Origin of the sequence: Streptomyces pactum (assembly GCF_002005225.1) — a bacterium.
Lineage (GTDB): Bacteria > Actinomycetota > Actinomycetes > Streptomycetales > Streptomycetaceae > Streptomyces > Streptomyces pactum_A.
This window is the reverse complement of record NZ_CP019724.1, coordinates 8300982-8357393: the sequence shown is the minus strand read 5'-3', so window position 1 is coordinate 8357393 and position 56412 is coordinate 8300982. Positions and strand designations below refer to the sequence as shown.

The 56412-nt window shown below is 72.9% G+C and carries 51 protein-coding genes and 1 pseudogene (2 of these 52 running past the window's edge); 22 read left to right on the top strand and 30 right to left on the bottom strand.

The annotated features are described in order from the left end of the window. Together rfbB and B1H29_RS36285 are read left to right on the top strand one after the other, a co-directional pair. Window positions 1-14 carry the end of a dTDP-glucose 4,6-dehydratase gene (rfbB, locus tag B1H29_RS36290; protein WP_055422221.1) on the top strand. 967 nt of this gene lie to the left of the window's left edge, so 14 of the gene's 981 nt are visible here — the last part of the coding sequence; its start codon lies off the left edge, out of view; it ends in the stop codon at window positions 12-14. Beyond that, window positions 11-1393, top strand: coding sequence for an NDP-hexose 2,3-dehydratase family protein (locus B1H29_RS36285; protein WP_055422220.1), 1383 nt, complete (start codon window positions 11-13; stop codon window positions 1391-1393). Before rfbB ends, B1H29_RS36285 begins: the two co-directional genes overlap by 4 nt. A 74-nt stretch (window positions 1394-1467) precedes the next feature. Here B1H29_RS36285 and B1H29_RS36280 read toward each other — a convergent pair whose 3' ends face one another. Then, window positions 1468-1974 carry a carboxymuconolactone decarboxylase family protein gene (locus tag B1H29_RS36280; protein ID WP_055422219.1) on the bottom strand — a complete coding sequence of 169 codons (507 nt, stop codon included), beginning with the start codon at window positions 1972-1974 and terminating at the stop codon, window positions 1468-1470. Window positions 1975-2060: 86 nt separating this feature from the next. Then, complete coding sequence (locus B1H29_RS36275) at window positions 2061-2798, bottom strand: gamma-glutamyl-gamma-aminobutyrate hydrolase family protein (RefSeq protein ID WP_055422218.1); 738 nt, start codon at window positions 2796-2798, stop codon at window positions 2061-2063. Window positions 2799-3025: 227 nt separating this feature from the next. On the opposite strand from B1H29_RS36275, the gene B1H29_RS36270 reads away from it, so the two are divergent. The 3 genes from B1H29_RS36270 (at window position 3026) to B1H29_RS36260 (ending at window position 6111) form a co-directional block, all read left to right on the top strand. Continuing rightward, the gene (locus tag B1H29_RS36270) at window positions 3026-3952 is read left to right on the top strand and encodes an ABC transporter ATP-binding protein (protein ID WP_055422217.1); all 927 of its coding nucleotides are present in this window, start codon (window positions 3026-3028) and stop codon (window positions 3950-3952) included. Further along, on the top strand, window positions 3949-4788 hold the full coding sequence (locus B1H29_RS36265; RefSeq protein ID WP_055422216.1) for an ABC transporter permease: 840 nt from the start codon (window positions 3949-3951) through the stop codon (window positions 4786-4788). The genes B1H29_RS36270 and B1H29_RS36265 overlap by 4 nt, the downstream gene beginning before the upstream one ends. Window positions 4789-4923: 135 nt before the next feature. Next, on the top strand, window positions 4924-6111 hold the full coding sequence (locus tag B1H29_RS36260; protein WP_055422215.1) for a ParB/RepB/Spo0J family partition protein: 1188 nt from the start codon (window positions 4924-4926) through the stop codon (window positions 6109-6111). Here B1H29_RS36260 and B1H29_RS36255 read toward each other — a convergent pair. Next, window positions 6100-6939, bottom strand: coding sequence for a helix-turn-helix domain-containing protein (locus B1H29_RS36255; protein ID WP_055422214.1), 840 nt, complete (start codon window positions 6937-6939; stop codon window positions 6100-6102). The two genes, B1H29_RS36260 and B1H29_RS36255, sit on opposite strands and share 12 nt — an antisense overlap. A gap of 218 nt (window positions 6940-7157) precedes the next feature. Between B1H29_RS36255 and B1H29_RS36250 the strand changes: the two genes are divergently transcribed. The 3 genes from B1H29_RS36250 to B1H29_RS36240 are packed head-to-tail and all read left to right on the top strand — an operon-like array spanning window position 7158 to window position 8695. Continuing rightward, window positions 7158-7580, top strand: coding sequence for a VOC family protein (locus B1H29_RS36250; RefSeq protein ID WP_055422213.1), 423 nt, complete (start codon window positions 7158-7160; stop codon window positions 7578-7580). Window positions 7581-7593: 13 nt separating this feature from the next. After that, the gene (locus B1H29_RS36245; RefSeq protein WP_055422212.1) at window positions 7594-8052 is read left to right on the top strand and encodes a helix-turn-helix transcriptional regulator; all 459 of its coding nucleotides are present in this window, start codon (window positions 7594-7596) and stop codon (window positions 8050-8052) included. A gap of 10 nt (window positions 8053-8062) precedes the next feature. Continuing rightward, a complete protein-coding gene (locus B1H29_RS36240; protein ID WP_055422339.1) occupies window positions 8063-8695 on the top strand; it encodes a hypothetical protein in 633 nt (210 codons plus the stop codon). A 121-nt stretch (window positions 8696-8816) separates the two neighbouring features. Here B1H29_RS36240 and B1H29_RS36235 read toward each other — a convergent pair whose 3' ends face one another. From B1H29_RS36235 to B1H29_RS36200, 8 genes are all read right to left on the bottom strand, one after another. Further along, the gene (locus tag B1H29_RS36235) at window positions 8817-9233 is read right to left on the bottom strand and encodes an enediyne antibiotic chromoprotein (protein ID WP_055422211.1); all 417 of its coding nucleotides are present in this window, start codon (window positions 9231-9233) and stop codon (window positions 8817-8819) included. A gap of 119 nt (window positions 9234-9352) precedes the next feature. Beyond that, complete coding sequence (locus B1H29_RS36230; RefSeq protein ID WP_079159922.1) at window positions 9353-10141, bottom strand: response regulator transcription factor; 789 nt, start codon at window positions 10139-10141, stop codon at window positions 9353-9355. 165 nt (window positions 10142-10306) lie between these two features. Continuing rightward, entirely contained in the window at window positions 10307-10711 is a 405-nt protein-coding gene (locus B1H29_RS36225) for a GNAT family N-acetyltransferase (protein WP_055422210.1), read from the bottom strand. After that, window positions 10695-11981: an adenylosuccinate lyase gene (gene purB / locus B1H29_RS36220; protein WP_079159923.1), complete on the bottom strand. Its 1287-nt coding sequence runs from the start codon at window positions 11979-11981 to the stop codon at window positions 10695-10697. Before purB ends, B1H29_RS36225 begins: the two co-directional genes overlap by 17 nt. 61 nt (window positions 11982-12042) lie before the next feature. Then, complete coding sequence (locus tag B1H29_RS36215; protein ID WP_055422209.1) at window positions 12043-13554, bottom strand: glutamine synthetase family protein; 1512 nt, start codon at window positions 13552-13554, stop codon at window positions 12043-12045. 26 nt (window positions 13555-13580) lie between these two features. Next, the gene (locus tag B1H29_RS36210; RefSeq protein WP_079159924.1) at window positions 13581-14969 is read right to left on the bottom strand and encodes an amidase; all 1389 of its coding nucleotides are present in this window, start codon (window positions 14967-14969) and stop codon (window positions 13581-13583) included. 11 nt (window positions 14970-14980) lie between these two features. Then, entirely contained in the window at window positions 14981-17071 is a 2091-nt protein-coding gene (locus B1H29_RS36205; protein WP_055422208.1) for a hypothetical protein, read from the bottom strand. Beyond that, window positions 17068-17397 (bottom strand): 4Fe-4S dicluster domain-containing protein, encoded by a 330-nt coding sequence (locus B1H29_RS36200; RefSeq protein ID WP_055422207.1) that lies wholly within the window; start codon window positions 17395-17397, stop codon window positions 17068-17070. The genes B1H29_RS36205 and B1H29_RS36200 overlap by 4 nt, the downstream gene beginning before the upstream one ends. 271 nt (window positions 17398-17668) lie before the next feature. Between B1H29_RS36200 and B1H29_RS36195 the strand changes: the two genes are divergently transcribed. Continuing rightward, window positions 17669-18751, top strand: coding sequence for a methyltransferase (locus tag B1H29_RS36195; RefSeq protein WP_079159925.1), 1083 nt, complete (start codon window positions 17669-17671; stop codon window positions 18749-18751). Window positions 18752-18813: 62 nt separating this feature from the next. Here B1H29_RS36195 and B1H29_RS36190 read toward each other — a convergent pair whose 3' ends face one another. The 8 genes from B1H29_RS36190 to B1H29_RS36150 form a co-directional block, all read right to left on the bottom strand. Next, window positions 18814-20406 (bottom strand): FAD-dependent monooxygenase, encoded by a 1593-nt coding sequence (locus B1H29_RS36190; protein WP_234393211.1) that lies wholly within the window; start codon window positions 20404-20406, stop codon window positions 18814-18816. Between the two features lie 99 nt (window positions 20407-20505). Beyond that, entirely contained in the window at window positions 20506-22011 is a 1506-nt protein-coding gene (locus B1H29_RS36185; RefSeq protein ID WP_079159926.1) for an FAD-dependent oxidoreductase, read from the bottom strand. A gap of 1 nt (window position 22012) precedes the next feature. After that, on the bottom strand, window positions 22013-22957 hold the full coding sequence (locus B1H29_RS36180) for an aromatase/cyclase (protein WP_055422206.1): 945 nt from the start codon (window positions 22955-22957) through the stop codon (window positions 22013-22015). Window positions 22958-23031: 74 nt separating this feature from the next. Beyond that, window positions 23032-23817 carry a 3-oxoacyl-ACP reductase FabG gene (gene fabG, locus B1H29_RS36175; protein WP_055422205.1) on the bottom strand — a complete coding sequence of 262 codons (786 nt, stop codon included), beginning with the start codon at window positions 23815-23817 and terminating at the stop codon, window positions 23032-23034. Between the two features lie 13 nt (window positions 23818-23830). Next, window positions 23831-24106: a phosphopantetheine-binding protein gene (locus tag B1H29_RS36170; protein WP_055422204.1), complete on the bottom strand. Its 276-nt coding sequence runs from the start codon at window positions 24104-24106 to the stop codon at window positions 23831-23833. A gap of 95 nt (window positions 24107-24201) precedes the next feature. Beyond that, window positions 24202-24531 carry a TcmI family type II polyketide cyclase gene (locus tag B1H29_RS36165; RefSeq protein WP_055422203.1) on the bottom strand — a complete coding sequence of 110 codons (330 nt, stop codon included), beginning with the start codon at window positions 24529-24531 and terminating at the stop codon, window positions 24202-24204. Between the two features lie 402 nt (window positions 24532-24933). Further along, window positions 24934-25629, bottom strand: coding sequence for an antibiotic biosynthesis monooxygenase family protein (locus B1H29_RS36155; RefSeq protein WP_055422202.1), 696 nt, complete (start codon window positions 25627-25629; stop codon window positions 24934-24936). Between the two features lie 59 nt (window positions 25630-25688). Continuing rightward, window positions 25689-27155, bottom strand: a complete 1467-nt coding sequence (locus B1H29_RS36150) for an FAD-dependent monooxygenase (RefSeq protein ID WP_324611061.1) — start codon at window positions 27153-27155, stop codon at window positions 25689-25691. A gap of 186 nt (window positions 27156-27341) precedes the next feature. On the opposite strand from B1H29_RS36150, the gene B1H29_RS36145 reads away from it, so the two are divergent. Further along, window positions 27342-27809 (top strand): nuclear transport factor 2 family protein, encoded by a 468-nt coding sequence (locus B1H29_RS36145; RefSeq protein ID WP_055422200.1) that lies wholly within the window; start codon window positions 27342-27344, stop codon window positions 27807-27809. Between the two features lie 182 nt (window positions 27810-27991). On the opposite strand, the gene B1H29_RS36140 is transcribed toward B1H29_RS36145, so the two are convergent. Next, entirely contained in the window at window positions 27992-29182 is a 1191-nt protein-coding gene (locus tag B1H29_RS36140; protein WP_244209013.1) for a 4'-phosphopantetheinyl transferase family protein, read from the bottom strand. A 99-nt stretch (window positions 29183-29281) separates the two neighbouring features. Further along, window positions 29282-32143, bottom strand: a complete 2862-nt coding sequence (locus B1H29_RS37825) for an SRPBCC family protein (protein WP_159027880.1) — start codon at window positions 32141-32143, stop codon at window positions 29282-29284. A 1342-nt stretch (window positions 32144-33485) separates the two neighbouring features. Here B1H29_RS37825 and B1H29_RS36125 point away from each other — a divergent pair. Next, complete coding sequence (locus tag B1H29_RS36125; RefSeq protein WP_055422198.1) at window positions 33486-33710, top strand: DUF6059 family protein; 225 nt, start codon at window positions 33486-33488, stop codon at window positions 33708-33710. An 88-nt stretch (window positions 33711-33798) separates the two neighbouring features. On the opposite strand, the gene B1H29_RS36120 is transcribed toward B1H29_RS36125, so the two are convergent. Continuing rightward, entirely contained in the window at window positions 33799-34620 is an 822-nt protein-coding gene (locus tag B1H29_RS36120) for an AfsR/SARP family transcriptional regulator (protein ID WP_055422197.1), read from the bottom strand. Window positions 34621-34925: 305 nt separating this feature from the next. Here B1H29_RS36120 and B1H29_RS36115 point away from each other — a divergent pair, with 305 nt between their 5' ends. Then, entirely contained in the window at window positions 34926-35306 is a 381-nt protein-coding gene (locus B1H29_RS36115; RefSeq protein ID WP_159027750.1) for a hypothetical protein, read from the top strand. Window positions 35307-35920: 614 nt separating this feature from the next. On the opposite strand, the gene B1H29_RS36110 is transcribed toward B1H29_RS36115, so the two are convergent. Then, a complete protein-coding gene (locus B1H29_RS36110; protein WP_055422195.1) occupies window positions 35921-36463 on the bottom strand; it encodes a dihydrofolate reductase family protein in 543 nt (180 codons plus the stop codon). A gap of 469 nt (window positions 36464-36932) precedes the next feature. Here B1H29_RS36110 and B1H29_RS36105 point away from each other — a divergent pair, with 469 nt between their 5' ends. Continuing rightward, window positions 36933-37823, top strand: coding sequence for a GNAT family N-acetyltransferase (locus B1H29_RS36105; protein ID WP_055422194.1), 891 nt, complete (start codon window positions 36933-36935; stop codon window positions 37821-37823). 584 nt (window positions 37824-38407) lie between these two features. On the opposite strand, the gene B1H29_RS36100 is transcribed toward B1H29_RS36105, so the two are convergent. The 4 genes from B1H29_RS36100 to B1H29_RS36080 form a co-directional block, all read right to left on the bottom strand. Further along, window positions 38408-39235 (bottom strand): AfsR/SARP family transcriptional regulator, encoded by an 828-nt coding sequence (locus B1H29_RS36100; protein WP_055422193.1) that lies wholly within the window; start codon window positions 39233-39235, stop codon window positions 38408-38410. A 458-nt stretch (window positions 39236-39693) separates the two neighbouring features. Beyond that, the gene (locus B1H29_RS36095) at window positions 39694-40311 is read right to left on the bottom strand and encodes a ScbR family autoregulator-binding transcription factor (protein WP_055422192.1); all 618 of its coding nucleotides are present in this window, start codon (window positions 40309-40311) and stop codon (window positions 39694-39696) included. Between the two features lie 13 nt (window positions 40312-40324). Further along, complete coding sequence (locus tag B1H29_RS36090) at window positions 40325-41917, bottom strand: acyl-CoA carboxylase subunit beta (RefSeq protein ID WP_055422191.1); 1593 nt, start codon at window positions 41915-41917, stop codon at window positions 40325-40327. Between the two features lie 400 nt (window positions 41918-42317). Next, window positions 42318-42536: an acyl-CoA carboxylase subunit epsilon gene (locus B1H29_RS36080; RefSeq protein WP_055422190.1), complete on the bottom strand. Its 219-nt coding sequence runs from the start codon at window positions 42534-42536 to the stop codon at window positions 42318-42320. A 299-nt stretch (window positions 42537-42835) separates the two neighbouring features. On the opposite strand from B1H29_RS36080, the gene B1H29_RS36075 reads away from it, so the two are divergent. Further along, window positions 42836-43825 carry a ScbA/BarX family gamma-butyrolactone biosynthesis protein gene (locus B1H29_RS36075; protein WP_055422189.1) on the top strand — a complete coding sequence of 330 codons (990 nt, stop codon included), beginning with the start codon at window positions 42836-42838 and terminating at the stop codon, window positions 43823-43825. A 610-nt stretch (window positions 43826-44435) separates the two neighbouring features. Here the strand turns inward: B1H29_RS36075 and B1H29_RS36065 are convergent. Next, complete coding sequence (locus B1H29_RS36065) at window positions 44436-45308, bottom strand: NAD(P)H-binding protein (RefSeq protein ID WP_055422406.1); 873 nt, start codon at window positions 45306-45308, stop codon at window positions 44436-44438. Between the two features lie 161 nt (window positions 45309-45469). Between B1H29_RS36065 and B1H29_RS36060 the strand changes: the two genes are divergently transcribed. Together B1H29_RS36060 and B1H29_RS36055 are read left to right on the top strand one after the other, a co-directional pair. After that, window positions 45470-46138 carry a ScbR family autoregulator-binding transcription factor gene (locus B1H29_RS36060; protein ID WP_055419999.1) on the top strand — a complete coding sequence of 223 codons (669 nt, stop codon included), beginning with the start codon at window positions 45470-45472 and terminating at the stop codon, window positions 46136-46138. 668 nt (window positions 46139-46806) lie between these two features. Beyond that, complete coding sequence (locus B1H29_RS36055) at window positions 46807-47280, top strand: IS110 family transposase (RefSeq protein WP_234393099.1); 474 nt, start codon at window positions 46807-46809, stop codon at window positions 47278-47280. Here B1H29_RS36055 and B1H29_RS40300 read toward each other — a convergent pair. Then, window positions 47272-48350, bottom strand: a protein-coding gene (locus B1H29_RS40300; RefSeq protein ID WP_432280061.1) for an IS630 family transposase whose coding sequence is annotated in 2 segments (ribosomal slippage) — window positions 47272-47849 and window positions 47849-48350 — 1080 coding nt in all. Because the reading frame shifts where the segments join, the coding sequence is not laid out codon by codon here. The two genes, B1H29_RS36055 and B1H29_RS40300, sit on opposite strands and share 9 nt — an antisense overlap. 208 nt (window positions 48351-48558) lie before the next feature. Between B1H29_RS40300 and B1H29_RS36040 the strand changes: the two genes are divergently transcribed. From B1H29_RS36040 to B1H29_RS36015, 6 genes and pseudogenes are all read left to right on the top strand, one after another. Continuing rightward, a complete protein-coding gene (locus B1H29_RS36040) occupies window positions 48559-49059 on the top strand; it encodes a transposase (RefSeq protein WP_234393100.1) in 501 nt (166 codons plus the stop codon). Between the two features lie 232 nt (window positions 49060-49291). After that, a complete protein-coding gene (locus tag B1H29_RS36035) occupies window positions 49292-49621 on the top strand; it encodes a trypco2 family protein (protein ID WP_055420844.1) in 330 nt (109 codons plus the stop codon). 45 nt (window positions 49622-49666) lie between these two features. Further along, complete coding sequence (locus B1H29_RS36030; protein WP_079160660.1) at window positions 49667-54346, top strand: tetratricopeptide repeat-containing serine protease family protein; 4680 nt, start codon at window positions 49667-49669, stop codon at window positions 54344-54346. 27 nt (window positions 54347-54373) lie between these two features. After that, complete coding sequence (locus B1H29_RS40295) at window positions 54374-54622, top strand: transposase (RefSeq protein ID WP_159027879.1); 249 nt, start codon at window positions 54374-54376, stop codon at window positions 54620-54622. A gap of 186 nt (window positions 54623-54808) precedes the next feature. After that, complete coding sequence (locus tag B1H29_RS36020; RefSeq protein ID WP_055420845.1) at window positions 54809-55381, top strand: GNAT family N-acetyltransferase; 573 nt, start codon at window positions 54809-54811, stop codon at window positions 55379-55381. Between the two features lie 118 nt (window positions 55382-55499). Continuing rightward, window positions 55500-55742, top strand: a pseudogene (locus tag B1H29_RS36015) (helix-turn-helix domain-containing protein); the annotation flags it as partial. Between the two features lie 422 nt (window positions 55743-56164). On the opposite strand, the gene B1H29_RS36010 reads toward B1H29_RS36015, so the two are convergent. Further along, window positions 56165-56412, bottom strand: the 3' portion of a protein-coding gene (locus B1H29_RS36010) for an MMPL family transporter (protein WP_055420003.1). Its footprint extends 2164 nt past the window's final position; only the last 248 of its 2412 coding nucleotides appear in the window; the start codon falls outside the window, past its right edge; its stop codon occupies window positions 56165-56167.

The following is a 56412-nucleotide window of genomic DNA, read 5'->3' as shown; positions in this document are numbered from 1 at the left end:
GTGGCCGGCCGTGAGCGCGCCGGCCACGCTGGTCGCGCGCTCGGGGGCGGGGACCGCCGAGCGGCTGGCGCTGTCCGCCGCGACGGCCGAAGGGACGCACACCGCGACCTGCGAGGTGCCGGGCTGGCTGGAGGAGCGCCGCCGGTCCGGTGGGGCGGTGATCCGGCGGATCCCGTTCGCCGAACTCGGCCACTGGTCGTTCGCCGCGGACACCGGCGACCTGCGGCACCGCAGCGGACGGTTCTTCACCATCGAGGGACTGCACGTCGCGCGGCCCGGGGCCCAGTGGCAGCAGCCGATCATCGTGCAGCCGGAGATCGGCATCCTGGGCATCCTGGCCAAGGAGTTCGACGGGGTCCTGCACTTCCTCATGCAGGCCAAGATGGAGCCCGGCAACCCCAACCTGGTGCAGCTCTCCCCCACCGTGCAGGCCACCCGCAGCAACTACACCAAGGCCCACGGCGGGACGGAGGTGAAGTACCTGGAGCACTTCCTCGCCCCGCAGCGGGAGCGGGTGCTCACGGACGTGCTGCAGTCCGAGCACGGCGCCTGGTTCTACCGCAAACGCAACCGCAACATGATCGTCGAGGTGGACGGCGACGTACCGGCCGACGAGGCGTTCCGCTGGCTGACCCTCGGTCAGATCCTCGAGCTGCTGCGGCTGGACAACGTCGTGAACATGGACGCGCGCACCGTGCTGGCGAGCGCTCCGGCGGTCCCGGCCGAGACGAGGGCGCTGTCGTCCGACTCCGGCCTGCTGACCTGGTTCACGGGGGAACGGGCCCGGCACGACGTCCGGGTCCGTCGCATGCCCCTGCGCGAGGTGGCCGGATGGCGGACCGACGCGTCCTGCGTCAGCCGTGCCGACGGCAGGTTCTTCCGTGTGGTGGCGGTGTCGGTCGAGGGCGCCGGCCGTGAGGTCGCCGGCTGGACGCAGCCGATCATCGAGCCGGTGGAGAGCGGGGTCGTGGGGTTCGCCTACCGGGTGTTCGACGGGGTCCCGCACGTTCTGGCGCACGCGCGGGTCGAGGGCGGCTTCCTCGACACCGTCGAGCTCGCGCCCACCGTGCAGTGTGCTCCGTCGAACTACGCCCCGCTGCCGGCGGCGCACCGCCCGCCGTTCCTCGACGCGCTGCTGAACGCGTCCGGCGACCGTGTGCGCTACTCGACGGTCCACTCCGAGGAGGGCGGCCGGTTCCTCAACGCCGAGAGCCGCTATCTGATCGTGGAGACCGACGAGGCCACGACGCCCACCGAGCCGCCGCCCGGGTACCACTGGGTCACGCCGGGCCAGTTGAACTGGCTCGCCGGGCACAGCCGCTACGTCAACGTGCAGGCCAGGACGCTGCTGGCGGTCCTGGGTACGGTCGCTCCGGGCCGCGGCGCCCGCTGAGCCGGGGCCGCGCCCGCAACGACACCGGCCCTGTCCGGCGGTGAGCCGCCGGACAGGGCCGGTGCGTGCGGGGGTTACTGCGCCGCGGTGAGCCGGCTGGTCATCGGGGTCCACTTCTTGGGGTTGACACGCCAGTCCACCGGTTCCTGCTTGGTGGCGACGTTGACCCGGTTCCAGAGGTTGACCAGGCCGATGTGCAGGACCACGGCGGCGAGCTGCACCTCGGTCCAGTGCTTGGCGGCCTCTTCCCAGACCTCGTCCGACACCGGGTCCGCGCGGTCGTTGATGCGCGTGGCGGCCTCGGCCAGCGCCAGCACGGAGCGCTCGGCGTCGGTGAAGCAGGTCTGCTCCCGCCAGGTCTCCACCAGCGGCAGACGGTGGTCCTCCTCCCCCGCCTCCTCGAACTCCCACTGCTTGACGGGTAGCTGCACCAGGCGGCCGTTGATCTGGCTCACCCGCAGGTGGACGAGCACGAGCGTCTGCAGCGGCACACCGACGCTGTTGACGGCCTTGACCAGCGCGCGCATGGGCGGAAGAACGTCGGGCACCACCAACGAGGGGTTGGGCATCCGCGGCGACATGATTCTCCTTCGCATGGGGATCGGAAAACAGTTTTCCCTCGAGGCCGCCTGTTCTCAATTTTTCGAAAATTGCGGCGACCTGTTCTTCAAACGCGTGCGGCTGCTTGCGCGAGGGCTTGATGAAGTCGTTTGTCGGCCGTGTGCCCGGATTCCCATTGCACGCCGACCGCAAAGGGATGGCCCGTGACTTCGACTGCCTCGACGGTCCCGTCCTCGGCCCATCCGGTGGCGGTGAGGCCCTCGCCGAGCCGGTCCACCGCCTGGTGGTGGTGGCAGGCCGTCTCGGGTTCGTCCTCGTCGAGGATGCCGGCGATCCGGCTGCCGGGCAGCAGTTTCAGCGGGCGGCGGCCCAGGGTGAAGGACGGGGTGCGAGGACGGTGGCCGTCGTGGCCGGTGACGTCCGGCAGGTGCTGGTGGAGGGTGCCTCCGTGCAGCACGTTGAGCAGTTGCATGCCGCGGCAGATCGCCAGTACGGGGAGGGCCGCGTCGAGTGCCCTGGCGACCAGCGCCAGTTCGACGCGGTCGGCGTCCGGGCTCATCGGCCGGGTCGCCGGGTGGGCGTCCTGACCGTACAGCGCCGGGTCCAGGTCGGGGCCGCCCGCGACCAGCAGTGCGTCGAGCCGGCCGGCCAGGTCCTCGGCCCCCGGCAGCAGCGGCAGCAGCAGGGGCGTGCAGCCCGCCTCGGCCAGGAAGGCCACGTGCGACTGCAGCGCCAGGGAGACGACCAGATCGCTGCCCTGGAGGGTGACCGGCGCGGTGCGCGCGCAGATCCCGACCACCGGCCGCCGGCCGGTGTGCGCCGGACCGTTCGTGACTGAATTCATGACCACCCTCACGGGTCCACGGGTTCAACTGAGGAAAGTCGGCAGATGAAACACGGGCTTCCTCGGACAGTAGGCGCTGCCAAAATATCCGTGCCCCGATGTGGGGGCCATCGTTCACGGCCGCTCCAGGGCGCGACTACTGAACAGATAGCGATCCTGCTATCACAGGTGGCCGGGGATTTTTCTGCCCCAGCGAAACTCTCGCAGGCCATTCAACCGAGGTGACCATGATCGAGGCCAAGAACCTCACGAAACGCTACGGCGACAAGAGTGCCGTGAACGACCTGTCGTTCACGGTCGAGCCCGGCCGGGTCACCGGCTTCCTGGGCCCCAACGGCGCAGGCAAGTCCACGACGATGCGACTGCTGCTGGGGCTCGACAGGCCCGACGCCGGCGAGGCCACCGTCAACGGCGTGCCCTACCGCGACCTGGCCCGGCCGCTGCGGGTGGTCGGGGCGCTGCTGGAGGCGCGCGCCGTCCACACCGGCCGCAGCGCCTACGACCACCTGCTCTGCCTCGCACAGACCCAGGGCATCGGCAGGCGCCGGGTCGGGGAGGTCATCGAGCAGGTCGGGCTGGCACCGGTGACCCGCAAGCGGGCGGGCGGCTTCTCGCTCGGCATGGGCCAGCGGCTCGGCATCGCCGCCGCGCTGCTCGGCGATCCCGCGGCGCTGGTCCTGGACGAGCCGGTCAACGGTCTCGACCCCGAGGGCATCCTGTGGATCCGGAACCTGATGAAGTCGCTCGCTGCGGAGGGCCGCGCCGTCTTCGTCTCCAGCCACCTGATGAACGAGATGGCCGTCACCGCCGACCACCTCGTCGTCATCGGCCGCGGCCGGCTGGTCGCCGACTGCTCCACCGAGGAGTTCATCGAGCAGAGCACGGAGCGGTCCGTGCTGGTCAAAACGCCCGACGGAACACAGCTCGCCGAGCTGCTGACGGGCAAGGGAGCCACCGTCACCACCACCGACGAGGGGGACCTGGACGTCACCGGGCTGGAGGCCGCGCGCATCGCCGAACTCGCCGCCGCCGACGGCCTGGTGCTGCACGAGCTGTCGACCCGGCGCGGCTCCCTGGAGGAGGCCTTCATGGAACTGACCAAGGACGCCGTCGAGTACGACGCCGGCGTGCCCGCCGCCGGAGGTGTGAAGTGACCACCACGACCGCGCCCACCCACCCGTCCGCGTCGGCCGCCCGGGAGCGCGGGCCGGGCTTCGCGAGTCTGATGCTCTCGGAATGGACCAAGATCCGTTCCGTGCGCTCCACCGTCTGGTCGCTGGCCGTCCTGGTCGTGCTGACCCTGGTGTTCACCGCGCTGTTCATGCAGATGGGCATCGCGAACTGGGACAAGACCGACGCGTCCCAGCAGGCGGAGATGAGGAGCGACCCGACGGGCACCATCCTGGGCAGCGGCATCCTGCTCAGCCAGCTCGCGGTCTGCGTGCTGGGCGTGATGGCGATCGCCTCCGAGTACTCCACCGGCATGATCCGTGCCAGCCTGCTCGCAGTGCCCGGCCGGGTGCCCGTGCTGGCGGCCAAGAGCGCGGTGTTCGGGCTGCTGGTCCTGGCGGTGGGCGAAGTGACCGCGTTCGGCTCCTTCTTCGTCGGCGCACCGATCCTCGACGGCAAGGCGCCGGTCGCGATCGGTGACCCGGGCGTCCTGCGGGCCGTCCTCGGCTGCGGTCTCTACCTCGCCCTGCTCGGCCTGTTCGCCCTCGCCGTCGGCGCGATCATCCGGCACACGGCGGCGAGCATCACCGTCGTCACCGGCTTCGTCCTGGTGATCACCCCGATGGCGGGCATGCTGCCCGGGAGCGTCGGCGAGCGCGTCCACGCCTACCTCCCGACGGAGGCCGGTTTCCTGATCACCCAGCAGCACTCCCGGGCGGGCGACCTGCTGGGGCCGTGGGCGGGACTGGGGGTGCTCGCGCTCTGGACGGCCGTCCTGATGGCCGTCGCGGCGGTGCAGCTCCGGCGCCGGGACGCCTGACGCACCGCGGGTGTCCGCCGGGCGGCGGACACCCGCGGTGCCGTGTTTCCAGGCAACGTCGACCTGCTCTCCACTACGGCTGGAGACCCTCCTGCGACCCTCTTCGCCAGCGGCAGCAGAGAGGGAGTTACAGGAATGGCTCAGAGCAACGCGCACGCCGTCTCGATAACGAGTGCATTCAGTCCCGTCCGGATGGAGAGCGTCGGATCGTCGGCGCACACCGAATTCGACCTGCAAAACTTCGAGCAGCTCCCGGCGCGCGAAGTCCCCGTCACCGCGCTGGCCCCCGGATTCTCCCTGCGCCAGGGCGGAACGGACGCCGCTCATGTCCGCGTTCTCCTCGACGCGGCGGAATCCGCGGAACTCCCCCCCATTCTCGTTCAGGTGGACGGCTGCCGTGTCATCGACGGGCTGCACCGGCTCGAGGCCGCCCGGCTCATGGGCGACGACAGCATCAGGGCGCGGTTCTTGGACTGCTCCAACTCCGAGGCGCTCGTCATCGCCATGCAGGCCAACGGCTCGCACGGCCTGCCGCTGTCGAAGGCCGACCGCGTCGCCGGTGCCCAGCGGGTCCTGGCCTCCCACCCCGACTGGTCCGACCGCGCCGTCGCCGGCGTCACCGGGCTGAGCGCGAAGACCGTCGCGTCGCTGCGCGGCCGGTCGGCGATCGCGACGCCGCTGGGCGGCAAGCGCATGGGGCAGGACGGCAGGCGGCGGCCGGTGGACGCGGGCGAGGGCAGGCGGCGGGCCGCCGAGTACATCGCCGCCCACCCGGACGCCCCGCTGCGCCAGGTCGCCCGGGCGGCCGACGTGTCGCTGGGCACGGTGCACGACGTCAGCGCGCGGCTCCGGCGCGGCGAGGGGCCCGAACGCAACGGGCGCCAGCCGCATGCCGTACGCCCGCAGCACGTGCGGCCCGTGCCGTGCGCGGCGCCGCCCGGCGAGCCGGCCCAGCCGGCCGGGACGGTCGCCGACGGCGCCCGCCGGGCGCCGCTGCGGGTGGCCGGGAGCGTCGACGCCGCGCCGCCGCAGCGCAGGAACCACACCGACACCCCGCCCACGTGGGCGGTGGTGGCGGCCAAGATGGCCGCCGACCCCGCCATCCGCTACACCGCGGACGGCCGGGAGCTCCTGCGCTGGATGCAGTCGCACGCCCTCGCGCCCGGTGAGGACTCGCGGCGGCTCGTCGACGCCGTGCCGCCGCACTGGCTGGGCGTCATCGCCCCGATGGCCGAGCACATCGGCAGGGAGTGGTGCCTGCTGGCCGAACGGCTGAAGGCCCGGCAGGAGCTGTGCCGCAATCCGCCGCCCTCAGGCCCCTGACGGCTCCGGCGCGGCGGGCACCGTCCGCGGCCGGCCGGCGGGGCGCGGGCCCGGGGCGGCGGCGCACCCGGGGTGCGCCACGACGGTGCGCGCGGGCCGCAGTTCGGGCAGGGCGAGCAGGACCGGTGGATCGGCGGGGCGTTGCGGGCGCAGCCGCACCGCCGCGCTGGTGACGGTGGCGGCGTTCACCGTCACGGCCCCGGCGCGGTGGCCCCCGACGAGCGTGCTCCGCCCGGCGTGCGGATCGTGGCCGGTGCCGGCGGCCACCGCCACCGCGAGCAGGTGCCAGCTCCCCTCGGGAACGCCGGGCAGGCGGTAGCAGGACGGACGGTCGCCCGGCACGTCGACGAGGGCCGCGGCGACGGCCGGGTACTGGACGAGGGGTGTGGCGAAGGCACCCAGGTACACGCGCGCGTTCCCGTGCCCCTCCGGCAGCGTGATCGTGCCCGCGACCGCGCCGGCTGCCGGCCGCGGGCCCGGCCGGGGCTCCGGCGGTGCCTGCCCCGCGCCGCGGCACAGCCGGCGGAAGCCGGCGGGAGGCAGCCCGACACCGGCCGTGAAGGACTCGGTGAACGATTCCAGGCTGCCGTATCCGACCGCGGCGGAGATCTCGGCCATGCTCATGGAGAAACGGTCGATCAGCCGCTTGGCCTCGTGGATACGTACCGCGGCGAGAAACCTTCCGGGACTCGCCCCGGTCTCCTCCTTGAACAGGCGCGAGAAAGGGAAAAGGCCGAGCCGGGCCCTTTCCGCGATGTCCGCGACGGTCAGCGGATCGCCGAACCGCTCGCGAATGTACTCGACCGCCCTTTCCACTGCCGCGTCCATAGCCACCTCACCACGTGTCGGTCCACTCGACAGCGTGGCGCGCGGCCATCGCGGTCCGCTCAAGTCCCGCTCGGGCCCCGCTCAAGTCCCGCTCGGGCCCCGCTCGGGCCCCGCTCGGGTCCCGATCGGGTCCCGCTCGGGTCCCGGTCCAGGGCGCCGCCCGGAAGGGATCAGGAACGGAGAAGCTCCCGGCACCGGCCCGCGGCTAGCGTGCGTCCATGGACCTCACCCTTCATACGAGTTCCCTGCCGCACGACGACCCGGACGCCGCCCTGGCCTTCTACCGCGACGTCCTCGGCTTCGAAGTCCGCAGCGACGTGGGGCACGGCAGGACGCGCTGGATCACGGTCGGCCCCGCCGGCCGGCCGGACACCGCCCTCCTGCTGGCGCCGGTGGCCGCCGACCCCTCGGTCACCGAGTCGGAACGCGGCACCGTCCTGGAGATGATGGCCAAGGGCACCTACGGCTGGGTCATGCTCGCCACCGGGGACCTCGACGCCACGTTCGAAAAGGTGCAGGCGGCCGACGCCGAGGTCGTCCAGGAGCCGGTCCTCCAGCCGTACGGCGTGCGCGACTGCGCGTTCCGTGACCCCGCGGGCAACCTGGTCCGCATCCGGGAACTGCGCCGCGACCTCGGCTGAGAGGGGCTTTGCCGTGTGCCACCCCGCATGGAGGCAGGCGCTGATCGCCGCGCAGCGTCTGCTCGATCTCGCGCGCCTGCGCCGCGTCCGCGACCGGATCGACCGGGAGTTCGCGCGGCCGCTGGACGTCGAGGCGCTCGCCCGCGACGCGGGCATGCCGCCCGGGCAGCTCGCCCGGCAGTTCCGGGAGGCCTACGGCCAGTCGCCGTACGCCTATCTGACGGCGCGCCGCGTCGAGCACGCGATGGTGCTGCTGCGGCACGGCGACCACGCTCCGGGCGAGCTCCGCCTCGCGGTCGGCTGCCCGTCGACGGCCGCGCTCGTCACCCGCTTCACGGAGCTGGCCGGCATGCCGCCCGGTGTCTACCGGCGCCGCGCGGCGGCCGGCGGCGCGGGGCTGCCGTGGCGGGTGACGGCGCCGGGGGCGTCATCGAGCAGGAATGAAGAAGCCCGGCGGGTGCTCCGCGGCTAGCGTGACTGTCATGACTTCCCTCACCTGCGTCACCCTCGAGGTGGCCGACCTCACGGCCGCCGACCACTTCTACACCGCCGCCTTCGCCCTGGGGCCGCGGGTGCGTCTGCGGGCCGGCGACGCGCCGACGACGGGCTTTCGCGGGTTCACGATGTCGATCACGGTGTCCCAGCCGGCCGACGTCGACAGCTTCCTCGGCTCCGCCCTCGAGGCCGGCGCCACGACGCTGAAGCCGGCCGCGAAGTCCCTGTGGGGCTACGGCGGCGTCGTGCAGGCCCCGGACGGCACGATCTGGAAGGTGGCGACCTCGTCGAAGAAGAACACCGGCCCCGCCACCCGGAAGGTCGACGACCTCGTGCTCCTGCTGGGCGCCGAGGACGTCAAGGCGAGCAAGCAGTTCTACGTCGAGCAGGGGCTCACCGTGGCGAAGAGCTTCGGCGGCAAGTACGTCGAGTTCGCCTCCGAGGACTCCAGCCCCGTCAAGCTGGCACTGTACAAGCGCCGGGGCCTGGCCAAGGACGTCGGCGTGACCGAGGACGGCAGCGGCTCGCACCGGATCGTGCTCGGCGGCACCACCGGGGCCTTCACCGACCCGGACGGGTTCGCCTGGGAGCCCGCGCCGGTGACGTCCGCGTCCGCCTAGGCGGGACGTGTCCTCGCCGGGATCCGCGGCGCCCCGTGCCGGCGCGGCGGGACACGAGCGAGCCCACCGCGCGGTGCCGGTCGCGGGCACCGCGCGGTGGGCTCGGGCCCGGCGGGCCGGCTCAGCCGAAGGAGATGCCGGTGCCGACCGGACCGGTGCTCTCCTGGTAGGCGACCAACTGGCACTGCTGCGTGCCGCAGTCCACGGTCACGGGGGTGCCGGTGCCGGTGCTCCAGTCGGTGGCCGTGAACTGCTCGCGCACCGTGTAGGGGGCGGTGAAGCCGCCGTCGGCGCCGACGGTGGCCCTCGTCAGCGTGTCGGTGCACGTGGTGTTCTCCCGGCACTGCGCCACGGCGACCTCGGCGCCCGCCGGGAAGCCGGTGCCGGTCACGGTCACGGACTGGCCGTCGGACAGGCCGCTGCCGGGCGAGGCGGTCACCGCCGGCGCCGCGGAGGCCGGGGCTGCCGAGAAGGCGAGGGCGGCCACGGCGGCGGCGCCCAGCAGGCCGGACTTGGTCAGACGCGAGCGGATCTGCATGTTCGTCTCCCCATCGGGTAAGCGGAACGGCGCGTTCAGGTGATCACGCCTCACCCAGAGTCGGCCGGAGCGCATGAGACCGGCTCGAGAAACGCTCGAACGTCCTGTGCGGAGGGCCGTCAGGGCTTGCCCAGCATGAAGCCCACACCGCGCACCGTCACGATCCAGCCGCTGTCGCCCAGCTTGCCGCGGAGGCTGCTGACGTGGGTGTCGACGGTGCGGCGGGACCACGAGTCGCCCCAGACCCGCTGGAGGAGCTGCTTGCGCGGGATGACTGTGTCCGGGTGCGAGGCGAGCAGGCACAGGAGGTCGAACTCCTTGCGGGTCAGGGCGACCTCCTCGCCGCCGACCAGGACCTCGCGGGAGCCCACGTCGATGTGCAGCCGGCCGTGCCGCAGCTCGCGGGCGGCGGCGGGCTGCCATGCGGCCCGCCGCATCACCGCCTCGATCCGGGCCATCAGCTCGCGCAGGCCGTACGGCTTGGCGACGTAGTCGTCGGCGCCCGCCTGCAGGCCGAGGACGCAGTCCAGTTCGGAGGCGCGGGCGGTGACGATGATGACCGGCACCCGGCTGACGGCGCGCAGGGCGCGGCAGACCTCCAGGCCGTCCAGGTCGGGCAGCTCGAGGTCGAGGAGGACCAGGTCGGCGTCCTCGTGGGCGCGCAGCACGTCCTGGCCGCGCCGGACGCCGAGGGCCTCGTGGCCGTGCCGGCGCAACTGGGTGACCAGGGAGTCGGCGCAGGCGGTGTCGGCGTCGACGACGAGGACGCGCCGCCCGGAGGGCATCGATACGGCCGCGCCGGGGCCGGTGGCGGCCGGCTCGTGCTCCTGCGCGGGCCGTGGGAGGGCCGGGGCGGGGCCGGCGGGCGGGCGGGTGTCGAGCAGCGCCTGTGCCGATGTGTGGGTCATGCCTCCCCCGGGGTCCGGTGCGGTGCGCGGGGCGTGTGCGGCGGCGGGCGGCACGGGGTGCGGGCCGCCCGTGGCGCCGCGGGCACGGGGCCCGCCCCGACCGTGAATCTAAAAGGGCGCGGTCGAGCCCCGGTACAGCCCCGCTGACCCGGTGGGAGCCGGGTGCTACGGGTTGAGGACCCAGGCCGACGCGTGGCGCGTGAACCCGATGTGCGGGTAGTAGTCGACGGCCGCGGGCGCGGACAGGAGGACCAGTTTGGCGGCCGGTGCCGCCTCCCGCGTGGCGTCGATCAGGGCGCGGCCGATGCCGGAGCGCTGGCGCTCCCGTACGACGGCGATGTCGCAGACGTAGGTGACGTAGGAGAAGTCGGACATGGCGCGCACGATGCCCAGGAGCGTGCCCTCCTCGTCGCGGGCGGCCAGGACGAGGTTGGCGTTCGCGACCATGGCGGCGAACCGTTCTGGGTCCTCGACCGGGCGCCGCTCGGCGAGGCCGGAGGCGTGGTAGACGGCGAGGACTTCGGCCGGGTCGAGGGCGGCCCCCTCGACGCGGTCAGTCTTCCAGTTCATGCAGTTTCTCCAGACGGGTGCGGATCACATCGTGGTGGACGAGGAAGCGCTCGGCACCGAGGGGGGCCGGGCCGATGCCCTCCTTGGCCAGGGCCGCGCCGAAGTGCTCGCCCGTCGCCAGGGTGTGGCCGGCCGCGGCCTGCACGCTGCGGTAGGCGTGTTCGCGCTCCATGCCCTCGCCGAGGAGGTCGGCGAGGACCGCGGAGCTGTGGACGAGGCCGTCGGTCTGGTCGATGTGTGCGCGCATCCGGTCGGCGTCGACGGTGAGCGAGGCCACCAGGTCGGCGGCCCTGGTGACCTGGAAGTGGCCGGCGCAGAGGCTGTCGGGCAGGATCACCCGCTCCACGCACTGGTGGGCGAGGTCGCGTTCGTGCCAGAGCGCCACGTTCTCCACCGCGGTGTCGGCGTAGCCGCGCAGCAGGCGGGCCAGCCCGCACAGGCGTTCGCTCGTGGTGGGGTTGCGTTTGTGGGGCATGGCGCTGGAGCCCTGGTAGGCGCCGGTGCGCCGTTCCTCGACCTCGCGGACCTCGGTGCGCTGCAGCAGCCGCAGTTCCAGGGCGATCTGTTCCACGCAGGCGCCCAGTGTGGCCACGGCCTGCAGGAGCTGGGCGTGCCGGTCCCGGGCGACGACCTGGCTGGGCGCGGGCTCGGCGGCCAGGCCCAGGGCGGCCAGGACGTGCTCCTCGACGCGCGGGTCGATCAGCGCGTAGGTGCCGACGGAGCCGGAGACGGTGCCGACGGCGACGGCCTCGCGGGCGGCGGCGAGCCGGCCGAGCGAGCGGTCCACGGCGAAGGCGTGGCCGGCGAGTTTGTGCCCGAAGGTGGTGGGCTCGGCGTGCACGCCGTGGGTGCGGCCCACCATGACGGTGTCCCAGTGCTCCAGGGCCCGTTCGGTCAGCACCCGGCGCAGCCGCCGGGTGGCGCCGGTGAGCAGGTCGGTGGCGCGGGCCAGGGTGTGGCCCAGGGCGGTGTCGACGAGGTCGTAGCTGGTCATGCCGTGGTGCACCCAGCACGCGGAGGAGGCGGGGATGTCCTCGCAGTAGGCGGCGAGGAAGGAGAGCACCTCGTGGTCGCGTTCCCGTTCGATCTCGGCGACCCGCTCGGGGTCCGGGACGCGGGCGCGGCGCATGTCCTCGACCGCCTCGTGCGGTACGCGGCCCAGGGCGGCCTGCGCCTGGGAGGCGAGGATCTCCACCCGCACCCAGGTGGCGTAGCGGGAGCGGTCGGTGAAGAGGTGGGCCATCTCGGGCAGCGTGTATCGGGCAAGCATGCGAGGCCTTCGTCAGGAGGGGCGGGGAGGGTTGGGGGGGGGAAGCTGTGGTCCGGCGGGGTCAGTAGGCGCCGAAGTACTCCCGCTGCTCCCACTCGGTGACCCGTCCGGGCGCGGGTGCGGCCTGCAGGCACCAGGCCTCGTAGCGGCGCAGTTCGCTCTCCTTGAGTTTGGTGAGGCAGGCGGTGAGCGGCTCGCCGAGCAGTTGGGCGGCGCGGCCGGCGCGGAAGGCGTCGAGGGCCTCGCGCAGGTGCCGCGGTACGCCGCCGGTGCCGTGGCAGGGCGCGGCACCGGTGGCGTCCGCGGGTGCGGCCGGGGCGGTGAGGCCCTCCAGGCCCGCGAACAGCTGGGCGGCGATGGCGAGGTAGGGGTTGGCGCACGGCTCGCCGATCCGGTTCTCGAGGTGGGCGCCGGCGCCGTGGCCGACGACGCGGACCATCGCGCTGCGGTCTTCCTGGCTCCAGCCGAGCCGGGTGGGTGCGAGGGTGTGTTCGGGGGCCAGGCGACGGTAGCCGTTGACGGTGGGCACCGAGAGCAGGAACAGGTCGCGGGCCCAGTTCAGCAGTCCCTCCGCGTACGCCTTGCCGTGCGGGGACAGGCCGTCCGAGGGGTCCTCGGTGCCGAACAGGTTGCTGCCGGAGGCGAGGTGTGCGACGGACTGGTTGAGGTGCCAGCCGCTGGGGTCGGCGGCGTCCAGGAGCGGCTGCGACATGAAGGAGGCGTGGTGCCCGCGCCGGGCGCACCAGCTCTTGGTGACCGTGCGGAAGAGCAGCATCGCGTCGGCGGTGTCCAGCGCGGACATCGGGCTGAACGTCGTCTCGACCTGCCCGGGCCCCGACTCGTGCTCCATCGACCGCAGCGGCAGCCCGAGGGCGAGCAGGTGCAGGGCGAGCGGGTCGGTGAGGGGGGCGACGGTGTCGTAGTGGCCGTCGAGGTTGAACTGGTAGCCGGCGTTCAGGGCGGCCACGCGCGGTGGCCGGCCCTGCAGTCCGAAGCCGTTGCCCGTGTTGCCGGGAGCGTCGTCGAGGCGGCGGGTGAGGTACCACTCGACTTCGAGGCCGAGGACGGGGGCGAGGTCCCGCTCGGTGTAGCGGTCGACGACGTGGCGCAGCACGGCCCGTGACGAGAGCGGGTGGGGGCTGCCGTCGCGCAGGTACTCGTCGCCGATCACCCAGGCGGTGCGGGCGTCGCCGCCGGGCAGCTCGTGGAAGGTGAGGGGGTCCGGGACCAGGATGAAGTTCCCGGCGCCGGCGATCTCGTCGACGCCGATGCCGTGCTCGCCGAGGAAGTCGACGGCGACGGCGTGGCCGGTGTCGAAGAGGTACGGCCCGGGACTGAAGTTCATGCCGTTGCGCAGCACGCCGCGAAACGCCTCGGCGGTGAGGGTCTTGGAGCGGGCCAGACCGTGGGGGTCGCCGAAGACGAGGCGCACGAGGTCGAGGTCGGCGAGGCTCGCCTCGATCAGCTCGGCGGCGGCGATGCGGGCTTGGTCCCACAGCCCGTGACCGGCCACGAACGAGGGCCGCCCGACGCTGCCCTGCGCGGCGGGCGAGGACCATGACCTGGCGTACATGGGAACGTCCTTTCCTCGGGCGTGGGTTACCGGGCGGCCGCGGGCTGCAGAACGCGCGGGTGGGGCGGCACCGGTGTGCCGAGGTCCGACTCCAGGTGCCCGGCGAGCCGGAGGACCAGGTCGTCGGCGCCGACGGGCCCGACCAGTTGCAGGCCCACCGGCAGGCCGGAGCGGGTGAGGCCGGCGGGCAGCGACAGGGCCGGCTGGCCGGTCATGTTGAAGGGGTACGAGGCGGGCGCCCAGGCCAGCCACTGCAGGTCCCGGGCGTCGGCCGCCCAGGGCGGGGCGAAGGCGCCGGTGGCGAACGGCTCGACGGGCACGGTGGCCATGGCGAGGACGTCGTAGTGGTCCATGACGGTGCGCAGGGTGGCGCGCAGGCCCTGGCGGACCTCCTCGGCCCGGATCACGTCGGCGCCGCCGAGCGTGCGCCCGTGCCGGATCACCTCCAGGCGGCCGGGGTCGGCCCGTTCGTCGTCCTCGGGGCGGGCCCCGGCCGCCTCGAAGGCGGCGAGGAGGTCGACGAGGGCGGGGTACAGGCGGGCGCAGCGCACCTCGACGTCCTCGACCAGGTGGCCCTGTGCCCGCAGGGCCAGGCGGGCGGGTTCGGTGACGTGGCGGACCTCGTCGGCGGTGCCCTCGTACTCGATCCAGCCGATCCTCAGTACCCGTTTGGTGCGCGGCGCGTCCAGGGAGCCGAGGCCGGAGTCGGGGTCGGCCGGGTGCGGGCCCGCCATGACCGTGGCGAGCAGCGCGGCGTCGGCGACGGTACGGGCGAGGGGGCCCTGGTGGGCGAGCCGGTCGGCGCTGTTGGGGACGTACGGGATGCGGCCCAGGGACGGTTTGTAGCCGACGACGCCGCAGAACGCGGCGGGGATCCGGATCGATCCGGATCCGTCGGTGCCCAGGGCGCCGTCGCACAGGCCCGTGGCCACCGCGGCCGCGGCGCCGCCGCTGGAGCCGCCCGCGCTCAGGCGCGGGTCGTAGGGGTTGCGGGTGGGCGGGGCGGCCCGGCTGACGGTCGAGGCGCTCCAGCCGTATTCGGAGGTGGCGGTCTTGCCGACGACGACGGCCCCGGCGGCGCGCAGCCGGGCCACGGCGGGCGTGTCCCGGCGGGGCCGGTCGTTGGGCAGCAGCGAGCCGCGTGCGGTGGGCAGGTCGTGGGTCTGCAGCAGGTCCTTGACGGAGACGGTGACGCCGAGCAGCGGCATGGTCCGCCAGGCGTCGGCGCCCAGTTTGCGGATCCGGGCGTCCGCGCGTTCGGCCGCGCGCAGTGCCTCCTCGCCCGCGACGGACACGTAGGCGTCGAGGGTGTCCTGTTCGCGGATGGCGTCCAGGACGGCGGTGGTGTGTTCGAGGGCGGACAGCTCGCCCCGTCGCAGGAGTTGTCCGGTGTGGCTGACGCCGCGGGCGGTCATCGCCTCTCCTTTCACGACGCTCGGCGGATCTGGCCGGCCAGGGCTCCGGGTGCCGCGGGCCCCTGGCCGGTGACGGCCGTCCAGTGCCAGCCGGAGTCGAACGCGGTGACCTCCAGTGTGGTGCCGGCGGCGGCGAGCGAGGCGGCGAGCGAGGTGGCGCGGGCGATGAATCCGGACACCTGGTGGGCGGCGAGCAGGTCCTGTTCGCCGAACGGGTCGCCGGCGCAGCGCAGCAGTCTGAGGTCCATGAAGCCGTCGAAGCGGCGTCCGTCGACCTCGACGGCCTGCGGGGAACGGATGGAGAAGCGCACGTTGTTGCTGACGTGCCCGTGGTGGTGCTGGTCCGAGAAGTAGGCGAGGTCCGGGATGACGGGCGGCACGAAGTGGTCGCGGGCCAGCACCTCGGGCTTTCGCGGCAGGTTGCCGGCGACGAAGTGCCAGGAGTTGTACTGCATGCGCGAGGACATCGCCCAGGCCGCGTCGGCGAGCGCGGTTTGGGAGCCGCCGAAGTGGGCGGCCGCTTCGGGCCGCGGCACCACGCAGCAGAAGAAGTGCGTGATGTCCCAGTCGCAGATCGCCGCCCAGTTCTCACCGCGCAGGGCCCGTACCAGGTCGGGCAGCGAGCGCATGCCGCGGCTCATCGCGAAGTCGGCGCCGAAGACGTCGGCGGTCGCGGCCACGGTCTCGTGCACCAGCGACTCCAGGCCGGTGCCGAAGGCGCCGTGGGGTTCGGCGAGCCAGCCGGGCGCGGCGGCCAGGGTCCGGCCGAGGTCGGCGAGCGTGGCGCCGGCCAGCGCCAGCCTGGTGCGCAGGCGTTCGGCGACGGCGTCCTGGCGGGCCCGGGCGGTGGGGCCGGCAGCGGCGGCCACCCGTTCCACCTTGTGCATCAGCGGCCCGTGGATCTCGCGGTACAACTGGGCGTGCCGGCCCACCTCCCGGCGGCGCTCGCGCAGTGCGACGGCGAGCCGGTCGAGGTCGGCGACGCGGTGCGAGGCGGCGGCGGGCACCGGTTCGACGCCGGGTACGGCACGGTAGGCGCGGCGTACCCGCTCCAGCGTGTGGGCGACGTGGTCGACGGTGAGCTGGGTGCCGTTGGCCTCCTCGATCCGTCCGAAGCCGGCCGAGCGGATGAGCAGGGTGAGGCAGACCAGTACCTGGGTGTCCTGGTCCGACCACAGGTCGAACGGCAGGTCCTCGAGCGCGCTGAGGGCGCAGTGCGGGTGGCCGGGCCACAGGGTCTTGCCGGTCAGGGTGTTGTGGTCGCGGAAGTTCGTGTACTGCGTGTCCTCCTGGTAGAGGACGAACGGGGCGGTGCGCACGGCCGCCTCGCGGGCCTGGGAGAGCAGCGCGCGGCGGCCCTGGGGTCCCTGCCCGGCGAGCCAGGCGCGGCAGTCGGCGGCGCGGGCGGCGTTCCGTTCCCGGGCGTGGTCGAGTTCCCGCCGGTAGGCGGCGAGAGCGGCGCGGTCGTACGGCACGCGGCGCACACCGCCGACCAGGGTGCGGGGGTCGAGGGGGCGGGCGCCGGGGACGCGCAGGGCGATGCGGCCCGTGGTGCTGAGGCCGATCTCGCCGAGGAAGGCGGGGGGCTGGGGCGTGCCGGGGGCCGGCCTGGGCTCCGCCGGCCTGGGGCCCGCCGCGTCGGGGTCCGCCGGCCCGGGGTCCGCCGCGTCGGGGTCCGCCGGCGCGGGGTCCGCCGCGTCGGGGTCCGCCGGCCTGGGGCCCGCCGCGTCGGGGTCCGCCGGCGCGGGGGCCGCCGCGTCGGTGACGCCGCCGTCCGCGTCGTCCGGATCGCGCCAGCTCAGGCCGCACAGGGCGGTCAGGGCGGCCTGCTCCGTGGAGTTCAGGGCCCGCAACTGGATGTCGCCGGGGACGTGCCCGTCGAGGGTGAGCAGCACGTCGACAGTGGTGCGCAGGTCCTCGGCCTCCCGTGCCCGCCGCCACACGTGCCCCAGCAGTCCGGGGAATCCGGCGTCGAGGTCACCGACGCGGTCCGGTTTGGCGGTGCTGCCGGCGGGGGTGCCGAGCCTGCTGGGACGGCGGCTGATCCGCTTTCTGGCGTTGACGGCGCGGCGGGATTCGTGGCGCCCCGCGGGTTCCTTCATGCGGCCCTCTCGGCGGTGAGTTCGATGTGGTTCCACATCGCGTCGTCGGTCGGGGACCAGTCCTCGTCGACGTAGATGCAGTCGACCGGGCACTCGAGCACGCAGGCGGGGCAGCCCGAGCAGAGTTCGGGGACGATCACCACGTCCAGGCCCCGGTCGAAGATGGCGCCGAACTCCGCGGGACAGCCGCGCAGGCAACTGTCGCAGGTGATGCACTCGGACGACTCGATGCGCCGCGGGGGTTTCTTCCAGTTGTCGGCGCGGGAGCGCTGGGCGATGCGGTCGGCGCGTTCCGACAGTGCGGCAGACGAGGCAAGCTTCTTCACGGGATCGGCCCCCTCCGGGACTCTTGTCGGCCATGGCCGAGACGGACGGTCCCGATCGTCACCGGGTGGCCTCGACCGCCCCCGGAGCGCGGGTGGGGACCGGCTGGAGCCTCCTGCCGGCGCCCGCTCGAGTCGGCTGCGAGCGCGGCCCGTCCGAGGCACCGGACCGTGGGTGTCCAGGGCGCGCCCGGGATCGTGAGCCGGGTACGCGCCGCCCTGCCCGCCCGCGGGCAAGCCACCCGGCCGCCCGCCGTCCACCACGGAGGAACCCATGCCCCTGCCGCCCGCCCGCGTCGTGCGGGCCGTCGAAGGCGTGCGTACCGGTCTGCAGCGGCTGGCACGGAGGCTGGCCCCCGCACCGTTCTCGCTGCTCGAGATGGTCCAGGGCGCCATGCTCAGCCAGGCCGTCTACGCCGCCGCGGAGCTGCGCGTCGCCGAGGCGCTGAGGGACGGTCCGCTGCCCGCCGAACGGCTCGCCGAGCGTGTCGGTGCCCACCCGGAGACGCTGCACCGGCTGATGCGGCTGCTCGCCTCGAACGGCGTCTTCGCCGAACGCGGGAACGGCGACTTCGCCCTGTCCGCGATGGGGGCCGCGCTGCTCGAGGACGCGCCGGTGTCGATGCGCGGCATCGCGGTGCTGATGGGCCACCCGGTCCACTGGGAGGACTGGTCGCACTTCGTGGACGCGGTGCGTACCGGCGAGCCGAGCCTGCCCAAGCTGCGCGGCATGACGGCCTTCGAGTTCCTGGAGGCCGAGCCGGAGTACGGCGAGGTGTTCATGAAGGGCATGGGCGCCATGTCCGCCACCGAGAGCGAGCCGGTCCTGGCGGCGTACGACTTCTCGCGGTTCGGCACGGTCGTCGACTTCTGCGCGGGCCGCGGCGAGCTGCTCGCCGGGATCCTGCGGAAGTCGCCGGGCGTGCGGGGGATCCTCTCCGATCCCCGGGCGGGTGCGAACGGGGCGGCGGACTACCTGGCCGAGCAGGGGGTCGCCGACCGCTGTCGGGTGGTGGCCGCCGATCTGTTCGGGCCGGTGCCCGGGGGCGGGGACGCCTACGTCCTCAAGCACATCGTGCACGACTGGCCCGAGGAGCAGGCCCTGGAGATCCTGCGCAACGTGCGGGCCGCGATGCGGCCGGGCGGGCGGCTGCTGCTGATGGAGATGGTCGTGCCGGACAAGCCGAACGCCGCCCACCCCTCGAAGCTGGTCGACCTGTGGCTGATGCTGCTCGTGGGCGGCAAGGAGCGCACGGGGGCCCAGTACGGAAAGCTGCTGGCCCGGGCGGGCTTCCGGCTGGAGCGCATCGTGCAGACGCCGGGTGCGATCTCGGTCGTGGAGGCGAGCCCGCGGTAGGCGCCCGGACAACGTGTCAGGGGTGCCGCCCGGGCCACCGGGCGGCACCCCTGGCGCGTGCGTCATGCCCGGGCGGGCGTGCCGAACCAGCGGGCGAGGGCGGTCCCCAGGCCGGCGGCGCCGCCGGTGCCGGTCCAGGCGACGTGGCCGTCGGGGCGGATGAGCACCGCCTCGGCGCCCGCGAACACGGCGCCGCGGTCGGCCGTGCGGGCGGTGGCCGTCACGACGTCGACGCGGCCGGTCCAGGCTGCGGCGGCCGCGCGCACGCCGGGGTCGTCGGCGAGGTCGAGCAGGACGCCGCGTCCGGCGTGCAGCAGCCGGAAGGTGTCGCTCTCGCCGCCGGGTCCGGTCAGCGGGAGCTTGCCCAGGCGGCGGCCGAGCAGCGGATGGCCGGCACCGGCACCGGCACCGGCACCGGCACCGGCATCGGCATCGGCATCGGCGCCGGTGGCGGCATCGGCGCCGGTGGCGGTGGCGGTGGCGGTGATGTCGTAGCGGATGTCGAGGTGGGAGACGATGCCCGCGAGGTGGCGGCGGACCGTGTCGTAGCCGGTGAGTTCGGTGAGGATCCGGCGCAGCGGCTCGGCCTGGTCGCCGCCGAGGAAGACCATGCCCTGGGCGCGGGTGTTCATCAGCAGGCGGCGGCCCACCGGGTGACGCTCGGCGTGGTAGGTGGCCAGGAGGTCCTCGCCGGCCCGGCCGGTGACGACGGCGGCGAGTTTCCAGCCGAGGTTGGCGGCGTCCTGCACGCCGGTGCTCAGGCCCTGCCCGCCGGCGGGCAGGTGGATGTGGGCGGCGTCCCCGGCGAGCAGCACCCGGCCGCGCCGGTACTCGGCGGCCTGGCGGGTGGCGTCGCTGAAGAAGCTGACCCACTCGGCGCCGCCGCCGCTGATGTCCTCGCCGGTGATGTGCTCCCAGGCCTTGGCGACCTCTTCGAAGGTGACGGTGTCGTCGGCGCTGCGGGCGGCGGCGCCGTGCGGGCAGACGATGACGCGGTGCACGCCCTCCTTGAGGGGGGCGGCCATCACCATGCCGTTGGGGAGGGTCTCGCCGAGGTAGCGGGGCTTGAGGTCGCAGCCGGTGACGTCGGCGAGGAACATCGCGCGGGTCGCCTCGGTGCCGGGGAAGCCGATGCCGGCGAGCTTGCGCACCGTGCTCTTGCCGCCGTCGCAGCCCACCAGGTGGGAGGCGCGCAGCCGCCGTACGCCGTCCGTGGTCGCCACGGTGACCTCGACGTGGTCGCCGTCGAGGAAGCCGTCGGCGAGGGCGAGCAACTCGCAGCCGCGGCGGATGTCGGCGCCGAGGTCGGCGGCCCACGCGGCGAGGACCGCCTCGGTCTGGCTCTGCGGGATGCCGCGGGCGCCGAAGTGGGCGCCTTCCAGGGCGGTGAAGTCGAACTGGACTCCGCCGAAGTGGCCGACGGGGCTGACCTCCAGGCTCTCGCCCTGCCCGAAGCGGGGCAGGAGTCCGCGCTGGTCGAAGACCTCCATGGCGCGGGCGGTGAAGCCCAGGCCCCGGGACTGGCCGGTGGGCTCGGCCAGTTTGTCGAGCACGATCACTTCGGCTCCGCCCAGGCGGAGTTCGCCCGCGAGCATCAGTCCGGTCGGGCCTGCGCCTACGACGATGACGTCGGCGTCCATCGTGGTGTCCTGCATGGTCGTGGGATCCCTCTCAGTCATCAGTGGTCCGTGCTCGGTACGGGCCGGGGGCTGGCGGTGCCGGGGCGGCCCGCCGCGCGGGCCGGCAGCGGCTTCTCAGGGGGGACCGAACCACCGTGCGACCGCCTGGGCGAGCCCGTCGCCGTCCCTGCCGCCGGTCCAGACGACGTGGCCGTCGGGCCGGACCAGGACGGCGGGCGTGTCCGCGAGCGGTGAGCCCGGGGCCGGGCGCGCGGTGACCGTGTCGATACGGTCGGCCAGGGCGGTGCCGGCCGGCGGCGGCGGGGCGCCCAGCCCCAGGAGCAGCCCGCGCCCGGAGCGCAGCAGTTCGGCCGTGCTGCAGACGCTTGCGCCGGTGCGCAGCCGCAGGTGCGGCAGGCGGGCGCCGCGCAGCGGGTGCTCGGGGCCGCCGACGTCGTAGCGCACGTCGAGGCCGCTGATCATCGCGGCGAGGTGGCGGCGTACGTCGTCGTGGGCGACGAGTTCGGCCAGGACGGTGCGCAGCGGCTCGGTCTCGGGGCCGCCCAGCAGCAGCAGGGCCTGGGCGCGGATGTTGCCGAGGACGGCGGCGCCGACGGCGGCGCGTTCGGTGCCGTAGGTGTCCAGGAGTCCGGCGGGTGCGGTGCCGTCGACGGCGGCGGCGAGCTTCCAGCCGAGGTTGTAGGCGTCCTGGAGGCCGAGGTTGAGGGCCTGGCCGCCGATGGGCATCTGGCGGTGGGCGGCGTCCCCGGCGAACAGGACGCGGCCGTGCCGGTAACGGGCCAGGCGCCGGTTCTCGTCGTCGAAGTGGTTGACCCACAGCGGGGTGCCGCCGGTGATGTCCTCGCCGGTGACGCGCTTCCAGGCGGCGGCGATCTCGTCGAAGTGCGGGTCGCCGGCGCGTTCGCGGACCGCGGCGCCGAACTCGTGCACCATGACCCGGGTCACGCCCGCCGGGTTGCGGGCGGCGACGGCGAGGCCGCCGGGGAGCCGTTCGAAGCGCCGGTCGGGGATGTCGATGCCCTCGACGTCGGCGCGCAGCAGTTCCCGGGTGGCCGGGGTGCCGGGGAAGTCGGCGCCGAGCAGGCGGCGCACCGTGGAGTCCTGGCCGTCGCAGGCGACGAGGTGGGCGGCGCGCAGTGTGACGTGTTGTCCGTGGCGGCTGGTGGCGGCGGCCTCGACGTGGGTGCCGCGGTCTGCCACGGCGTGCAGGGTGTGGCCGCACCTGAGGTCGGCGCCGAGCCCCAGGGCCCACTCCTCCAGGACGGACTCGGTCCTGGTCTGGGGGACCTTCCACTGCCCGGGGTAGGGGCCGGGCAGGGTCAGGTCCAGGGGGATGCCGCCGAAGTGGCCGCGCGGCTCGCACGGCGGGCTGCCGAGGTCCGCGAGCAGGCCGCGGCTGTCGAGCAGTTCCATGGTGCGGGCGTGCAGCGTGGAGGCGCGGGACTCGGTGGTGGGGCCGTGGCGCCGCTCGAGGAGGGTCACCTGGATGCCGCGCAGGGCCAGTTCACCGGCGAGGAGCAGGCCGGCCGGGCCCGCACCGACGACGATCACCTGGGTGTCGGCCGTCTTCGCGGGCGAGGTGCGCGGCGTGGGGGCGTGCGGGTGCGGGGCGCCGGCCATGTCAGCGGTTCCGCTGGGCGTAGTCCTTGGCGTGGCCGAGGGTGGCGAGGCTGTTGGTGCTCAGCGCGCCGTGCACGTAGGCGCGGGCGTCGGCGACGGTGGCCTTAGGGCCCAGGACGCGGGCGATGTTGGCGGTGTTGAGGGTGACGGTGTGCTGGGAGCTGGCCGTCGTGCCCGCCTCGTCGCTCTCCTGGAAGGTCCACACGCCGGTGTGCAGGGTCATCAGTGCCGGCAGGGTGACCTGCTTGTAGGCGATGCGGTGGTGGCCCAGGACGACCCGGTAGGACTTGGTGGTGTGTGTGGAGCCGTCCTGGGCGCGGGTGTCCATCTCCAGCTCCTGCAGGCCGGGGGTGTCCTCGGTGAAGCGGACGCGGGCCACGTGCGGGAGCCGCTCGGGCCACAGCCCGGCCTCGTTGACGAAGTCGAAGGCGTCCTTGGCCGAGCCGTCGATCGTCACCGTGTCGGTGAAGGAGAAGGTCAGTTCCTGTGTCTCGGCGGCGTGCGCCTGCTCGACGTTCTCCTTGAGGGCGGCGAGTTCGCCGGTGCTGTTCTTGTCCACGGCCCGCTCGATCCACAGCAGGTCGTGCGGGTCGTCGCCGAGGGCCCGGTAGTCGTGCGCGAGCCGGACGCGGCAGGTGCCCTCGTCGAGGGGTTCGACGATCCAGGTGCCGCCCATCGCCGCGACCGGTGGTGCCGGCACTTCCTGGCGGAAGGTGATGCGCAGGGCCCCGGGGTCGAGGGTGCGGCGCGAGGTCCAGGTCTTGGGCTCGCCGTTGGCGGTGGCCCAGATGCGGATGCGCTCCTGGTTCCCCTCGCTCTCCTCGCGGTCGACGTGGATGGTGGGCGGGAAGATCCGCGGCCAGTTGGGCACCTCGGCGAGGAGGCGGTAGACGGCGGCGGCGGGCGCGCTGATGGTGATCTCGTGCTCGACCTCACGAGTCGTCATGACGGCTTCTCCTCGGTGGTACGGGCTGTGCGGGCGGCGGGGAGCAACACTCCCCCGGGGGGGGGCGGGCGGTGCTAGAAGTTGCCGAGGCCACCGCAGACGTTGAGGGCCTGGGAGGTGATGGAGGCGGCGGTGTCGGACGCGAGGTAGCCGACCAGGCCCGCGACCTCCTGGGGGGTGGAGTAGCGGCCCAGGGGGATCTTGGCCTGGAACTTCTTGAGGATCTCGTCCTCGCTCGTGTCGTAGGCCGCGGCGTAGCCCTGCCGTACCCGCTGGGCCATCGGCGTCTCGACGTAGCCGGGGCAGACGGCGTTGACGGTGATGCCGGTCGGTGCCAGTTCGTTGCCGAGGGCCTTGGTGAAGCCGACGACGCCGTGTTTGGAGGCCGAGTAGGGGGCGCCGAGGACGACGCCCTGCTTGCCGGCGGTGGAGGCGATGTTGATGATCCGGCCGCGGTCCTTGGCGCGCATGCCGCCGGTGGTGAGGACCTCGCGGGTCATCCGGAAGACGCTGTTGAGGTTGGTGTCGATGACGTCGTCCCACAGCGCGTCGGTGAGGTCCGCGGTGGGGCCGCCGCCGGAGCGTCCGGCGTTGTTGACGAGTACGTCGACGGTGCCGAAGGCGGCGACGGCGCCGTCGACGAACTCCTTGACGGAGGCGGCGTCGCGGACGTCGAGCGGCCGGCCGTCGACGTCCAGGCCCTCCTCGCGCAGTGCCTTGGCGGTGTGGGCGACGTTGTCCGCGTCGCGTGCGCCGATGAAGACCCGGTGCCCCTGCCGCGCCAGCAGGCGGGCGGTCTCCAGGCCGATGCCGCTGGTCGCGCCGGTGACGAGGGCGACCCTGCGGGTGGTGTCGGACATGGGGGTGCTCCTCTCAGGCGGCCCGGGTTCCGGACAGGGGCAACTGGGCGTTGACGACGTCGATCAGGTCGCGCGGGGTGATGTCGTCGCCGAGGTCGTCGTCGTCCAGGACGATGCCGTACTCGCGTTCGATGCGGCCGCCGGTCTCCAGCAGCGCGATGGACTCGTAGCCGAGCACCTCGAACGTGGTGTCCAGGATGTCTCCGGCGAGGTCGACGTTCTCGTCCGCGCCCGCGGCCTCGAGGAGGATCCGCCTGAGGTCGTCGAGGGTGAACTGGATACTGGCCATGGGTACTTCCTTCGGTTCTCGGGGCGGTTGCGCCCAGGCTGATCGTTTGTGGCGGGGCCGCGGGCTCGGTCCGCCGTGGACGGCACGCCGTCCGCTCAGGCGGACGCCTCCCACCGGTAGAAGCGCTGTGCCATGGCGTCGGCCGGGGAGCGCCAGGTCGCCGGGTCGTAGGGGGCGATGAACGGTGCGAGGTCGTCGCTGATCCGCACGAAGCGCGGGTCGTCCTTGGCGCCCTGGATCAGCTCGCCGCCGTTGTCCTCGTCGAAGTCCTGCAGGTGGAAGTACAGGCCGTTGAAGGCGAACAACTGGCGCCGCCGGGTGCCCATGCGGTGCGGCATGTCCGTCGCGTCGAACTCGGCGAACAGCTTGGCGACGTCCGCACCCGCACCGGGCGCCATACGGGCCACGATCAGCGTGCTGTGCATAGGGTTTCGCTCCTTGGCGGTCCGGTGGGGGCGGAGGGGTCCGGTGACTGCGGTGGGGGGGCCGGTGGCTGCGGTGGGGGGTCCGGTGACTGCGGTGGGGGCGGAGGGGGCCGGTGGCTGCGGTGGGGGGCGGTGGGAGGGCGGAGGGCGCGTGCGGCACGGCCGGGCCGGACGGGCCGGACGGGCCGGACGGGCCGGACGGGCCGGACGGGCCGGACGGGCCGGACGGGCCGGACGGGCCGGACGGGCCGGACGGGCCGGACGGGCCGGACGGGCCGGTGCTCGGCGCGGGCGGGCCGGTGCTCGGCGCGGGCGGGCCGGTGCTCGGCGCGGGCGGGCCGGTGCTCGGCGCGGGCGGGCCGGTGCTCGGCGCGGGCGGGCCGGTGCTCGGCGCGGGCGGGGTTACTCGCCCGCGGCGCGCGTGTGCACGACGCGGTAGGTGTTCGCGTCGTACTCGGTCCTCAGCTCGGCGATGCGCTCGTCGTTGGTGCGGCGGGGCCTGGGCTTGCGCGCGTGCGGCAGGTCGCGGAAGGCCTCGTAGCTCTCCTTGCTGTCCCACTGCGAGTAGACGACGGCGAAGGCGCCCTCGACGAACATGGCGCGCAGGCCCTTGAAGACGCTGTGCGAGCGGTAGCCGGGGACGTTCACGAGCCAGTCCTGGCCCTCGCCCAGGAGCTTGACCAGTTCGGCCTGGTCGGCCTCGCCGACCCGGTGGACCTCGATGGCCGTGTAGTCGTCACGGTCCGGCGAGACCTGGACGCGCCCTTCGAGCGAGGGGTGGGTCTGGGAGAAGACGATCTCGTTCTGCAGCAGCCGGATGGCCGTGGTGATCTCGCGGAAGACGGGCAGCGTGCGGTGCTTGAACTCCTCACCGGCGTAACGCTTTTCCAAATCCTCGCCGCTGCGCCACTGGATGAGGTTGGCGGTCCCGGGGACGTCCTGCCCGGCGTGCACGGTGGAGGAGATCCATCCCTCGTAGGCGGCCGCGTCGACGATCTTCCCCATCTCGGTGAGCAGTTGCTCCTGGTGCTCGGGGGTGTCGGTGGTGAACAGGTTGAGGACGGTCAGGTAGTTGTCCTCGGCACAGATGATCGGCATGGTCTTCTCGCTTCCTCGAAGTCCTCGGTGGTGGGCGTGCGGCCGGGCCGGGCCCTTGGTCAGCGGGCGGGGCCGAACCAGCGGGCGAGCGCGTCGGTGAGCGGCATGCCCGTGGCGCCGGCGGCGGGGCCGTCCCCCGGGGCGCCCGCCCAGGCGACGTAGCCGTCGGGGCGGACGAGGATGCCGCCCAGGCCCCAGCCGCCGTCGGTGCCCTGCACGGTGACGGTGTCGACCCGGTCGGACCAGCCCCGGCCCGCGGCGCGCAGCTCGGCGCTGCCGGCGAGGTCGAGCAGCAGGCCGCGTCCCGGCTCCAGGAGGCTCAAGACGCTCTGCTTCACGCCGTCGCGGGTGACCTGCTTGTCCTCCAGGCGGCGGCCGAGCAGCGGGTGGCCCTCGCAGCCGACGTCGTGGCGGATGTCGAGCCCGGTGACCATGCCCACCAGGTGGCGCTGCACCTCCTCGTGCCGCACCAGCTCGGTGAACACCTGGCGCAGCGGCCCGGTTTCGTCACCGCCGAGGTAGAGGGTGCGCTGGGCGAGGGTGTTGGCGAGGATGCGGGCGCCGACCGGGTGACGCTCGGCGTGGTAGGTGTCGAGCAGCCCCTGGGGGGCTTGGCCCTTGATGTCGAGGGCGAGCTTCCAGCCGAGGTTGACGGCGTCCTGGATGCCGGCGCTCATGCCCTGGGCGCCGATCGGCAGGTGGATGTGGGCGGCGTCGCCGGCGACGAAGACGCGGCCCTTGCGGTACTGGGCGGCCTGGCGGCTGACGTCGGTGGTGGAGGAGACCCACAGCGGTGTGGCACCGCTGATGTCCTCGCCGGACAGCCGCTGGAACGCCTCGGCGACCTCCTCGAAGGTGATCGGGTCCGGGCTGGTGCGCATCGGCTGCGCGCGGTCGTAGTAGATGACGCGGCTGCGGTCCGGGCCGAGCGGCAGCACCATGACCATGCCGCCGGGCACCGGCTCGCCGCTGAAGCGGGGGCGCAGTTGCACGCCGGTGACGTCGGCGAAGCGCAGTTCGACGGTGGGCGCGGTGCCGGGGAAGTCGATCCCGGCGCTGGTGCGGACGACGCTGCGGGCGCCGTCGCAGCCCACGACGTGGCGGGCACGGAGGGTGCGGGTGCCGTCCGCGGTGGCTGTGCGGACGCCGGCCCCGTCGTCGTCCTGCTCGACGCCGGTGACCTCGACGCCGCGGCGCACCTCGACGCCGTGCTCCGCGATCCAGCCGGCGAGCATGGCCTCGGTCCGCGACTGGGGGATGCCGCGGGCGCCGTACGAACCATTGGGAAGGACCCGGTAGTCGAGCGGCACACCGCCGAAATGACCGAACGGAATGACGTCGACGTCACCGAGCCGGGAAATAAGTCCGCGCTGCGCGAATTCCTCGATCGTGCGCGCGGAGAAGCCGAGGGCGCGAGATTCCCTGATGGGTTCGGCAAGCCGTTCCACGACCAGGGCGGAGACTCCGTTGAGACTCAACTCGCCCGCGAGCATGAGTCCGGTGGGCCCTGCTCCTACTATGATCACGTCCGCGTCAAAGGTATCCATCTGCCCTCTTCCGACTGGTGTTTGATGAGTATCGCCGGACCACGGAGAAACGGTAAAGCGAGTGCGGTACAGGCTTTGCGCAATCCACTACAGAACTCTGCCGGTAATGTCAGATCTCTGGCAGGAATCTGGTCTCGGGGAGGCGGTCGGCGCCATGCTCGGGCGGTGACTTCCAACCCTTTGCCCGCCGTTTCGGCCCCGGTCACCGATTCCGCCGACGCCGCCCTGGTCGCGGAACTCCTGGGCCGCTATCTGGTCACGCTCGACGACGAGGAGCCCGATGACGCATGGGCCCGGAGCCTGTTCACCGAGGACGCGGTCGTCACCTTCCCGGTGAGCCGTCACCAGGGGCGCGCCGGGCTCGCCGAGTGGCACCGTGCCTCGCTGGCGGCGTTCGCGTGCACCCAGCACCTGGGCTCGCCGGCGGTGGTGACCGTCACGGGGGACCGGGCCGTGTTCCGCGCCAACGTGCTGACCACGCACGTCCACCATCCCGGCGGGGACCGGCCGCCGCTGTTCCGCGCGGGCACGCTCGCCTCCGGCGAGGCCCGCAGGACAGCCGCCGGGTGGCGGATGGGCGAGCTGGCGTTCCGGGTCCTGTTCACCGAGGGAGAGCCCCCGAAGCGGGGCTGAACACCAGCCGGGACCGGACACCAGCGGGACCGGACACGAGCAGGACCGAGCGCAAGCGGGACCGAGCGCGAGCGGGACCCGGAGGTGCTCGGGCCCGGAGCGCGCGGGGCCGGAGCGCGCGGGGCCGGAGCGCGCGGGGGCGGGAGGTGCTCGGGGCGGGAGGTGCTCGGGGCCGGAGGTGCTCAGATGTCGACGGCCGGGTCCTGGTCCGCGGGCGGGGTCATCGCCGTGAGCAGCCGCCGGTCCAGCATGGTGCCGACCGAGGTGTCCCCGGCCGGGTCGAGTCCGGCGTCGTGGCACGCCGCGCTGACCAGGTAGCGGCCGAGCACCGGGTGCGTGGCGAACGCCCACTCCTCGCCGAGGGCGGCGGCGCCGTCGGGGGTGCGCAGGCCGCCGAGAGCGAGGCCGAAGCCGAACTCGGTGAAGGCGAGCCGCATGCCCTGCCCGAGCGCCTTGGTGTACGCCTCCTTCAGCGTCCACAGCCGCAGCACGCACGCCGCCTGCTGGTCCGGGGACAGCGCGTCCAGTTCGGCGGCCTCGGCCGGGGTGCACATCCGGTTGCGCATCAGGCCCAGGTCGAAGCGCCGGTCCGCGCACTCGGCGTCCAGGCCGATGCGGCCCACCCGGCTGATCCCCACGGCCATCAGCTCACCGGTGTGCGTCAGGCCCACCTCGATCTGGTCGAGGCCGCGCAGGTAGGGGCGGCCACCGAGCCGGTAGGCGATGTCGATGTCCTCCGGCCCGATGCCGAGCGCGGCCGCCGCGGTGTACTTGACGAGCAGCCGGGACGCGGCGAACCGGCAGCGGACGGCGGGGTCGTGGGTCCCGGCGTAGCGGTTCCAGTCCCCGCCGAGCAGGGGCTTGAGGCGCGGCGTGGTGAGCACCGCGGGGAACCACTCGGTCCAGGTCGCGTACGCCACCGTGACGCCGCGGTCCGCGAGGTCCTCGCGGACCCGCAGCCACGAGCTGTCCGGACGCGGAATGTGCACGGGCGGCGGGACGGCGGAGCCGTGCGTGACGGCGAGGGCGCCCAGGGCGCCCAGGCGCCGCAGGGTGTCGAGGACACCGACGGCGTCGCGGGCGTCGATGTCGTCCGTGACGCGGCCGCCGCCCTTGCGCACGGGTACGGGCACGGGCTCGGGTGCGGGCTCGGGCGCGGGCACGGGCACGGGCTCGGGCACGGGCTCGGGCGCGGGCACGGGTGCGGGCACGGGTGCGGGCACGGGTGCGGGCTCGGGTGCGGGCTCGGGTGCGGGTGCGGGCTCGGGCTCGGGTGCGGGCTCGGGTGCGGGTGCGGGTGCGGGTGCGGGCGCGGGCGCGGGCTCGGGTGCGGGTGCGGGTGCGGGTGCGGGTGCGGGCTCACTGTGGTGCATGGCGTTCGCCTCCTTGCGTCGTCCTGCGGTCCGGGCCGTGTCCCCTGGACGGCCGGTCCGCCCCCGGCCGGGCCGAACCGTTTCTGCCGGGGCCGCGGCTCACGCGAGCCGCATCCCGTAGAGGTCGAAGCTCCGTCCGCTGCGGTAGCGGTCCACGAGCCGGGCCGCGAGGTCCCGCGTGAGGCCGTCGGGCAGGCCGGGGACCTCCAGGCCGAGCCGGCGGCCGAACCGGGTCAGGGCGAGCAGCGCCCAGTCGGGTTCGGCGAGCAGGCCCCCGTCCACAGCGCCGGGATCGGCGTTCTCGCAGACGGCGAGGCAGGAGGCGGCGGCGATCAGCAGGCAGTAGCGGTCGACGAGGACGTAGGCGGCCGGGGCGAGCGCCCCGGCGGCCGGGCGCCCCAGGAGCGTGGCGCACCGCTCGGCGAGCCGGCGCACCTCGGCGGCGAAGGCACGGGCGAGGTCGGCGAGCGCCGCCCACCTGGGGCCGCGTTCGCGCTTGCCGTCGAGCCGGGCGGCGGCGCCGAGCAGCGCGGCGAGCAGTCCGTCGCAGCCGTGGTGCGGGTCGCGGGGCTCGGCGTCCAGCCGCCGGAAGTCGAGGGCGGTGTCCCCGGCGCCGGGGGTGAAGAGCGCGGCGGGCGCTTCGTGTCCGGCCTCGCCGCGCCAGGTGGCGTGGGCGAGGGTGCGCAGGTGGGGGACGAGGACGGCCTGGGTGTCGGCGGTGCCGGCGTGTCCGAGCCCGGCCACCGGCAGGTCGCGCACCAGCTTCTGGAAGCCGCCGTAGGTGGGGCCGCGGTCGTAGCCGCGGGCGCCGAGCACCGCGGCGAGTTCGTCGAGGTCCTCGTGGAGCAGCGCGGACACGGCGTACTTGACGGCCGCGGAGGGGACCAGGGCGTGCTCGGGCGCCAGGTCGAGCAGCCGCAGCCCGGCGACGGCCAGGCTGTCGCAGGCGAGCAGGTCGGCGAAGACCCCGGCGAGCACCCGGCCGCGGCGGCCGTGCGGTTCCAGGCCGCGGCGGGACTCGCCGACGGCCCGGACGGCGTAGCGCAGTGCGCTGTCCATCCCGCCGACCAGGGCGCCGCCGGACACCAGCGCCCGGCTGACCTGGAAGGTGCGCAGGGCCAGGGAGACGCCCTGGCCCACCTGTCCGACGAGGGCGTCGGCGGGCACGGGGCAGTGCGCGAGTTCGAGTCCGGCGTAGTGGGCGCCGCGCATGCCGTGGGTGCGGGCGCGGGGCAGCCGGTGCACGGCGTGCGCGGGGAGCCGGCCGGTCTCGAGCAGGAACACGGAGTGGCTGTTCCGGGCCGTCGCCGGGCGCGGTGCGGACGTAGGAGACGAAGGTGTCGGCGCGGTCGGCGTTGATGACGACTTCCTTGCGGCCGTCCACCACATAGCCGCCGCCGGGTGCGGGCGCGCGGTGTACTCGCCGCGCAGGATCGCGTTGGCGTGCGCGAACTCGCGGTGCAGGATGGTGAGGCGGCCGCCGCCGAGCAGCCGCCGCGCGGTGTCCTGGCGCTGCCGTTCGTCGCCGGCGGTCCACACCGCGGACGCGGCGAACAGGGCGGTCATCCCGGCGCCGAAGCCGAGCGCCACGTCCCGCCGGAAGACCGGCCGCAGCACCTGGGCGAGCCCTTCGACGCCGGTGAGGCGGCCGCCCAGGGCCTTCGGCACGAACTCGGCGGCGAGGCCGAAGCGATGGAGCAGTTCCTCGGTGGCCGCGGGGGCCTCGCGCCGTTCGTCGGCGGCGAGCAGCGCCTGCTGGCCGTGCGGGTTGCCGGCGGCGAAGGGGTCACCGAGCAGGTCCTCGACGTACTGGGCGCGTGCGGACCCGTCACCGGACACCTGGAGGGCGCGGGGGGCGCGGGCGTTTTTGCGGCCCCGGACGTGCCGGCACCCGCGGTCAGGCTGTGGTTCACGTGGGACCTCCGGCTTCAGCCCGTCCGGCGGGCGCGGACGGGCGCGTTCGGCACATGGGCACGGGGTTTCGGGCGGCCGGGCGGCGGCGCGGCTCAGGCTCCGCGGGCCGGTGCGCCGGCGACGTGCTCCCCGGCCAGCCGCAGCGCGAGGCCGCTCTCCCGCACGAGCCGCGAGCGCAGCGCCTGCCGCGCGAGCCGCACCGCGTCCGCGCCGTCGCCGTACCGCTCGCGTACGCCGTCCTCGTCGAGCACCGCGTGGTGTCGCGCGGTGACGGTGACGCCCGTGCCCCAGGCGTTGGGGTCGACCGGACCACTCCCCCGTGTGCGCCGCCAGCAGTGCGGGCTGTTCGGTGTCCCGGATGTCCTTGTAGACGATGCGTCCGGCGTGCGGGAAGCCGATCCTGACCGATTCGGTCGTCCGCGCCGTGCCGTCGGGGCCGGCCAGCTCCACGGTCATGAGCTGCACCCCGGGCCCGCGCTCGGTGATGTCGATCCCGGTGGCGCCGGGCACCGCGTCGGGGCGGTCGCCGAACCGGTGCAGGAAGTCGTAGACCGGCTCGACGGGCGCGTCGAGGAGAGCCGTGTCCTCGAAGGACAGGACGAGGTCGTCGAGGCGGCGCCAGCGCTCGGCGAGCCGACGGAGGTTGGTGAGGGCGGCGTGGCTGTTGGCGGTGGTGGCCCGCTTCACCCAGTCGACGTCGGTGCGCGCGTTGCCGTCGACGGAGAAGTCGTTGCGGAGGGTGACCAGGGAGCGCTCGGGGCCCCGCGGCTCGACGGTCCAACTGCCGCCCATGGAGGTCACGGGCCGGGGCAGGACCTCCTGGCGGAAGTCGACGCGGTGTGCCACGGGGTCGAGGACGCGCCGTGTCGTCCAGGACTTGATCTCGCCGTTGGCGGTGACCCACATCCGCAGCCGTTCCGACTCGCCGTCGAACTCGAGCTGTTCGACGTGGACGGTGGGCGGCAGGAAGACGGGCCAGCGCAACGCGTCGGCGATCAGGCCGTAGAGCACCCCGGCCGGTGCGTCCACCTCCGTGTGCTGGGCCATACGGTGCACGGGCGCGAGATACATCCAGCACACCCCTCTCGTCTCAGACGTCGTCCGGAAGGCGGGCGGCAGGCCATGGGAGGCCGCGGCCCGCCGGCCCGTACAGGCTCACCACGGACGGTGTCCTGATCCGGTGGAGAACGGCTCGCCCGTTCCTCGAACGCCGCTCGAATCCGCAGCGGAGTGCGGCGCGCCCGCGCGGAGGGCGAGCGCACTCGACGCCGGCTCGACCCGGGCCCGACCGCCCTGCCCGACCCTGCGGGCCGCCGCGCCGGACACCCGGGGGGCGGATCCGGGCGTACGCGCCACCGCACCCGTGCGTGCGCGCCCGGGCCCGGACCGCCCGGCACGGGCCCGCGCATCGGCACCGGGACCCAGGGGGCGGCGCGAGGCCCTCACCCGGGTGCGCGCCCCGGGCCCGGCCGGCTGTCCGGAAGGGGCCGGGCGGGAGCGGAACCCGGGTGCCGCCCGGTCGCACGACCACTGCGCGCGACTCCGGCGCTCGGACGGCCCAGTGCCGGACACCACGTCGGACGAACAGCCCGGCGCCGGACACCACGACGGACGAACAGCCCGGCGCCGGACACCACGACGGACGAACAGCCCGGCGCCGGACACCACGACGGACGAACAGCCCGGTGGGCGGACACCACGACGGACGAACAGCCCGGTGGGCGGACACCACGACGGACGAACAGCCCGGTGGGCGGACACTGTTGTCGAAACCGGTGCGGGAGGTGCGGCGCGCCGGAGCCGTGCTCGGCCCGGCGCGCCCGCGCCACAGGCCGGCCGGGCAGCTTCGTCGGGACCCGCTGCTTTCAAAGGGGTCGGCAGCCCGTGGTCGCAGGTACGCGTGGGACGCCGGGCCCCATCCGGGCCGGTGACGCGGCCGAGGAACCGCGCCAGTGGTCCGGGACAGCGACCCGTCCAGGTCCGTCCATGTCCGTCCAGGCGCGGTCCAGCCCGTCCTGGCCCGTCCGGGGCGCGGTGTGCCGACTCGGGGCGCGGCCGGATCCGCCCGCCCGGCCGCGTCCCGGCGTCGGCCCGCTCGACCCGAGCCCCCGAGCCCCCGAGCCCCCAAACCCTCAAGCCTCAAGCCCTCAAGCCCCCGGGTGGGTATTGGGCCCCGGGCGTCGCCGCCAGTGCCTCGCCGCGGGCCGCCTGGCGTCGGCCGCCGGCTCGCCCGGTCCGCTCGGCTCAGGCCCCCGGGCCCCCGCGCGCCCCGGGGGTCGGCCGTCAGTCCGCTCGACCCGGGCTCGAGGGGACGTCGGGCGGTTCTCGAGCGAGCCCGCCCAGCCTGGCCGGGGGACGGGATGCCGATCCGCGGTCCGAAGGAGGCCTGATGACGTTCGCCCGGCGCGTGCGGCGGTTCACCCGTGCCCTGGTGGCCGACGTCTGGCAGTGCCTGGTCGCTGTCGGCGCCGTCCAGCTCGCGGGCGAGACGGCCCGGGCCGACACCCGCCTGGTGGACGCGCCTGCGCCGGGCCATCCCGAACGCCTGCGCCCCGACCTGCCCCTGACCGCGCTGGAGCGCGCCCTGCTGAAGGACATCGGCCCGGCGGGCTGACGGCCGGCGGGCCGGGCCGCGGTGCCAGCCCGCGGTGCCAGGCCGCGGTGCCAGGCCGCGGTGCCAGGCCGCGTGCCAGGCCGCGGTGTCAGGCCGCGTACAGGTCGAAGGTGGAGCTGCGCCGGGGCCCGGACGCCAGGTCCAACTGAGGGTCGACGGCGAGGATCGCCTGGTGCAGTCGCTGCAACTGCGGTGAGGGCTCCACACCCAGCTCGTCGACCAGGCGGCGGCGCAGCCGGTGGTAGACGTCAAGCGCTCCGGCCTGCCGACCGGAGCGGTACAGCGCCACCATGGCCTGCGAGTGCAGTCCCTCGTGCTCGGGGTGCCGGGCGGTCAGGTCCATCAGTTCGGCGGTGACCTCGGCGTGCCGGCCGATCCTGAGGTCGGCGTCGATGCGGCGCTCCCGCGTGACAAGCCGGCTCTCCTCCAGCCGCATCGCCTCTATCTCCAGGACCGGGCCGACGGGTACGTCGACCAGGGCGGGCCCCTGCCACAGGCTCAGCGCCTTGCGGTAGGCGTGGGCGGACCGCTGGTCGTCGCCGTCCTCGAAGGCCTGCTGGCCCTCGAGGACGAGGCGCTCGTACTCGTGGACGTCGACCGCGTCGGCCGGTATCTGCAGCAGGTAGCCGCCGTGCCGGGTGGCGAGCACGTCCTTGGCGGTGCCGGGGGCGCCGGGCCCCATGGCGGTACCGAGCCGGCGCCGCAGCTGGAGTATGTAGGTCTGCAGCGTGGTGAGGGCGCTCTGGGGCAGTTCGGTGCCCCAGATCTCCTCCATCAGCGTGGGCACGGGCATGACTCTGCCCGGGTAGAGGGCGAGCAGGGCCAGGATCTGGCGCGGTTTCCCGGCCGTCGGAACGATCGACATCCCGTTGACGTCGGCACTCAGTGGACCCAGAACACGAATCTTCATGGTTTCCCTCCCTGTACCTCGACGGCTGGACTCGTCTTCCGAGCCGGTGTGCGAATCGGCGCCCGAGGCTCGTCGATATTGCGCCAGGCGGGGGCCCGGTGTCCTTACCCCGCGACGTATGCACGAGGCGTGCCGTATCCCGCCACGACCCCGCTCTCGGAAGTGGTCGAGGAATCTTTGAGCCGTTTTGTTGCGCCGTCGCGTCCCGTTGTTCCTGACAGGTCTGTGACGTGCGGCCGGCCGTTGCGAAATGAATGCCGTCGATCGTCTTTTGCGGCTCGCTCCACCCTGTGGATTTCCGTGCCGTGGGGGGCACCGAAAGTACCGGGCGGGGTGACGGGCAGGTGCCGCCGCCGGGCGCGGACCCGCTGCTGCGGCAGTTGCTGCGGCTCATGGCCGCCCGCTGCGCCGAGCAGGACGGGCCCGTGCCCCTGGCGGGCCGCGACGAGGGGGCGGGTCACGTCCTGGATTCGATCACGGCCATGGAACTCGTCTCCGCCTGGCACCGGCGCGGTATCGAGACCGGTTTCCCGGAACTGATGGCGCCCCCGTTCCTGGCCGCCAGAGGCCGCCGTGCTCCTGCCATCGCGAACGCCGCGCGGTATAAGCTCCAGGGTTCCGGAAAAACGCTGGAGCCGCACTCGAGCCGATCCCGTCATTCACGCGCACCGCGATGGGTGCGATAGCCGGGAATTGAGCCTTCCATTTCCGGGCGGCCGGGTTCGGATCACCGATGGAGCCGTTCATGGAAATCGTCTCGCACGCTTTTCCGGTCCCAGGCCCCAGGTCCCCGGTCCCTGCTCCCCGGTCCTCGGTCGCCGGTCCGGGTCACGGGGGCCGGAGCGGCTGGTGCGTTGACCGCGGACGTCGGCCGGGTGGGGGTGTGGTGATCTCGGTTTCCGGTGATGCGCAATGCCGTTGACCCACTGGAGTCTGCGCAAGCTCGCCGACTGCCTCAGCCCTCCACCGGGTGCAGAGCATCCGCGCCGCCCGGCCCGATGGCGCCCCCCTCTGCGTCATCCCCGACAACTGGTCCGGCAACAAACCGCGACGATCCGCACCTGGTCCGCCCGGCACCAGACCGAGCCGTGCTTCACCCCGGCCCACGCGTCCTGGGCCGACTCCGTCGAACCGCCGCTTCGGGCCGCTGCGCGGCTTCGTCCTGGGCGACAGCGACCCGCCCGACCACCCCGCCCTCGCCCGTGACCTGCACGCCTGCTGACGCTGGCGCAGCCGCCGTCGCCCCGGGCGGTGTCGGCGCGTTCCGGTGCCGGCGGTGTCGGCTCCTGGAGGGCTGCGCCTACTTACGCACGCGGAAGCGGAGCATCGTGACGGCGCCCGACTGGGTGGTGCTGAACGGTTCCAGGTCGATCCTGCCGAGGCTCGGGGGCGAGAAGCGGACACCGTCGCCGAGCAGTACCGGCAGTACATACACCAGGATCTCGTCGACGAGCCCGCGCCGCAGGCACTGGGCGGCCGTGTCAGCACCGAGGATCTCCAGGTTCCTGCCGCCCGCGGCGCTGCGTGCTGTGGCAACGGCTTCCTCGATGTCGCAGGTGAGGAACGTGACGGCGGGGTCCGGCTCGTCGGGAGGCTCGTGGGTGAGGACGAACTGTGCTCCCCCGTCGTAGGCGGTGTCCTGGTCGGCCATCCGCTTGGCGACCTCGTACGTGCCCCGGCCGACGAGCATGGCGCCCGTGGCCGCCATAACCTCCGGGAACGTATCCGCGGTCAGGTACTCGGCGATCCAGTCCATCGCGTGGCCGGGACCGGCGATGAACCCGTCCAGCGACATCGCCCTGTTCACGACCACATTGCCGGTGCCGATGCCCACATCGCTCATGCGTCTTCTCCAAGGATTCTGCAGGCCCGGGGCCGCATCATAGTGCGGCCGGCGGGGCGGGCGGCGATGAGCCGTATGCGTGTCCGCGGTGGCCCGACGCGGACAGCCGGCATCCGGATGTGCTGGTCGCGCAGCGTCAAGAACGTGCCCGGGTACGGCGCACAGCACGGCCTGCGTGACGAGCGTGCCGCCGTCCTTGCGCGCCGGCGGGCTCTTTTTCCCGGGGTGCTCGACCGCGAGAGGCGAGGTGCGTGTCGCAGGCGCGCCGCACCGGCGTCCGGTCCCGGGCCGGCCCGCCCCGGCTGACGTCCAGGACGCCACTGCGGAGGCGGCCAGGTACGCCGCGCCCCCGGAAGGCGGTGTTTCCCCGCCTCGCTCACGGGCCGGCGGCTGAACGGGGGCAGTCGGTCGGGTGGCTGACAGTCGTTGGGTAAAATCCCCGGGCCCGGGCCATCCGGGATCATGAAGCATGCTCCCGGATGACTGGCACCTCACCCAAGACGTCGACGACTTCCTGGCCCGGGCCGGGGACTTCCTGTGCTCGCGCGCCGCGCTGCACAACACGCCGCTGACAGACATCGAGAAGCTGCGCCGACGCAAGGCGGCCGATCCCGGCGCCGAAGCCGCCGCCGTTTTCGGCCGACTGCAGTCACGGGGCGAGGTCCGCGCGATCTTCTGTCTCACTTCCCGCGGACGCCTGGGCCTCACGCCCCTGAGTGCCGAGCAGAGCGATACCCTCGCCGCTCACCTGGCCGGCCTCGGCCACTTTCCCGCCACCGTCATCGCGGACCACGACACCGCCGGTGCCTTCGCCCGGTCCTGGCAGCGGGCCACGGGCGCGGCGCCGGCACTCTTCTGGCGGACGCATCTGTACCGTCTCGGCACGCTCACCCCGCCGCAGCCGCGCCCGCCGGGCCAGGGGCGCCCCGCGGGCGGTGAGGACCGTGCGCACGTGGTGCGCTGGTGCCGTGAGTTCTGCGCCGACGTCGGGGAGCAGTCCTCCATCGACGTGATCGATGCCGGCTCCTGGGAGGAATCGCGTTTCGGCGACCGGCACTTCACGTTCTGGCGGACGCCGGAGGGCACCCCTGTCTCGATGGCGGCCTCGACGCCGGTCGTCGGCGGCATGGTCCGGGTGGACCCCGTCTACACTCCCGCCCGCCTCCGCGGCCGCGGCTACGCGGGAGCCGTGACGGCCGAGGCGAGCAGGGCCGCGCTGGCCGCGGGGGCGACGGGCGTCGTCCTGTTCACGGACCCGGACAACCCCACCAGCAACGCCCTCTACCAGCGCCTGGGATACGTCCGTGTCGCCGGCTTCGCCGGGTACCGGTTCTCCCGCGGCGCGCCCGAGGCCGGGTGAGGGGCGTGATCGTGCGCGACCACACCTGCCGCATACCGGCGGGGCCGCCGCGCAGCGGCCGACGCGAGCGGTGGCGCGCCTGCTGCCCGGGGTCCGCCGGCCGGGCGGGGCCCGTCCTGCCCGCCGTGCTCGTCCCGGTCACCGGTGGCGAAGTCCGTCGCCCCGGACCGCGAGGCCGGCACCGTCCCGGTCGAGGCCGGCCAGGCCTGCGGCCGCCTGCCGCACCGGGACGCGCGCGGTGCGGGTCGCGCGGCTGCCGCCGCCCCGGCACGGCCGGCCGGCCGGGTGAAGGCGTAGCGGCCGGGAAAGCCGATGCGGTGGTACCGGAACGGGGGCAGCCGGGCGGGCAGGCCGCCGGCGGCGAGCTGCGCAGAGGGCCTCACGGCCGCTTGGCACCTGCGCGGGCATCCCGGGTACACGAGCCCGCCCGCCCCCGGGCCGGGGGCACGGCCGGCACGGCCCGGCGGCCGGCCGCGGGCGCGGGGCCGGCCGCGGACGCGGGGCCGGGCGCGGTCCCGGCAGCCGGGCGCGGACGCGGGCGCGGCGGCCGGGCGCGGACGCGGCGGCCGGGCGCGGGGGCGGGGTCAGCCCACCCGGGCCACGGTCCGGCCGGTGGCCTCCGGGCTGCGGGTCCCGGCGGTCTCCGGGGCGGCCGTCAGGATGGAGCGCTGCAGCCGGCTCATCATCGCCGACGGCTCCAGGCCCAGCTCGCGTACGAGGGTGGTGCGCAGCCGCTGGTAGACGCTGAGCGCCTCGCCGCGCCGGCCGGAGCGGTGCAGGGCCACCATGAACTGGCCGTGCAGGCTCTCGTGCATCTGGTGCCGGTTGACGAGGACGGTCAGTTCGGACAGCAGCTCGCGGTGGCGGCCGAGCCGCAGATCGGCCTCGATGCGCTGGTCCAGCGCGCACAGCCGGGTCTCCTCCAGGCGCTTGACCTCGAGGCCGATGCGGCTGCCGGCGGTCACGTCGGCGAGCGCGGAGCCGGTCCACAGCGACAGCGCCTCCCGCAGCCGCCGTGCGGCGCTGGTGAAGTCCTCGGCGTCCATGGCCCGGTAGCCCGCTCCGGCCTGCTGCTCGAACTCACGGAAATCGACCCGGCCGCCCCGGGTGTCCAGGCGGTAGCCGCCGGGGAGGGTGACCAGGATGTCCTTGGCGGTGACGTCTTCCTCGCCGGACTTGGCCAGCGCCTCGCCGATGAGCTCCCGCAACTGGAGCACGTAGGTCTGCAGGGTGGTGCGTGCACTGCGCGGCGGCTCGTCGTCCCACAACTCCTCGATCAGGGAAGAGACCTGGACCACGCGGTCGGCCTGCAGCGCGAGCAGTGCCAGCACCTGCCGCGGCTTCGGGGCCGTCGGTGTGATCGAGGTGCCGTGCTCGCGTACTGACAGGGCGCCCAGAACTTCGATGTCCACTGTCTTTTCCCCCTTTTTGTTCCATGCCGGGTTGCATACGGATCCCTACCGCGAGGGCCGTCGCTGGTGCGCCTGGACGGCGCTCGACGACTCCGGCTAGAACACGATTAAAAAAACAGCACAGTCGGTTTGTCAATGGGGAGGAGATGTGCAGACTCGCACGCGTTGCCCCGCCGCTGGTGGCGGCCTCGTCCGGACGAGGGCGGCGGGAGGCCCGGAACCCCGGCGGATGGGCGCCGTTGACCCCCGGGCGGCCGGGGTGCGGGTGCGGCGGCGGGCCGGCGCACGGAGCGGGGCGGCGTGCGGGGAGCCGTGCGGCCGGGCGCCGCCGTGGTGCCCGCACGCTCAAGTAGGTGGAGACAAAAAGGATAATCAACCCGCTTATCAGACCGCGTGGTCTGTTATGCTCTCCCTTCGGGCCGTCTCCCCTCTGCGGGTGCCGGTGTGGCCTGTCGTCCTCACCGGGGGCGGCTGCCGGCCGCCACGAGACCGCCGAGGGCGGAGGCCTCGGCCAGCCGCGGCAGCAGCAGTTGCCAGAACCTGGTGACCGTCTGGTGCGAGAGCCATTGCGGGTCCTGCGGGCCCAGCACCTCGAAGCCGGTGGTCGCCGCCACCACGGAGGCCGCCGCGTCCTCGGGCGTGACCTGGTTGAGCACGCCCTCGCCGGCGGCGCGCTTCAGCGCCCCCTCGACCCACCGGTGCCACTGGCGGTACAGGCCGGGCCCCCTTCGGCGGACCTGGTCCCGGCTCAGCTCGAACCCGGCGCGCAGCACCACGTCCTCGGTGAGCCGGCGGGCCAGCTCGTGCGAGGTGTCCACCAGCATCTGCAGGGCGTTGCCGGCCGCGCCCTCCGGGGCCGTGACGATGCGCTCCAGCCGCTGCGCCGCGGCCTCTTCCACCGAGTCGGCCAGAGCCGCCTTGCTCGCGAAGTGGAAGTGGAGCGCGCCGTTGCTCACTCCGGCCAGCGAGCTGATCGCCGTGAGAGAGGCCACGCTGAAGCCGTCGCGGTCGAAGACCGTGGCGGCCGACTTGATCAGCGCCTCGCGGGTACGCCGCGCTCGCTCCTGTTTGACCATGGGGAATGCTCCGTTACTGCGGCGGGTTGCCGTGCTTGCGGGAGGGCAGGTCGGCGTTCTTGGCCTGGAGCATCGCCAGGGATCTGACGAGCACCTCGCGGGTCTCGGCGGGGTCGATGACGTCGTCGACCAGACCGCGCTCGGCCGCGTAGTAGGGGTGCATCAGCTCGGCCCTGTACTCCTTGACCATGCGCGCCCGCATGGCTTCGGGGTCCTCGGCGTCGGCGATCTGACGGCGGAAGACGACGTCGGCCGCGCCCTCGGCGCCCATCACGGCGATCTCGTTGGCGGGCCAGGCGTAGGTGAGGTCGGCGCCGATGGACTGGCTGTCCATGACGATGTAGGCGCCCCCGTACGCCTTGCGCAGGACGAGCGAGATCCGGGGCACGCTCGCGTTGCAGTAGGCGTAGAGCAGCTTGGCGCCGTGGCGGATGATCCCGCCGTGCTCCTGGTCCACACCCGGCAGGAACCCGGGTACGTCCAGGAGGGTGATGAGCGCGATGTTGAAGGCGTCGCACATCTGGACGAACCGTGCGGCCTTCTCGCTGGCCCCGATGTCCAGGACACCGGCCAGGACCTGCGGCTGGTTGGCGACGATGCCGACGACCTGGCCGTCCAGCCGGGCCAGGGCGCAGATGATGTTGCGCGCCCAGCGCTCGTGGACCTCCAGGTACTCGCCGTCGTCGACGAGTTCCTCGACGACCCTGGCCATGTCGTAGGGGCGGCTGCCGTCCGCCGGCACCAGGTCCGCCAGCACCTTCGAACGGCGGGTGTGCGGATCGGCACACCGCACGCGCGGCGGGAACTGCCGGTTGTTCGGCGGGAGGAGGGACAGGAGGTAGCGGACCTCGGCGAGGCAGGTCTCCTCGTCGTCGTAGGCGAAGTGGCAGACGCCGGACGTCTCGGCGTGCACGCCGGCGCCGCCGAGGCCGTTGTGGGTGACCTCCTCGCCGGTGACGGCCCTGACCACGTCCGGGCCGGTGATGAACATCTGCGAGGTGTCGCGGACCATGAACACGAAGTCCGTGAGGGCGGGACTGTAGGCGGCGCCGCCCGCGCACGGGCCGAGCATCACGCTGATCTGCGGGATGACCCCGGACGCCCGGGTGTTGCGCTGGAAGATGCCGCCGTACCCGGCCAGCGCGCAGACACCCTCCTGGATCCGCGCGCCGGCACCGTCGTTGAGGGAGACCAGCGGCGCACCCGCCGCGATGGCCATATCCATGATCTTGTGGATCTTCGCGGCGTGGGCCTCGCCCAGCGCCCCGCCGAAGATCCGGAAGTCGTGCGCGTAGACGAAGACCGTACGGCCCTCCACCGTGCCCCAGCCGGTGACGACACCGTCGGTGTACGGCCTTTTGGCCTCCAGGCCGAACCCGGTGGCCCGGTGCCGGCGCAGCTGCCCGACCTCACAAAAGGACTCCGGGTCCAACAGCAGCCCGATACGCTCCCGCGCCGTCAGCTTGCCCCTGGCATGCTGCGCCGCCGTCGCCTCCCCACCCGGCCCGGCCAGCGCCCGCGCCCGGATCCCGCGCAGTTCGGCCACGCACCCGCGGCCGCCCGACAGACGCGCGGACACCTGAGCGACGTCATTGAGGACTGTCACGCTGCCTCCTCCCTCCTGAACGCGGCCGGCACGGAACCCCAGGCTAACAAACCGTCTATGCGGTTTATAAGGGGGTTGTGTGGCCCACGCATGAAAAAGCCCTGGTAAGTGCCGCCCGCCCGGCCACCGCCCGGGCGGCCGGCGGCCCGGTAGCCGGTGACCCGGTAGCCGGTAGCCGGTAGCCGGTGGCCGGTAGCCGGCCGGCCGTTGGGCGGTGGCCGGTTGGCCGGTGGCCGGCCGACCGTTGGGCGGTGGCCGGTTGGCCGGTGGCCCGGTAGCCGGTGGCCGGCCGACCGTTGGGCGGTGGCCCGGTAGCCGGTAGCCAGTTGGGCGGTTGCCGGTGGCCCGGTGGCCGGTGGCCGGCCGACCGTTGGGCGGTGGCCGGTTGGGCGGTGGGGCGTTACCGCCAGCAGTACGGCGAGCGGTAGGCCGAGCCGGTCCGGTCCGCCCGCCGCCACGGCGCAGGCGCAGGGGCGGGGGCGGGGGGCTCCGGTGCGCCGTCCGCCGCCCGCCCGGCCACAACCGAGCACAGCACGACGGTCAGCGCGGCCAGTTCGTCCGCGTCGGCCCGGCCGCGTTCTATGCGCAACGCGGGCCCCATGACGCCGGGTTCACCCATGTCGGCTCCTCTCCACCCCGGCCACCGTGCGGCACCGCACTACAAAGGCGCCTCAGCACCGCTCGAGAAACGCTCGGGCGGTCGGCCGGAGGCGGCACAGCGGCCCTGCGGCGGCCCCGTCAGCCATGAGCTGGACAAACACCGGAGAAGGGACCGGCCCGGCAGAACTCTCCCGTCCCGCCCCCAGGACGCCCCGGGACGAACCTGCGCGGAAGCTGCGGTTCCTCTGGAAATCAAACCGGGTGGTCTCTACTTTTATGCCCTCTGCAGCACATCTCCGATCCCACTCAGGGGGAGCGATGACCGCGAGCACGTTCCGGTTCGAAGGTCCGTCGATCGAGCAGGCGCCGGCGGGAACCGCCCTGCCGGCCTCCCGGGCAGCGCTGCGTCACGGGCCTTTGACCACGACGGTCCCCAGGGAACTGGTGCACCGCGCAGCCGTCGCCGAGGTCATGCTCACCGACTGGAAGCGCCTGGACGACACCCACTTCGCGATGGCCGCGCAGTGGCCGCGCAGCCACAGCTTCTTCACCCCCGTGGGAGTCCACCACGACCCGCTGATCGCCGCTGAAACGATCCGTCAGATCGGTGCCCTGCTCGCCCACGCCGAGTTCGGCGTCCCCTTCGGCCACCAGTTCCTGATGGAGGAACTCACCCTCACGGTCCGTCCCGAGCAGGTGCGGACCGGCCGGGCACCCGCCGCGCTGGACCTCGACGTCACCTGCACGGAGGTCAGGACACGCGGCCGCCGGCTGTCCGGCCTGCGGTACGAGACGACGATCCTGCGCGAGGGACGGCCCGCCGCGACGGGACAGATCTCCTTCACCGCCCTCGCTCCCGCCGTCTACCGCCGGCTGCGTCCAGAGCACGTCTTCAGCGCCGGACACCGTCCGATCCCCCTGACGGCTCCGGTGGCGCCGCAGAGCGTGGGACGCCTCTCACCCGCCGACGTGGTGCTCTCCCCCACCGGCGACCCGGACCGCTGGCAACTGCGAGTGGACACCCGGCACCCGGTCCTCTTCGACCACCAGGTCGACCACGTTCCGGGCATGGTGCTGCTCGAGGCCGCCCGCCAGGCAGCGACCGCGGTCCTGCACAGACCCTCCCTCCTGCCGGCCGGCCTCACATGCGCGTTCACGAAATACGCGGAGCTGGACCTGCCCTGTCTGATCGACGCCCTGCACCTGCCCCGCACCGCCCCCGGCGACCCGGACACAGTCCTGGTCACCGGCCACCAGGACGGCCACCCCGTGTTCAGCGCGACCGTGACCGCCGCCCCACAGGACTGACCGCACACCCCACAACACACCGCCACACCGCAGGACACACCACACGCACCCGGGGAGCAGCCCCCGCCGCGGCCCGCGGGACGGGCCAGCCCATGAAACGGGACGGCCCCGAGCCACAACGGCGCACCGTCCGGCGCGGCATGCCGTCCGGCGGCGGCGCACCGTCCGGCGGCGGCGCACCGTCCGGCGGCGGCGCACCGTCCGACGCGGCGTACCGTCCGACGCGGCGCACCGTCCGACGCGGCGCACCGTCCGGCGCGGCGTGCCGTCCGGCGGCGTGCCGCTGCCCGGGGCGGCAGGGCCGCGCGGCGACCGCACCTGACGGCCACGCACCCGCACCCCCTTGCCCGGCCCGCCACACCCCGTGAAGGCTCCGGGCAAGCCCCCCGCCGCCCCGCCCCCGCCACACCCGGCACGGCACCGGCACGCCCGCGGGACGGGGCGGCCCCGGTCCCCGACGGCGCCCCGTCCGGCGGCGGCGCACCGTCCGGCGCGGTGCGCCGCCGCCCGGGGAAGGGCGGCGGGGACCGCGGCGACCGGACCTGACGGCCGCCGTACCACCCCTACGCCCCCTGAGCCCTCACACCCCGTGAAGGCTCCGGGCAAGCCCTCACCGCCCCGCCCCCGCCGCACCCGGCACGGCACCGAACGCCCCGAGGTGATCCCCGGCCCACGTGCGAAAGGACCGGGCCGCGCGCCCGGTCAGCCGCCCGACCGTGTCCTCGACTCCCGCCTTGGCTCCGGCCCGCTGGCGTTCCGCACCGGCCAGCAACGCCTCGACGACCGGCTCGGGATACCGCTCGCGCAGCAGGACACGCGCCCGGCGGGGGGACAACTCCTCGAAGCGCAGCGGGCGGCCCAGCAGCCGGCCGAGCTGCGCCGTCTGCTCGACCGCGCTGATCGGCTCCGGTCCGGTCAGCGTATGGATCCGCCCCTCGTGCCCGTCCTCGGTCAGCGCGCACACGGCTGCGGCGGCGACGTCGCGCGGGTCGACGCACGCGTTGAGCGAGGTGCCGTACAGACCCCGCACCACCTGCTCACCGGCGATGGACACCGCCCAGGACAGCGTGTTGGACATGAAGGACCGCGGGCGCAGCACGGTCCACCGCAGACCGGAACCCAGCAACAGGTCCTCGTTCCTGCGCTGCCAGCGGGTGAGGACATCGTCCGCCCCGCTGTCCGCGACGGCCGCCGCGGACACCTTGACCAGATGCCGCACCCCCGCCGCACGCGCGGCATCCACGAAGCGCGCGTCGTCGTCACCGCCGACACGGCTGGTGAGGACCAGCGCGCGGCCCACCCCCTCGACAGCGCGCCCCAGCGAGCACGGATCGCCATAGTCACCGGCCACCACCTCGGCCCGGCAACCCGGACGCGCCACCCGCGAGGGGTCCCTGGCCATGACACGCACCGCGAGATGCGCGGGCAGCCGGCGCAGGACCTCCCCCCCGACGGTCCCGGTGGCGCCTGTCACGAGAATCACCGATGTCCTCCCTCCGCCGCACCAGGCCCACACGCCGCCCGAACCCGCGTCCTGAGACCGCGCCCGGCACCGGATGTAAGATACAAACTATGCGGTTTTTTTGTGGGGTCGGCCGGGCCTCCGTCCGCCGAAACCAACGCCAGGAAAAGGGAGGACCCCACGTGGTGAAACAGGACCGTGCCATCCGCACACGAAGGAACATCCTCGAAGCAGCGGCAAAGATCTTCGAGGAACGCGGCTACCAGGCCGCCACCATCGCCGAAATCCTCAGCACCGCAGGCGTGACCAAGGGAGCGCTGTACTTCCACTTCGAATCGAAGGAACAGCTCGCCCAGGGCGTCCTGCACGAACAGGACCAGCGGTTCGTCATCCCCGACCGCGCCTGCAAGGTCCAGGAACTCGCCGACGTCGTCCTGCTGCACGCCTACCGCCTGCAGTCCGACCCGATGGTACGGGCAGGCGTGCGGCTGACCATGGACCAGCACGCCGAAGGCCTCGACCGCAGCGGCCCCTTCCTGCGCTGGAGCACCGTATGCCGGCAACTGCTGGAACAAGCACAAGCCCAGGGCGAACTACTGCCCCACGTCATACCATCCGTCACCGCCGACATCATGGTCAGCACATTCGCGGGCGTCCAGTCCATGTCCCAGACCACCACCGACTACCAGAACCTGCGCTTCCAGACCTCCGCACTGCTGCGCCACCTCCTCCCCAGCATCGCCGTGCCATCCGTACTCGCCTCCCTGGACCTGACCGAAACACGCGGCGAAACCGTCCACGACGAAATCCGGCACCAACTCCAGCCCCAGCCGGCAACCGCCGTCAGATAAACACCCCCCCACCCCACCCCACCAACCCCCCACCAAACCCCCGCCACCACACCCGCCCCCCAGTACGCGCACACGCTCCACGACCGGGATCATCCGCCCCACACCAGCCGGACCGATCCAGCCGCTCGTCAGTCACACGACCCGCCGGGCAGGCCCTAGGGTCAAGGTCGCTCCCGCCCTCGTCTGTTCCCCGGCCTCACCTGCGGCATCAGCGTGCCGGCATCCACGTGACGAAAAGACTGCCGTACCCGGTTGAGAGATCGGCGCTGGTGCCTCTGATCAGCGGTCTGCCAATGCCTCCGGCACCGGCGACACCACCTTTTCGATCATCTTGACTGGGGGCTCAAGTCATACCGGGCCGAAGGCCGGGAGCCTCCTCGCGAGGCCACGAAGGAAGAAGGTAACTGTGAGAGTTCTTCTGCGGCCCGGGATGGGTTGCTGCCAGGCTCGGCGCTCGTGATCCGGCATGACTCGCAAGATAACTGGCGTTCCGTCAGGGGCTGCCGTTCCCCCGAGATGTCTGCCGGACGCGGGCGTCGGCCTGGCCCACCCGTTGGCTTGATCAGCAGCTTGTCCGCCTTCCGGCGTGACTCATCACAGTTCCGCCACGTGGTGACTCCACCCAGGCCGACGCCGTCACGGTCGTCCGCCCGGAGGAGAACAGCCGCATGACCATGCTCGCAGAACACGTCGATGGCGTCATCGGCGTCGACACCCACCGCGACACCCTCGCCGCGGCCGCCGTCAGCCGCATCGGCGCCGTGCTGGCCAGCACCGATTCCCCGGCCAACGCCCGCGGCTACCGGCGCCTGCTGGACTTCGCCCGCCAGCAGGTTCCCGGCCGCCGCTGCTGGGCTCTGGAAGGCATCGGCAGCTACGGTGCCGGCCTCGCGGCCTTCCTGGACCAAGCCGGCGAGCAGGTCGTCGAGGTCTGCCGCCCGAAGCGAGCGGCCAACCGCGGAGGCCGCAAAACCGACATGCTCGACGCCATCCGGGCCGCCAAAGAGGCGCTGGCCACCGAGCACTTGATCCAGCCCCGCCTCCGCGGCGAACGCGAGGCACTGCGGGTGCTGCTTGCCGCCCGTCACGGTGCGGTCCTCGCTTCCACCGCCGCGATTACTGACTTCGGCTCGTCAGGGTGAGGCAGGTTCGTCGAGAGTCAGGCCGGTGCCGGCTATGAAGCCGTCGAGGGTGCCGGGCCGGTACTGAAGGCGCTTGAGTCGGTTACGGACGAGTGCTTCGAGCCGGTCGAGCGCGACGACGGCGAGGTTGGCCAGGCTGCGTTTGATGTGTGCCCATACCCATTCGACGGGGTTGAGGTCGGGTGAGTAGGCGGGCAGCAGGAACACTGTCAGCCATGCGCGCTCGGCGATCAACTTGCGCATGGCGTGAGAGACGTGGGTGTTGAGGCGGTCCCAGACCAGCACGATAGGTGCCTTGAGGAGCTGGTGGACGCCGTCGACGAGCGCGATGAAGTCACGCTCGCCCATGCTGCGGCGTTTGCCTCTGCCCGCCCGGTGGGCGCGCAGGCGGTGGCACAGCCGGGTACGGGAGCCGGGCCGCATGGCGATCAGTCCGGCCACCGACAGCCGCCCCGAGCGTCGCCCGCTGACGGTCACGACCGGGGTGTGCCCGCGCCGGCCCCAGGTTCGTCCCCGGGGCGGCTTCCGCGTGAACCCTGCTTCGTCCTCGAAGCAGATGTAGCCCCCGCAGGCCGCCCGGGCTCTTTTACCTCCGCCCAGGTCACCTCCTTCCACACGGTGACGGCCCTCTCGTCGCGCTCGGCGACCCGCCGTGCGGGGACCTGCGGGCTGAAGCCGAGCCGGTGCATCAGCCTCGTGGCACCGGAGACGCTGTAGGAGACGTGGAACTTCCGGCCGATCAGCGTGGCCACCCTCGCCGCGGTCCACACCTGGTCCTCCACCCAGCCGTGGGCGGCCGGGCCCTCATCGAGGTACGCAGCCAGTTTCTCCAGACAGCGCGGGGACAGCCGGCAACGGGATCCGCTCGGGCCGCGGGAGGCCAGAGCCTCATGACCACCGTCCCGCCACAGCTGGTGCCACTGGTAGGCCGATTTCAGGCTCACCCGCAGTCGCCGTGCCACCTCCGGCGGCTTGATCTCCTGCTCGAACAGCTCGGCCGCCTGCATCCGCACCGACTCCCGGCGCCGACGTCCCGCAGCGGTCAGCCCGCCCCCATCCGCATATCTCACACACCACGGAATACAGCCACCGCTCCAGACCCATCAGGGACTTCGCAAAGATTCACCCTGGCGAGCCGAAGTCAGTAACCAGCTCAAGGCTCTGGTCGTCTCCGCCCCGGACGACCTCCGCGCAGAGCTGCGGAAGCTCAAGCGCCCCGCCCAGATCGCCTACTGCGCTCAGTTCCGCGACCGCCCGGCCCAGGACCTGGAGCACCGGATGACGGTGCGGGCCATGCGGTCCACGGCCCAGCGCGTCCAGGCCCTGCAGGCCGAGGCCAAGGAACTCGAGAACGAGATACTCGCCCTGGTGCGGCAGCAGGCCCCCGAGCTTCTCGGCTTGCTCGGAGTCGGGCCGATCACTGCCGCCCAGATCTTGGTCAGCTGGTCTCACCAGGGGCGATTCCGCTCTGAAGCCGCCTTCGCCTCTTTCGCCGGTGTCTCGCCGATCCCTGCCTCGTCCGGGCTGACCAACCGACACCGGCTCAACCGCAACGGCGACCGGCAGCTCAACCGGGCCATGCACACCATCACCCTGATCAGGATGCGACTTGATCCCTCCACGAAGACGTACGTCGCTCGCAAGATCACCGAAGGAAAGACCTCCCGGGACGCCCAGCGATGCCTCAAGCGGGTGATCTGCCGCCAGATCTTCAAGATCCTTGAGCGATCAGACCGAAACCGACTCGACAATGTCGAAGAACTCGCTCAAGCGGCTTGACACGATATAGCAGCCTCGGGGGCACACCGTCCCGGCCTCGGACGCTCCCGAGGCGGTCTGACCACCCGAGGGGAATGGAACGCCCGTCGTTCGCCTCGGCGGGTGACACCCGGGTTGCGATGCGATGCGGGCGGTACTCGACGAATCCACCACCACGCCGTGCCGGCCATCTGTACTGTGCGATGGACAGACGCGCACTATGGCGCGGTGGGGGAGGTCACTGGTGGGTTCCGTGAAGATCGAGCTGGCGGACGCGGTCGCGGCATTACGCGATGAACTCCTGGCAGCATCCGCACGCGGGGCCGGGGCTGATGTCGCGTTCCAGGTGGGGTCCATCGAGATGGAGTTCGCGGTGGAGCTGCGGTACGACGCCAAAGCCACGGGCGGCTTCAAGGCATGGGTGGTCACCGCCGACGGGGAGGCCAGTGCCGGGCGGACTCGCACCCATCGGATCTCGGTGACGCTCACCCCGCGGCGGGCGGACGGTGAGGACCTCTTGATCCATGGCGCCCGCGACCGGCCTAAAGGGCCGGGGGACGTATCCGGGCGCATCCGGAACTGACACCACTGCTCGGACAGATGAACACGGTGGATCCGGGGGCAGAGCGTGGACGACGGACGTGTGGTCGGGGTGGACGGGCCGCGAGGCCCCGGGTCGGGCTTTGCGATCAGCCGCAGTCTTGTGCTGACCTCGTCCCACGTCGTGCCGGACGTAGGCGGGGAGGTGACCTTCTTCCACCCCGGGGAGAAGGAGCAGTACACCGCCACGGTCGTCTGGCGCGGCACACCGATGGACAAGGACGACGCGGCTCTTCTCCGGGCCGAGAACGCCTACCGGGGACCGGACGGGGCCGCGTTGTCCTGGAAACCGGTCCGCTGGGGCCGGCTGGTGACGCACCAACCCGAAGTCCCGTGCCAGACCGTAGGACTGCCGAACATCGTCCAGCGCAAGCCGCCGGCCGACCTGTACCGCGTGACAGGCACGGTCAACCGCACGGACCGCTTCGCCAACAACCGCCACCTGATGCGGGTCGAGGAGCGCATCGAGGGCGGCGGCACTTCAGACCGTACGCGCTCCCCCTGGGGCGGCCTGTCGGGAGCCGCAGTCTTCTGCGATGACGTACTCGTCGGTGTCGTGGCCGTCGACTTCGCCGGCTTCGGGCACACCCGTCTGGAGATCTCACCCGCTTACGTCCTGCTGAATGATCCGGCGTTCCAGGATGTTCTGGCCGAGGACCATCTGCCGACACGGATGGAGCCGGCGGAGTGGCAGCGGCTGTATGATCCGCCTGCGCCGCCGCTCCCCGGCGGTCCGCTCACCTCCCCCGCAGCGCTACTGGACGCCCACAGGGCGGTGGTGCCCTTCCGGGGCCGGGCCCGACTGCTGCACGAACTGGGCATCTGGTGCGATCAACCCGGTCTCGGAGTGCGCCTGGTACACGCGCCCGGAGGGCAGGGCAAGACGCGATTGGCCCTGGAGTTGGCCGATCGGCTGGAAGCGAAACGCTGGACTGTCGTGTGGCTCACCGACCATGCCGACGATGCCGCCGTGCAGAAGCTGGCGGACGCGGCTGTGCCTCTCCTGGTGATCCTGGACCACGCCGAGACCCGCCTCGGCCGGCTCACCGTTCTGCTGCGGGCCCTCGCCGCACACCGAGGAAGCACGCCGTTCAAAATGCTCCTGCTAGCCCGTACCCGCGGAGACTGGTGGAACGCCGCCCGTCGCGCGCATCTTCCGGTCCAGAACGTGGTCGAGGCGGCGCCTGTGACCGCCCTACCCCCGCTGCAGTCGCACGACATCGACATCCGGAAGGCATACTGCCAGGCAGTGGACAGCCTCTCCCGCGCCCTGCACGGAGTGGACGGCCGACAGAACGACGACTGGCCCACCATCGCCAGGGATCTGAAGAAGAACTGCCGGGAGCGCCTCCGTTCCGCCGAAGACCTTCAGGGGGCGCTCACCCTGCACATGACGGCGCTCGTCGATCTGCTGGACGCCGGGACGCCGGACCCGGCCCATGACGTGGACGCCCCCGGCCCAGTGTTGGACGAGCGGCTGCTGGATCACGAAATCGCCTACTGGGAGAGCGCCGCCGATCGCTCCGGAACGGGGCTGAGACGGGAGGACCTCCCACAGGCGCTGGCCGCGGCGTTCCTGTGCGGCGCCGACGACGGCCGACAGGCAGACACCCTGCTGCGTGGGGTGCCGGTGCTGTCCGACCTGAGCACCAGGCACCGCTACGCGGTCAGGGACTGGATCAGCGCCCTCTACCCGCCCCAGGGCGGCAGAGTCTGGGCAGAGCTCCGGCCGGACCGGTTGGCCGAGTACTTCGTCGGCCGGCAGCTCCGCGACGATCCCGGCCTCGTGGACGACCTGTTCGCCGACAGTGGACTGACCATGACGCAGACCACTCGTCTGCTCACCGTCTACGCCCGCGCCGCCGCTCACCCCGCCCACCGCGGACTACTCGACGCCGAGCTCACTGCCTTGTGCGTACGCCGCAAGGACATCCTGCTCCCGGTGGCCGTGGACGTCGCCACGCGGGTGGAGCGCCCGGAACCGCTTGTGTGCGCCCTGAAGGAGCTGGCCGAGCGCACAGACGCGACTCCTCAGGACCTCGCGGACCTCGCCGACCGCCTCCCGCGGCCCACCCACAGCCTGGGGCCGCTGGCCGTCCAGGTGACGCAACGGCTCGCGGCCATCCACCGCGAGCAGACCGAGGCGGACCCGGCCCGCCTGGCGGACCTTGCCACGACGATGCGGCGGCTCACCGGCCGCCTCGGCGACCTGGGACGGCGCAGAGAAGCCTTGGCGGCTGCGGAGGAAAGCAGCGAACTGGCCGCGCGACTCGCCGACAGGGACGGCCGTACCTACCTCCCCCAATACGCGGCCAGCCTCATCAATGTGTCGGTTATGCTCGGCCGCCTCGGGGAGCGGGAGAAGGCACTCCGCCGCGCCCGCGCAGCGGTGCGCGCATACGAACAGCTCACCGACGGAACAGACGCGTCGCCATCTGCCGTCCACCTGAGCGAGCTGTCCCACGCACTCAGCGCCGTCTCGACCGCCGAGGGGGAACTGGGCCACTTCCACGAAGCGCTCGAGAACATCGGCAAGGCCGTCAGCCTCCGCCGCGACCTGCTGGAGCAGTACGGCGAGACCTACAAGCCCGCCCTCGCCGACGCGCTGAACAACCAGGCCATCTGGTTGAAGGAATCAGGGCGCCCCGAGAAAGCCATGCGGAAGAGCCAAGAGGCCGTGGCGCTGTACCAGGCGCTGGCCGAAGAGCGCCCGGACGCCTTCCGCCCCCGGCTCGCCATGACTTTGGGAACACACGCCAACTGTCTCTCGGCCACTGGCCGGTACACCGAAGCGCTCGCGGCGAACGAGGAAGCAGTACGCATCCGCCGCCGCCTGGCCGACGAGAACCCCAATGCCCACCTCGCCGACCTCGCACTCAGCCTCAACTCCCTTGCGATCAACCTGGACAACGAAGGACGACACGACGACGCCCTTCCGGCGGCTGCCGAGACCGTGGACCTCTACGAGCAACTGGCGGACAGGGAACCGTCGGTGTACACCCCTGAGCTCGCCGCGAGCCTGAACACGTACGCCAACCAGCTCAACACCGCGGGAAGGAACCGGGAAGCATGCGAGGCCGCCGGAAAGGCGGTCGACCACTACCGGTCCCTGGCCCGGAAGGAACCGGGTGTCTTCACGGCGGATCTCGCCATGAGCCTGACCACGCTGTCCAGCCAGCAGGACGCCACCGGGCAGTACGAGGAAGCCCTCGCAAGCGCCCGGAAGGCGGTTGCCCTTCACCGAAGGCTGGACGAGCGGCGATCCGACGCCTTCCTCCCGGGCCTGGGGATGAGCCTCAACAACCTCTCCCTCCGCTGGAAAGCCATGGGCGGGCTCGACAAGGCCCTCACGCTCATCGACGAGGCGATCGGCATCCAGCGTCGCCTCATCGCGGCCGGCCGGACGGGCCCAACTCACACCGCGCTGGCCATGGCCCTGGTGAACAAGGCCAGTTGTCTCTTCGCCATGGGGCAGAGGGAAGCAGCCGTCCAACCGGCAACGGAAGCGGTGAAGTTGTTCCGCCGCCGCATGTCCCGGAGCAACCCGGACGCGTACAAGCCGGAGCTCGCCACCGCCTTGTCCGTCCTCGCGGCTGTGCTCACCACCACCGGGCACAGAGTCGAGGCGCTGGACAGCTGGGAGGCGCTGGTCAAAGTCCGAAAGCCCCTGGCGGCGCGCGACAGCGCAGGCCATGGGCCCCACTACGTCAACGAACTGCTCATGATGGGCACCCATCGCTCCGCGTCAGGCCGTCACGACGCCGCGGTGGCTGCCCTGAGGCAAGCCGTGGCCACCTGCCGCAAGCTCGCGTACCACGACCCGGACCAGCAACGCTTCCAGCTAGCCGTGTCCACGGCCGTTCTCACCGCCGTCATGACACAGGCAGGCCGGCGCCGCGAAGCGCTGCCGACGGCCGAAGAAGCGGTCACGCTGCTGCGAGATCTGCACCAGGATGATCCGGCGCAGCGGCCGGTGTTCGCCGACGCGCTGGTCCTCCTCGGTGTGCTCAGGCACTGCGTGGGACATGCGGAGGCACGCCATGCCCTCCAGCAGGCCGTCGACATGGCACAATCCCTCGCTCCGGCCGTCCAAGGCCCCGTCCTCACCCGAGCCCTTATGGGTCTGGGCACCTGGGCCGGGGAACAAGGGCAGACCGCCCAGGCCATGTCCCTCCTTACGCAGGCGGTCGCTGTCGCCCGGTCCACCCCCGAGGATCCCGGCCAGGCAGCCGCCCTCGCGTCCGCCCTTTGGAGCCTCGGCCGCTACGCCCCACGGGACGAGGAGGGCAGTCGTGCAGCGCTCAGGGCAACCGCAGAGGCGGTGGAGATCTGTGACAGCCTGGTGCGGGCGGACGCCACCGCGCACGAACCCCTTCTCGCCGACGCGCTGGCCGTCCACGGCCTTCGCTCGGCCGTAGCGGGACAGTATGCCGAGGCCCTTCGCATCACTACGGAGGCCCTTGACCTCAGCCGCCGCCTGGCCGACGCGGACCCCACCGCCCACCACATCCGCCTCGCCGACGCGCTTTCCGCGCATGCCGAGGCCCGGCTCCTGGCGGACGTCCACCACGACGAGGCCCGCGAGACCGTGGCGGAGGCTCTCACCCTTTGGCGCGGCGTCTCTCAGCACGAACCCGGACTCGCCGCCCCACGCCTCTCCCAAGTCCTGGACACCTACACACGGCTACTCGGCGATGACCCGGACTAGTAGGACTCCGTTAGGTTGTTCTGTCTCTTGGGTTGGGCTGGTGGCATCCCGCACACGATTCCTGAACGCATCGACCAGATCCTCGGCCGCCTGAACCGCGGCATACGCGGCGGCCGGCCACCCGGCTTCGACCGAGGCATCTACCGCCACCACAACGTCGTCGAACGCTGCTTCAATCGCCTCAAGCAGTGGCGCGGGCTGGCCACTCGCTACGACGAGACCCGCGAGTCCTACCAAGCCGCCGTCGCCATCGCCTCAATCCTGCTCTGGATCTGACCTTTGAAGACGATCTCTAGTCGTCGAGCGCACGATCGCCTGGCTCCACGGCTTCCGCCGCCTACGCATCCGTTGTCCGGGATGGTTCAGGAAGCCTTGGCGGGCAAGGCGTCCGAGGCGGCTGGACCGGAGCGGGATCGGATATTCGGTGGTCTCTCCGCCGCATGAGGCCGCAGGATGGTGCGCATGACTTTGGCCACTCCCGTACTGCACACCGCTCGCCTGCGGCTGCGGCCCTTCACCGACGCCGACGCGGACCTCCTCTTCGCGCTGCACAGCAGCATCCACGTGATGCGCTACTGGGACTCCGCGCCGTGGAACGAACGGGCTCGCGCCGAGCGCTTCGTCGCGATGTGCGGGAAGATGGCGGACGAAGGCACTGGGGCGCGGGTGGCCATCGACCTTGCTTCTGACGGGGCGTTCGTCGGCTGGTGTGGTCTGACCGAATGGGACCCGGTCTGCCGTAGCGCGTCCTTGGGCTACTGCCTCGACGACGCGATGTGGGGCCACGGCTACGCGACGGAAGCCGCACATGCCTTGCTTCGGTGGGCATTCGACACACTGGACCTGAATCGCGTTCAGGCCGAGACCGATACGCGCAACGTGGCATCTGCCCGGGTGCTGGAGAAGATCGGATTCGTGCGGGAAGGGACGTTGCGGGAAGAGTGCGTCGTGAACGGCGAGGTGTCCGACACGTGGGTGTTCGGGTTGATCAGGCGAGAGTGGCGGCCGTCGGCCTTGCCGATTCCAGCCCGCTAGCAGCGGGCCAGGCACCGCCGCGGCATGAGGGTGCCGTTGACCTGCTCCACCCGTCACCGCTTCGGCTGCGGCACGAAGTATATGTGCGGTGACGTCTGGTCCGACTGCCGGAGGTGCGGTGGCCGAGCCTGTCCGTGTGCGGGGACTGACCGGCCAGGAGGGGCAGAAGCCGCAGAAGATCGTGCGCCGTGGCAGCACCAGCTCGGTGCGCCGTCGGCGCGCGGTGATGTTGCTGGCTTCGGTCGGCGGGAACCGGGTTCCGGTGATCGCCCAACTGGTGCAGGCCGACGAGGGCACCGTCCGGGACGTGCTCCACCGGTTCAACGAGATCGGCCTGGCCTGCCTGGACCCTCGTCTGGCAACCTGTGCCCGCGACGACAGTGTGCACCTCGCCTGCGGCCACTGGCCCTACAGAGGGGCAACCGTGAAACGGCAGACCGATGTCCCCCGCGGGCGCGAAGGAGGCGGCGAGGCTCGCCCATCCGCGCCGTGCGGGGCATCGGACTGTTGGCCTGATCCGTTTCGGTCCAGCAGGCAGCATCTGTCCGCCCGCCCCTCATTCGCCGCACGAGCCGGCGGAGTGACGGACGCGTCCACGCTCCCGTGCCATCACCGGCCACCACGGGAACGTTCTCACGGCACCGTCATCACGGCTCTTGGAGCAGCTTGCCGGCCGGGATGGTTGCCTCGGCGGTGTCGTAGGAGGTGCTGAAGGTGCCCTCGGGGCGGTGATGGAGAGCTTGGTCAGGGCTTCGGTCCAGACCTTCTTGGCTACCTTTCGTCTCACCGGGGTGTCGCCTGCGTCCGCCCGCTTGTCGAACCGTTTCCACGGTCAGTCTCCGGCGTGAGCGCCCCTGAAGAGCTGGGGCCCTCGTGCTTCCGCCCGCCCTCGGGAACGTTGGCCGCAGTCGACGGCGAGGGGATGAGATGCCGCAGAGTGGCGGGCACCCACCAGTTGAAGGAGCCTGCCAGCGCCATGACTGCCGGTACGAGCAGGGGCCGGATGATGAGGACGTCCAGGAATACGGACA

Bases quoted from the DNA above. Each gene is read 5' to 3' on its own strand.
- B1H29_RS36280 (WP_055422219.1), bottom strand. From the start codon at position 1,974: ATGTCGCCGCGGATGCCCAACCCCTCGTTGGTGGTGCCCGACGTTCTT.
- B1H29_RS36275 (WP_055422218.1), bottom strand. From the start codon at position 2,798: ATGAATTCAGTCACGAACGGTCCGGCGCACACCGGCCGGCGGCCGGTG.
- B1H29_RS36270 (WP_055422217.1), top strand. From the start codon at position 3,026: ATGATCGAGGCCAAGAACCTCACGAAACGCTACGGCGACAAGAGTGCC.
- B1H29_RS36260 (WP_055422215.1), top strand. From the start codon at position 4,924: ATGGCTCAGAGCAACGCGCACGCCGTCTCGATAACGAGTGCATTCAGT.
- B1H29_RS36255 (WP_055422214.1), bottom strand. From the start codon at position 6,939: ATGGACGCGGCAGTGGAAAGGGCGGTCGAGTACATTCGCGAGCGGTTC.
- B1H29_RS36250 (WP_055422213.1), top strand. From the start codon at position 7,158: ATGGACCTCACCCTTCATACGAGTTCCCTGCCGCACGACGACCCGGAC.
- B1H29_RS36240 (WP_055422339.1), top strand. From the start codon at position 8,063: ATGACTTCCCTCACCTGCGTCACCCTCGAGGTGGCCGACCTCACGGCC.
- B1H29_RS36235 (WP_055422211.1), bottom strand. From the start codon at position 9,233: ATGCAGATCCGCTCGCGTCTGACCAAGTCCGGCCTGCTGGGCGCCGCC.
- B1H29_RS36230 (WP_079159922.1), bottom strand. From the start codon at position 10,141: ATGACCCACACATCGGCACAGGCGCTGCTCGACACCCGCCCGCCCGCC.
- B1H29_RS36225 (WP_055422210.1), bottom strand. From the start codon at position 10,711: ATGAACTGGAAGACTGACCGCGTCGAGGGGGCCGCCCTCGACCCGGCC.
- purB (WP_079159923.1), bottom strand. From the start codon at position 11,981: ATGCTTGCCCGATACACGCTGCCCGAGATGGCCCACCTCTTCACCGAC.
- B1H29_RS36215 (WP_055422209.1), bottom strand. From the start codon at position 13,554: ATGTACGCCAGGTCATGGTCCTCGCCCGCCGCGCAGGGCAGCGTCGGG.
- B1H29_RS36210 (WP_079159924.1), bottom strand. From the start codon at position 14,969: ATGACCGCCCGCGGCGTCAGCCACACCGGACAACTCCTGCGACGGGGC.
- B1H29_RS36205 (WP_055422208.1), bottom strand. From the start codon at position 17,071: ATGAAGGAACCCGCGGGGCGCCACGAATCCCGCCGCGCCGTCAACGCC.
- B1H29_RS36195 (WP_079159925.1), top strand. From the start codon at position 17,669: ATGCCCCTGCCGCCCGCCCGCGTCGTGCGGGCCGTCGAAGGCGTGCGT.
- B1H29_RS36190 (WP_234393211.1), bottom strand. From the start codon at position 20,406: ATGCAGGACACCACGATGGACGCCGACGTCATCGTCGTAGGCGCAGGC.
- B1H29_RS36185 (WP_079159926.1), bottom strand. From the start codon at position 22,011: ATGGCCGGCGCCCCGCACCCGCACGCCCCCACGCCGCGCACCTCGCCC.
- B1H29_RS36180 (WP_055422206.1), bottom strand. From the start codon at position 22,957: ATGACGACTCGTGAGGTCGAGCACGAGATCACCATCAGCGCGCCCGCC.
- fabG (WP_055422205.1), bottom strand. From the start codon at position 23,817: ATGTCCGACACCACCCGCAGGGTCGCCCTCGTCACCGGCGCGACCAGC.
- B1H29_RS36170 (WP_055422204.1), bottom strand. From the start codon at position 24,106: ATGGCCAGTATCCAGTTCACCCTCGACGACCTCAGGCGGATCCTCCTC.
- B1H29_RS36165 (WP_055422203.1), bottom strand. From the start codon at position 24,531: ATGCACAGCACGCTGATCGTGGCCCGTATGGCGCCCGGTGCGGGTGCG.
- B1H29_RS36155 (WP_055422202.1), bottom strand. From the start codon at position 25,629: ATGCCGATCATCTGTGCCGAGGACAACTACCTGACCGTCCTCAACCTG.
- B1H29_RS36140 (WP_244209013.1), bottom strand. From the start codon at position 29,182: ATGCACCACAGTGAGCCCGCACCCGCACCCGCACCCGCACCCGCACCC.
- B1H29_RS37825 (WP_159027880.1), bottom strand. From the start codon at position 32,143: ATGGCCCAGCACACGGAGGTGGACGCACCGGCCGGGGTGCTCTACGGC.
- B1H29_RS36125 (WP_055422198.1), top strand. From the start codon at position 33,486: ATGACGTTCGCCCGGCGCGTGCGGCGGTTCACCCGTGCCCTGGTGGCC.
- B1H29_RS36120 (WP_055422197.1), bottom strand. From the start codon at position 34,620: ATGAAGATTCGTGTTCTGGGTCCACTGAGTGCCGACGTCAACGGGATG.
- B1H29_RS36110 (WP_055422195.1), bottom strand. From the start codon at position 36,463: ATGAGCGATGTGGGCATCGGCACCGGCAATGTGGTCGTGAACAGGGCG.
- B1H29_RS36105 (WP_055422194.1), top strand. From the start codon at position 36,933: ATGCTCCCGGATGACTGGCACCTCACCCAAGACGTCGACGACTTCCTG.
- B1H29_RS36095 (WP_055422192.1), bottom strand. From the start codon at position 40,311: ATGGTCAAACAGGAGCGAGCGCGGCGTACCCGCGAGGCGCTGATCAAG.
- B1H29_RS36080 (WP_055422190.1), bottom strand. From the start codon at position 42,536: ATGGGTGAACCCGGCGTCATGGGGCCCGCGTTGCGCATAGAACGCGGC.
- B1H29_RS36075 (WP_055422189.1), top strand. From the start codon at position 42,836: ATGACCGCGAGCACGTTCCGGTTCGAAGGTCCGTCGATCGAGCAGGCG.
- B1H29_RS36055 (WP_234393099.1), top strand. From the start codon at position 46,807: ATGACCATGCTCGCAGAACACGTCGATGGCGTCATCGGCGTCGACACC.
- B1H29_RS36040 (WP_234393100.1), top strand. From the start codon at position 48,559: ATGACGGTGCGGGCCATGCGGTCCACGGCCCAGCGCGTCCAGGCCCTG.
- B1H29_RS36020 (WP_055420845.1), top strand. From the start codon at position 54,809: ATGACTTTGGCCACTCCCGTACTGCACACCGCTCGCCTGCGGCTGCGG.